A 42,632-nucleotide genomic window follows, 5' to 3' on the forward strand; every position below is an offset into this window, starting at 1 on the left:
AGCAGCGGTCGGGCCATGATGTTGGCCACCGCGTCGGCGCACTGGGTCACGGTGTCGGCGAAAACCGGTTCGGAGGCGAACAGCTCACGCGCCATCCCGGGGTACTGGCTGCCCTGCCCGGTGAACAGCCATGCGGTCGTCGGGCGGTGCATGTGTTCACCGCGCAGCACGCCCGGGCGGGTGCGACCTTCGGCCAGGTCTGTCAGGCCCGTGCGCGCCGAGGCGACCGAGTCCACGACCAGTGCGCCCCGATGCTCGAAATGCGAACGGCCAGCCCCGGCCGTCAGGCAGACCTCCGCGATGTCGGCGTCCGGGTGAGCGCCCAGCCACGTGTCGTAGCGCTGTGCCAGCGCGACGAGGGCCTCGGGTGAACGTGCCGACAGTGCAAGCACATTGACAGGCCGGTCGGCATCGGCCGGTTCCTCGCCGGTGGCGGTCGCCGGTGCCGGCGGTTCCTCGACGAGCACATGCGCGTTCGTGCCGGTGAACCCGAACGAGCTCACACCCGCGCGCCGGGGCCTGCCGTTGGTCTCCCACGGGGTCGCCTCGTCCACGACGCGCACGGGAAGCGAATCCCACGGGATGTGCGGTGACGGCTTGTCGAAGTGCAGGCTCTGGGGCAGCAGCCCGTGTTGAAGCGACAGCACGACCTTGATCAACCCCGCTGCGCCGGAGGCGGACTCGAGGTGTCCGATGTTGGTCTTCACCGATCCCATCAGCAGCGGGCGGTCGGCGTCTCGAGACGTGCCGTAGGCGGCCGCGGCGGCCTGGACCTCGATGGGATCACCCAGGGGAGTGCCTGTCCCGTGCGCCTCCAGATAGTCGACATCTCCGCCGGACAGCCCGGCGCGGGCGAGCACGGTTTCGATGAGACGTTGCTGTGCACCGCCGTTGGGCACCGTCAGCCCGCTGGACGCGCCGTCCTGGTTCACCGCGCTGCTGGGAATCACCGCGCAGACTCGGTCGCCGTCGCGCTGGGCGTCGCTGAGTCTCTTGAGCACCAGGACGCCGCACCCCTCGCTTCGGACATAGCCGTCGGCCGAGGCGTCGAACGTCTTGCACCGTCCGACCGGGGACAGCATCCTGGCGCGCGAGGCCGCGACCACGGTGACCGGGCTCAGCAGGACGTTCACGCCGCCCGCCACCGCGAGATCGCAGTCCCCGGAATGCAGTGCCTGGCAGGCCTGATGGACGGCCACCAACGCCGAACTGCATGCGGTGTCGACAGCCACGGCCGGTCCTTCGAGGCCCAGCGCGAAGGCGACCCGACCAGAGATGGCGTTGAGCGCGTTTCCGGTGATGAAGTGGGGCTCGATCTTGTCGATCGACTCCGCTGACAGCAGATGCGCGTACTCGTTGGCGGCCACGCCGGTGAAGACTCCGGTTCGGCTGCCCCGCAGTGCGGACGGCGCGTACCCCGCGCGTTCGAGACCCTCCCACACCGTTTCGAGCATCAGCCGCTGCTGTGGCTCGATCCAGACCGCCTCCCTCGGCGATATGCCGAAGAACTCTGGATCGAATCCGTCGATCCCGTCGAGGAATCCGCCGAAACGGGTGTAGGTCTTGCCCGCAACGTCGGGATCAGGGTCATAGAACTCATCGATGTCGAATCGATCCTCGGGGATCTCTCGGATCGCATCGACACCGCCGGAGAGAACGTCCCAGAACGCCTCGGGATCGGGTGCGCCCGGAAAGCGGCACGAGACCGCGACGATCGCGATCGGTTCATCCGTGCGTGTCGTGGCCGCGACTGCCCGCGAGGCCGAATCGGATGTCTGCTCACTGAGTTCGAGCACCTCGCCGAGCAGGTAGTCGACCGCGTCGGACAGGCGGGGATGATCCATCACCAGGGTGATCGGTATCTCATGGCCGATTCCCTGTTCGATGCGGCGCCGGAGTTCAACGGCCATCAGGGAATCCATGCCGAGGTCGAAGAAACCCGCGTCCTCGCGAATCTCTGCGACGTCGAGACGCGTCACCTCGGCCACCGCACCGCGCAGGTGATCGGTCAGGATCCGGCTGCGCTGCTGAACCGGCGCCTTCGTGAGCCGTTCCACCAACGGTGTCCTGCCGGACGCGGCGCCGGGCGACGCCGCGCTGATCAGGTTGGCCGGCAGTTCACTCTCCAGTTCGGACAGCAGCGCTCGCCGACCCGCCTGCTGATAGAGCGGCAGGAACCGCGCCCAGTCGATGCGTGCCACGACTCCCTGTGCCGCAGAGGCCGTGACGACGTCGGCCAGGCCGGCCAGCGCGTCGGCGGGGGAGAGCGTCTTGACGCCCCGCTGATCCAGGCGCGCCCGGGATTCGGCGTCGGCCATGCCGGCAGACCAGGGACCGAAGTTGACGCTGACGCCTCCCCGCTCCCGCAGTCGCCAGGCCAGCCCGTCGAGGAATGCGTTGGCGGCCGCGTAGGAGGTCTGGCCGAAGCTTCCCCACACCGAGGCGATCGAGGACGTGCTGATGAAGAAGTCAAGCTGCAGGTCGGCGGTGGCCTCGGCTAGATACCAAGCGCCCCAAACCTTCCCGGCGAAGATTCGGTCAAGCTCTGCGGAGTCGGACTCAGTCAGCGGCGTTGCTCCGAGTTCGCCCGCCGCGTGGACGACCCCCGCCAGTGGGGGAAGGCCGGCGATCTCCGTGCTCATCAGGCGCGCGACATCGTGCACATCGGCGACATCGGCGGCGACGACCCTGATGTCGCAGCCGTGCAGATCACGCAGTGTCTCGATACGCGCCCGTGCTGAGTCACCGGGTCCCCGCCGGCCGGTCAGCACCAGGTGTCCGGCACCGTGTGCGGCCAGGTGTCCCGCGATCTCCAGCCCGATGGCTCCGAGTCCACCCGTCACCAGGTAGGTCGCGTCCGAACGCAGTTCCAGTGGCCTGCCGCTCGGCGGGTCGGCCCGCCGGATCAGTCTGGGCGCGAGGACCGCCTGATCGCGTAGTGCGATCTGGTCCTCCCTGATGTCGGAGCCGTGCGATGTCGTCACCTGGTTGAGCAGTTCGGACCACTCGGCACCGGCGTCGCCGCCCACCGAAAGGTCGGCCAGGCCGCCCCACAGCTGCGGAAGCTCAAGGGCGGCCGCGCGTCCGAATCCCCACAGGCAGCTCTGTTCCGGGGCCACGGAGTCGGTGTCGGTGACGTGTTGCGCACCGCGGGTCACCAGCCAGATGGGCGCCCGCAGCTGAGCCGCGGCCGCGGCACGGAAGAGCCTGCGGGTTCCGCTCAGGACCTGGTGCTGCATCCGCAGCAGCGAGCGCATCGACGGTGGGCGGTCCGCGTCCAGGTCGGTGTCGAGGGCCGCGACGTTCAGGATGTGCAGTGCGGATCCGTCGACCGCGAATGCGCGCAGTTCGTCGGTGAGGCGGGCCTCGTCGTCTTCGGACATCGGCAACTCGACGATCCGATGCGGAATCCCGCGTGCCGTCACCAGGTCGACCAGCGGCGAAACGGCGCCGGTGCCGTCGCCGACCAGCAGGAGGGCAGCGGACTCGGCATCGCGAATCGGCGAGGAATCGATTGTCCGCCAGATGATCTCGTATCGATCGTTGGCGATTGAGGCAGTACCGCGCTGCCGATTGTGTTGGGTGGCCAGCCTGCTCAACACCTCGAGGGTGTGCGGGTCCTCCTGTGAGGCGCCGAGGAGGTCGGCGAGTTCCTCGATGCGACCGTCCTCGAGGAGCCCGAGAGTCTGGGTCCGGGGCGCGGCGACATTCTGCTGCTGGTTGGGCTGCTCCCGACTGTCCCGATACCAGTACTGGCGGTGCTCGAAGGGGTAGGTGGGCAGGTCGAGCTTGCGCGCGTGGCGTCGGCGAAGAGCGCCGAAGTCGGGAAGGTGGCCCAGGACATACGCGTCGGCGACGGCTTCGGTGATCTGCCGCTGGTCTTCGGCGTTGGGGCGCAGTGAGGCGATCACCCGCGGTGCGGTGGACGGGTCCGGCCACGCCCCGAGCGCTGCCGCGGTGAGAACGGGGCGGGGGCCGATCTCGACGAGTAGGCGGCAGTTCAGATCGGCGAGGGTGCGCACACTCTTGGCGAACTCCACCGGTTGGCGGGCGTGCCTGCGCCAGTAGCTGCCGTCGAGCTTGGCGCTCCTTCCGAGCGCGACACCGGTGCGATTGTCGATCAGGATGCGCTGCGGTGCAGCGAATGTGAATCGTTGTGCATAGGCCTCGAACTCGTCGAGGATCGGGTCCAGCAGGGCGGAATGGAAGGCGTGGCTGGTCTCGAGCCAGTCACACCGCACGCCCTCGGCGGTCAGTGTGGCCACCGCTCGTTCGAGATCCGCTGCGGGGCCGGACAATACGGTGTTGGCGCCGTTGTAGGCGGCCACCGACAGGCTGGGGAACTCGTCGGTCACACTCTCGGCGCGCTCGGCCGTGGTGAACACCGCGACCATGCGGCCGCCCGGGGGCAGGCTGCCGAACAGGCGCCCGCGTTCGGCCATCAGGAGTGCGCCGTCGGTGAGGCTGATCATGCCGGCAACACACGCCGCCGCGTACTGGCCGACGCTGTGGCCCAGGACCACATCGGGTTCGAACCCCCAGGACTGCCACAGCCGGGCCAGGCCCATCTCCACGGCGAACAGTGCCGGCTGGGCGTAGGACGTCTGGCGCAGCGTCTCGTCACCGTCGGGACTGTCAACGGCGAAGATCACGTCAAGCAGCGGCCTGTCCAGAACATCGGCAACCGCGGCGGCGCAACTGGTCAGGGTCTCGGCGAAGACGGGTTCAGCGTCGAACAGTTCGCGCGCCATGCCCGGGTACTGGCTGCCCTGACCGGTGAACAGCCACGCGGTCTTCGGAGGCTCATGCGACTGCCCCCGGACCAGGCCCGGTGCGGGGCGGTCGTCGGCGAGGGCGCCCAGCAGTTCGACGGCCGCGTCCCTCGACTTGACCACCAGCGCGGCCCGGTGCTCGAGGTGCGCTCGCGCGGTGCCCGCGGTGACGCACACGTCGGCGAGTGCGGCCTCCGGGTGCGCGGTCAACCAGTCGCGGTAGCGGCCGGCGACCTCGGCCAGGGCCGTGGGTGTGTGCGCGGACAACGGCAGAATGTTGAACCGGTCGTCCGACGGCTCCTCGTCGGGAACCCGTGCGCCGGCCGGCTCGGGTGCCTCTTCGAGGATGACGTGCGCGTTGGTCCCGGCGAACCCGAACGAGCTGACACCGGCGATGCGGGGCTTTCCGTTGCGCTGCCAGGGCCGGGACTCGGTGAGGACCTCCACCGCCAATCGGTCCCACGGAATGTGCGGTGAGGGCCGTTCGAAGTTGAGGTGCTTGGGCAGCGTCTCGTGCTCGAGCGACAGGACGACCTTGAGGACGCCCGCGATGCCGGCCGCCGCCTCCAGGTGTCCGATGTTGGTCTTCGCCGAACCGATCAACAGCGGCCTGTCGGGCGCTCGTCCGGCGCCGAGCGCCGCACCGGCGGCCTGCGCCTCGATCGGGTCGCCCAGCGATGTGCCGGTGCCGTGGGCTTCGAGGTAGTCGACGTCGCTCGGCTTGAGGCCGGAACGCCGGAGCGCATCGGCGATCACCCGCTGTTGGGCGACGCCGTTGGGCACCGTCAACCCGCCCGAGGCGCCGTCCTGGTTGACCGCGCTGCCGCGGATCACCGCGCGGATCCGGTCACCGTCGGAGATCGCATCCTCGAGGCGCTTGATGACGACGACACCGCAGCCCTCACCACGCACGTAGCCGTCGGCCGCGGCGTCGAAGGTCTTGCACCGGCCGTCCGGCGCGAGCATATGAGCGCTGGAGAAGGTGATCATCGTGGCTGGGGTGAGCAGGACGTTCGCACCGCCGGCCAGCGCCAGGTCGCACTCGCCCAGCTGCAGTGCCTGGCAAGCCTGGTGAATCGCCACCAGCGACGAACTGCAGGCCGTGTCGACGGCGACCGCGGGCCCCTGGAGTCCGAGGCGGTGGCTGATTCTGCCCGCCGCGGCGGCATTCGACGTGCCGATGGCCATGTAGGCCTCGATCTCGGGGTACGTCAGCTCATCGGAGGCCATGCCGAGGTAGTCGTGGGTGGCCAGGCCGACGAACACGCCGGTGTTGGTGCCTGCCAACGCCGTCGGCGCGGTTCCCGAGTGCTCCACCGCGCGCCACGCCGTCTCCAGCAGCAGCCGGTGCTGGGGGTCCAGGAGCCTGACCTCGCGGGTCGACATCCCGAAGAACGGCGCGTCGAAACCCGTCGGGTCATCGACGAAACCCGCGCGACGTGTGACGACCTTCCCGGGTGTACCCGGTTCCGGATCGAAGAACTCGTCGACGTTCCAGCGGTCGGCAGGCACCTCCGATATCGCATCGCGGCCGTCGCGGAGCAGGTCCCAGAACGCATCGGCGTCCTGCGCTCCGGGCAATCGTGCTGCGTAACCGATGATCGCGAAGCGTGGCGCTTGCTGGATTTGACGGTGCGTGGATTCCATGTCGGCGCCCTCCCTTGCAGTCGGCTATCCAAACGTAAAGCTGTGGAAAGTGCTGACGGCGTCGAAAACGAACCTCTCCGTCGCCCACTATGGCATTGTCGGCACCGGTATGCGCGGTTCTGCTCCGGATCGGTTCCGGTTCTGCCCCGCAAAAAACGGCCGGCGCTGGGCGATCACGGCCGAACCGAGCTATGTTCATTCGGCAGGCCTGTGTCGGGGGGGACGCGCAGGCCGCCTGGGAGTGTGTGAGAGGACCGGACGGGTGCGGATCGGCAGGATAACGGTTGGCCCACTTGGCGAATGGGCTTTGAAGCCGGGTTCGGTGACCTCATGGCACCCGACGGCCGAGTCGGTGGAGAAGGCCCTTCGGGCACCGTTGAGTTCGGTGCCCGTCAGCTACATGCAGGGGCAGCACCTTCGCAACTATGCGGAGCGCACAGGTGCCGGCCTGAACTTCTCGCGTCAGATCATCGCCAGCTGTGAAGTGCGTGGCCAGTGTGACATCTCCGCCATGGATGACGCCGTGAACACCTACCTGCGAAGGCATGACACTTTCCGAAGCTGGTTCGAGCACACGGATGACGGAAAGTTTGCCAGACGTGCACTCGAGGACCCCGCCGACATCGAGTTCGCGCCGGTCAACCATGGAAACATGACCATCGAGGAGATCCTTGCTCACGTCGTCGCCATACCGAGTCCTTTGGAGTGGGGATGTTTCACCTTTGGAGTGATTCAGAACGAGGACAACTTCACGTTCTTCGCGGCCATGGATCACGTTCACGGTGATGCCACGCTGATCGGCACCACGATGATGGAGGCCAACGGGATGTACTCGGCCTTGAGCGGCAGCGGTCTGGCGCTTGAGCTTCCGGAGGCCGGCAGCTTCGACGAGTTCTGTGTCCGCGAGCGTGAGCGCACCTCGGAGATGACGCTGGACTCCCCCGAGGTGCGCGCGTGGATTGAATTTGCCGAGAACAACAATGGCGGATTTCCGGAGTTCCCACTGCCGCTCGGCGACCCGGCGAAGTCGACCAGCAGCGATATGACCACCGAAGTCCTGATGGACCCCGGACAGACCGAACGGTTCGAGCAGGCGTGCACCGGGGCCGGTGCGCGCTTCGTGGGTGGTCTGTTCGCGTGCCTCGCCCAGGTGGAGCATGAACTGACCGGGGCGCTGACCTATTACGGTTTGACGCCGAGGGATTCACGCAACGCCACCGACAACTTCATGACCCAGGGCTGGTTCACGGGCCTGATCCCGATCACCGTCCCCATCGGGGCGGCGTCGTTCGGCGAGGCCGCGTGGTCGGCGCAGACATCGTTCGACTCGAATCTGAACATGGCCAAGGTGCCGTATTACCGGGTGCTGGAACTCGCGCCGTGGTTGAACTGGCCACAGCCGAACTTCCCGGTCTCGAACTTCTTTCACGGAGGTGCGGCGCCCTTGAATGCCGTCCTGGCGGCGGCGGAGATGGGGCTTGCGGAGAACATCGGCATCTATCCGGACGGCCGGTTCTCCTGCCAGCTCACGATCTACATCTTCCGATACGGCGAGGGTACGACGATGGCGATCATGCACCCCGACAATGACATCGCCCGTAAATCGGCGGCCCGCTATATGGCGGCGATGAAGTCCGTGTCTGTACAGGTCGCCGACAGTGGGCACTGGGGGCGCGTCGCGTAGCGCGATGTGAGGGTGAGGGCGATATGCGACGGCTGGCCGATGTGGTGGTGCGGTGGCCCCTGGTGGTCATCGGGATCTGGCTTGCCCTGGCCGTCGCCCTGCCGCTGACATTTCCCTCGCTGGGCGAGATGGCCCAGAAGCATCCCCTCCAGATCCTGCCCACCGACGCGCCCTCGAGTGTCGCGGCGGCGAAGATGTCCGAGGCGTTTCAGGAATCGGGCAACGACGACCTGATGTTGATCGCGCTGATCAACGAGAACGGTCTGGGACCCGACGACGAGGCCGTCTACCGCAAACTCGTGTCAGTCCTGCGTGACGACGTCAGCAACGTTGTGTCAGTTCAGGATTTCGTCAGTACGCCGCAACTTCGGCCCTTCCTGACGAGCGAGGACAAGACGACGTGGGTGCTGCCGGTCAGCCTTGAGGGGGAGTTGGGCACACCGCGGGCCTTCGAGTCCTTCAACCGGGTTTCAGATCTGGTTGAACGTCATTCGCCGGACCCTCCGCTGCGGGTGTACATCACCGGACCCGCCGCGACGGTCGCTGACCTCACGGTGGCCGGTGAGAAGGACCGGCTGCCCATCGAGATCGCCATCGCGGTCCTGGTCCTCGGCGTGCTTCTGCTGGTGTACCGCAGCGCGGTCACGATGCTGCTGCCGTTGGTGACGATCGGCGCGTCGCTGGTGATCGCGCAGGCCGCGGCGGCGGGTTTCTCGCAGCTGACCGGGGCGGGAGTCTCCAATCAGTCGATCGTCTTTCTGAGCGCGATCATGGCGGGCGCCGGGACCGACTATGCGGTCTTCATGATCAGCCGCTACCACGATTACCTGCGGTCGGGTCGCGACTACGACGAGGCGGTCAAGGCCGCGATGGTCTCGATCGGCAAGGTGATCGCCGCGTCCGCGACCACGGTCGGCCTGACGTTCCTGCTGTTGAGCTTCGCCAAGATGGGCGTGTTCAGGACGGTCGGGGTGACGGCGTCGATCGGGATCTTCGTCGCGTTCGTGGCCGGCATGACCCTGCTGCCGGCCATTCTGGTGCTCGCCGGGCCACGGGGATGGGTCAAGCCGAGGCGCGAACTGACCGCCCGGTTCTGGCGGCAGTCCGGCATCCGCATCGTCCGCAGACCCGTCACGCATCTGGTCGGCAGCCTGCTCGTCTTGGCCCTGCTGGCCAGCTTCGCGACCTTCGCGAACTACAACTACGACGACCGCAAGGTCGTCCCCGCCTCGGCGTCGAGTTCGGTCGGCTACGCGGCGGTGGAGCGCCACTTCCCGATCGCGCAGTCCATCCCCGAGTACATCCTGATCCAGTCGCCTCACGACCTTCGCTCCCCGCGCGCCCTCGCCGACCTGGAACAGCTGGCCTCGCGTGTCGCGCAACTGCCTGATGTCGGCCTGGTCAGCGGCGTGACCCGGCCGCTCGGCGAGGTGCCACCGGAGTTTCGGGCCACGTATCAGGCGGGCCTGGTCGGCGACCGATTGGCGGACGGCTCGGCCCAGATCGGTCAGCGCTCAGGTGACCTCAACCGTCTGTCGGAGGGTGCCGCCACTCTGGCCGACAGCCTCGCTGACGTGCGCAGGCAGGTGAATCAGATCGTGCCCAGCATCCAGGGGTTGGTGGACACGTTCTCGTCGGTGCGCACCGAGTACGGGGGCGACAAGCTGGTGCGGGACGTCGAGACCGCGGCCAAGCTGGTCGCCAGCATCAACGCGCTCGGCAACGCGATGGGCGTCAACTTCCGAGCGGTCAAGGACATGTTCGGCTGGATCGGCCCGGTCCTGGCGGCACTGCAGAACAACCAGGTCTGCGATGCCAACCCCTCGTGCGCCGACACCCGCATCCAGTTCCAGAAGCTCGTCGACGCGCGCAACGACGGGCAGCTCGACGAGATCAACAATCTGGCTCAGCAGCTTCAAGGCGTCGAGGACCGGCAGACTCTCAACACCGCGGTGAACCGGCTCAACGCCGCCATGGCCAGCGTCGCCAAGGCCGTGAAGGCCATGGGGCTGGACCGTCCCGGCGGCCCGCAGGCGGGTCTGGCGCAGCTGCAGCAGGGCGCCAACCGACTGGCAGGTGGCAGCCGGGAGGTGGCCGGCGGGGTGGAGGAACTGGTCAAGCAGGTCAAGGTGATCGCCGAGGGGCTCAACGAGGCGTCGACGTTCCTGTTGACCATGCGGACCAACGCCGCGGACCCTGCGCAGGCGGGGTTCAACATTCCCGCCGAAGTGCTGAACTTTCCGGACTTCAAGAAGGCCGCTGCGGCCTATGTCTCACCGGATGGTCACTCGGTGCGCTATCTGGTGCAGACCAAGCTCAACCCGTTCAGCTCCGAGGCGATGGATCAGGTCAACCAGATCGGTGATGTCGCCCGCGGCGCCCAGCCGAACACGTCGCTGTCGGACGCCACGATCTCGATGGGCGGTTTCCCCGTCGCGCTGCGGGACACCCGGGACTACTACCAGCGGGACATCCGGTTCATCATCGCCGCAACCCTGATCGTCGTGCTGCTGACGCTGATGGTGCTGCTGCGGACGGTGGTCGCACCGCTGTATCTGGTCGGGTCGGTGGTGGTGTCGTACTTCGCCGCCATCGGCATCGGCGTGCTGACCTTCCAAGTCCTGCTCGGTCAGCAGTTGCACTGGAGCGTGCCTCCGTTGGCGTTTGTGGTGCTGGTGGCGGTGGGCGCCGACTACAACATGCTGTTCGTGTCGCGAATGCGTGACGAATCGCCGCACAGCGTCCGGTTCGGGGTCATCCGCACGCTGAGTTCGACGGGCGGAGTGATCACCGCGGCCGGCCTGATCTTCGCGGCGTCGATGGCCGGCCTGTTGTTCTCCAGCATCGGCATCGTGGTCCAGGGCGGATTCGTGATCGGCGTGGGAATCCTGTTGGACACCTTCGTGGTCCGAACCATCACGGTGCCCGCCATCGCGACTCTGGTCGGGCGCGCGAACTGGTGGCCGTCGCGGTTCGGGCCGCAGCAACCGAAGCCGAGGGCGCCCGCCGAGGTGAGCGGGTAGCAGTCCGGCCAGCGCCCCCCAGCGATGTGTGTGAAACTACGAGACGAAAGCGACAGTGGTGAGCAATGCAGATGGTGCAGCCCTTCGCGGGGCCGTCGCTCCCGGGACCCCGGAGGTCACGCTGAATCAGTTCGCGCCGACGTCGTCTGCATCGATTCTGTCGATGCTGCACGGTCGCGCCAGTCTCCGGCCCCACGACGTCGCCTACACCTACACCGACTACGACCACGATCCGGCGGGTGTCGCCGAGACCGTCACGTGGTCGCAGCTGGCGCGCCGGGCCTCGAACGTCGCGCGTGAGATCGGTCGGTACGGGTCGGTCGGTGACCGGGCGCTGATTCTGGCGCCACAGGGTCTCGACTACATCCTGGCGTTTCTGGGCGCCATGCAGGCCGGACTCATCGCCGTCCCGCTCCCGCTCCCGCACCGGGGCTCGAATCACGACCGCGTGGACGCGGTCCTCGCCGACACCGAGCCCGCGGTCGTCCTGACGACGTCCGCGGCCTCGGCTGACGTGGCCGACGTCGTGGCCGCGGTCCGGCTGGACAGGGCGCCCAAGATCGTGGAGATCGATTCGCTGCACCTCGACGACGAGAACGGGCTGGACCTGGCGCCGACCGATCTGCCGAGCATCGCCTACCTCCAGTACAGCTCCGGGTCCACCCGGGCTCCCACCGGCGTGATGGTGTCGCACCGCAATCTGACGGCGAACTTCGATCAATTGATGCGCAGCTTCTTCGCCGACGTTCGTCTGCCCCCGGATGCCACCCTTGTGTCGTGGCTGCCGTTCTATCACGACATGGGTCTGGTGCTCGGAGTCTGCGCGCCGATCCTGTGCGGACATCGTGCGGAGCTGACGAGTCCCGTTGCGTTCCTTGAGAAGCCGTCCCGGTGGGTGCGCGCACTGGCCGAGAATCCGCACGCGTGGTCGTCGGCGCCCAACTTCGCGTTCGACCTCGCCGCACGCAAGACCAGCGACGACGACCTGGCCGGACTCGACCTGGGTGGTGTCGTGGGCATCATCAGCGGCGCCGAGCGCGTCGAACCTGCCACACTGCACCGCTTCGTCGATCGGTTCGCGCACTTCAACTTCGCCGATCACATGATGCGTCCGGCCTACGGTCTGGCCGAGGCCACGGTCTTCGTGACGGCGGGCACCTGGAACGAGGCATCGCCTGCGGGTCACTTCGACGCCGAGGAACTGGGAGCCGGCCGCGTGCGGCCATGTTCGCCCGGTAAGGGCACGGCGTTGGTGAGATACCGCGTGCCGCAGTCGCCCTCGGTGCGGATCGTCGACAGCGAGACGCGCCGCCTGTGCTCGCCCGGCGTCATCGGAGAGATCTGGGTGCACGGCGAGAACGTCGCCGAAGGCTACTGGGGTAAGCCGTCGACGGACCACAGCACCTTCGGTGCAACACTGGTCGAGCCGTCGCCCGGGACGCCGGACGGACCGTGGCTGCGCACCGGTGACCTCGGATTCATCCACGACGACGAACTGTTCGTCGTCGGCCGCATCAAGGACCTGCTGATCATCCGGGGCCGCAATCACTATCCCGAGGACATCGAGGCGACCGTGCAGGAGATCACCCGCGGACGGGTCGCGGCCATCTCGGTTCCCGTGCGCAGCACTGAGGAGTTGGTGACCGTCGTGGAGGTCAAGGGGTCGACCGATCTCGACGACGAGGCGATCCGTCGGCTCAGTGCGGTGAAGAGCGACGTCACCGCAGCGATCGCCAACGCGCACGGGTTGAGCGTCGCCGATCTCGTCCTGGTCCCCTCCGGGTCGATTCCGACGACGACGAGCGGCAAGATCCGCCGCGCCGCCTGCACTGTCCAATATCAACGGGAACAGTTCGTCCGGTTGGACGCATGAGCCGGAGTAGGGTTCGCAGTGCAGCCGAGCAGGGCGGGGAGGGTGCGTAGCCAGTGAGACGACTACTCGCGGTCGGCGCGACGCTGACCACCATCGGCGTCGTCGGGTGTCTGGGCCTCGGGCCCGCGGCGGCCGACGATCAGACGCCGGTGGTGCCACCGACCCCCGGCCCCGCCGAGGGGCCGCCCCCGCTGGGCACCCCCGGCCGGGCTTACGCCCTGGGCGGTGCGCACGTGCTGGGCATCCCGTACGACGAATACATCATGCGTACGGGTGCGGACTGGTTCCCCGGACTGGACCGGCAGATCGTCGACTACCCCGCCGGCCAGGTGCAGGGGCACACGCTGGAGCGGTTGTTCCCGGGTATCGGCCAACTCGAACGTTTCTTCCCGGGCATCGGCATCGACGGACCCAGTGTCGGGGAGTCGGTCGACGAGGGGACCCCGAACGTCATCAACGCGGTTCGGGCCGGCGGCAGGGGCACCGCGATCGGACTGTCCGAGGGTGCGATGGTCCTCAACGATGTGCAGGCCAAGCTCGCCTACGATCCGGCGGCCCCACCACCCGATGAGTTGAGCTTCGCGATGTACGGCGATCCGGTGGCCCGGCACGCCTTCGGCGAGAGCTTCCTGACCCAGATGTTCCCCGTCGGCAGTGTCGTCCCCTCGCTGGACTACCGCATTCCACCGCCGGTGGAGAGCCAGTACGACACATACCAATTCGTTTCGGCGTATGACAGCATCGCCGACTGGCCGGATCGGCCCGACAACTGGATCTCGGTGGCCAACGCAATCGTCGGCCTGGCGACCGGTCACACCGCCGTGGCCTTCACGAACCCCAGCATGGTGCCGCCGCAGAACATCCGGACCACCGTCAACTCCCGGGGCGCGAAGACCACGACGTTCATGATCCCCGAGGAGCATCTGCCGCTGGTGATGCCGTTCAAGTACCTCGGATTACCCAAGGACACACTGATCAAGCTCGACGCGGTGCTGATGCCCTACGTCGATGCCGGCTACTCCCGCAACGATGATCCGCTGACCGCGCCCGTCACGGTCGATCCGGTGAACGGCTATGACCCCGCGGCGGTCACCGCACCCGCGACGCAGGCCGCCTTCGGTGGCGGCGCCGACCCCGTGTCGCAGCTGTTGGCCGGGCTTCAGTACGTGTTGAACAACCGGCCCCAGCCCTGATCATCGCTGCAGGCCGACGACTCCGACCGCGATCAGGACGCAGCCGACCGTGGCCAGCAGAACGAACACTCCCCGCCGGCCCTGGGACCGCAGCCAGTCATAGAACGCCGACAACGCGGTGCGGGTGCGCTCGGGTGCGATCAGGTAGCACAGCAGCGGAATCTCGATGAGTGCGAAGGCGACCACGTTGAACGCGATCAAGGCTCCGAGTTGGGTCGTCGCCGCGGCCCCGGAGGCGACGATGAGTGCGAGCGCGGCGAGGTAGTCGACGGACGGCAGGGCGATCCCCAGACCGGCGATGCCTGCAGTCCAGAGGGAGCTGCCCGTCAACAGCCGTCGCGCGCGCGCCGTGACGGGTCCGAGCATGCGCATCAGCCGGTCCTGTGGCCCGTCGTCTCGGCCTCCGCCGAGAACACCCGCCGCGACCAGGACCGCATTGACCAGGATGAGGGCGCCGATGACGATCTGGACCCGGGGCAGCGTGAAATGCGCCGACCCGAGGGCGGGTCGCAGCGCGAACAACACGACCACGCCCACGGCGGTTCCCATCAGGAAGCCGCCGAGAAGGAATGTCAGGAGCTGCAGGGCCGGCTGCGGTCGGTTGATCATCAGGACCGTCATGCCGATCCGGAACGGCTCCAAGCTGACCGCGACGGCCATCATCAGGAGCGGTATCCACATGATGCGCGTCACACTACCGGCCGGAGCCCGCCCCCGGCTCACCCAGACGTGGCCGCCGCACGGGGTCACATGTGAAGATAGGTGAGTTATGAGCGCACCAGAACTGAGCCCGACATCGCTGCGTGAAGCGTTCGGCCATTTTCCGTCCGGAGTCATCGCCATCGCCGCCGAGGTGGACGGCACTCTCGTCGGCCTTGCCGCGAGCACCTTCGTGCCGGTCTCCCTGGACCCGCCGCTGGTGTCGTTCTGCGTGCAGAACTCCTCGACCACGTGGCCCAAGCTCAAGGATCTGCCGTCGCTGGGTATCAGCGTCCTCGGCGAGGCTCACGACGCCGCGGCCCGCACCCTGGCGGCCAAGACCGGCGACCGGTTCGCCGGGCTGGAGACCGAGTCACGCGAATCGGGCGCGGTGTTCATCCACGGAACGAGTGTGTGGCTCGAAAGCGCCATCGAACAGTTGGTGCCGGCCGGTGATCACACCATCGTGGTGCTGCGCGTCAGCGACATCACGGTCAATCCCGATGTGGCGCCGATCGTCTTCCACCGCAGCACGTTCCGCAAGCTGGGCGTCTGACCTCAGCGGGGTTCAGGGGCGCGCGGCAAGCTGCTCGCGGTAGCCCTCGATCCGCCGCTCGATCTCAGCCGCGTCCTCCGGTCTGCCCTCCTTGCGGGCAAGGTCGGCCCGGGCTGTGAGTTCCCGGATCGCGGTGCGAATGTCGTTGACGCTGACAGTCCCTCGGTGTGGCATGGCGTGCCTTTCGCCGGTTGCTCGCTGCTGATCCCGACTGTACGCGCGATACCTGGAAACGCCAGGGGGTCAACAGGCGTGCTGATGACGGCTGGGTCCGCCCCATCCCGGCCCGCGGCCCAGCCGCTCAGAGCACGCCTGTTGGTTCAGGCTCTTTCGCCTTGCTTCGCTGCGGCTCTATCGCCTGCTGGGGTTTGTTGGTTCAGGCTCTTTCGCCTTGCTTCGCTGCGGCTCTATCGCCTGCTGGGGCCTGTCGGTTCAGGCTCCTTCGCCTTGCTTCGCTGCGGCTCTATCGCCTGAACAGCTTGTTGCCCAGCCAGACGATCGGGTCGTACTTGCGGTCGACCACCCGCTCCTTCATCGGGATCAGCGCATTGTCAGTGATCTTGATGTGTTCGGGGCAGACCTCGGTGCAGCACTTGGTGATGTTGCACAGACCCAGGCCGAAGTCCTCCTGGGCCATGTTCTGCCGATCGACGGTGTCCAGTGGGTGCATGTCGAGTTCGGCGATGCGCATGTGGAACCGCGGGCCCGCGAACGCCTCTTTGTTCTCTTCGTGATCACGGACCACATGGCACACGTTCTGGCACAGGAAGCACTCGATGCACTTGCGGAACTCCTGGCTGCGGTTCACATCCTCCTGCTGCATCCGGTACTCACCCGGCTGCAGATCCTTCGGCGGGGTGAACGACGGGATCTGGCGCGCCTTCTCGTAGTTGAACGAGACGTCGGTGACCAGGTCCCGCATCACCGGGAAGGTCCTCAGCGGAGTGACGGTCACGGTCTCGTTCTCGTCGAACGTCGACATCCGTGTCATGCACATCAACCGGGGCTTGCCGTTGATCTCCGCGGAGCAGGACCCGCACTTGCCCGCCTTGCAGTTCCAGCGCACCGCGAGGTCCGGGGTCTGGGTGGCCTGCAGTCGGTGGATGATGTCGAGCACCACCTCGCCGTCGTTGACCTCGACCGTGAAGTCCTGCAGGCCGCCGCCGCTCTGGTCGCCCCGCCACACACGCATGCTGGCGTTGTAGGTGCCCATGTCAGCCCTTCCGTTCTGGGTGGTCGGCCAATTCCGCGTCGGTGTAGTACTTCTCGAGTTCGCTGAGTTCGAACACCGCGAGCAGGTCGGGCCGCATCGGCTCCTGCTGCTCGGGTGTCACGCTGACGCCCGGGACCACGTCGTCACCGCCCTCGGTTCGGCACACCAGCAGCGTGTTGCGCCAGTTGGCGTCCATCTCCGGATAGTCGTCGCGGGTGTGGCCGCCTCGACTCTCGGTCCGCTGCAGAGCGGCCTTGGCCACGCACTCGCTGACCAGCAGCATGTTGCGCATGTCGATCGCGAGGTGCCACCCCGGGTTGAACACACGGCCACCCTCGACCGTGACGTTCTGGTAGCGCCTCTTCAGTTCGTCGATCTTGACCAGAACCTCTTCCAGCTCCTCCTGCTTGCGGATGATGCCGGCCAGGTCGTTCATCGACTCCTGCAGTTCGGAGTGCAGCGTGTAGGGGTTCTCGGGGTTGTCCTTGGGCTCGAACGGTGAGAGCGCGAGCGTGGTGGCCTTCTCCAGTGCCGCGTCCGACACCGCGGGCCGGCTGCCCAGCCCACGGACGTAGTCCGCGGCCCCCAACCCGGCCCGCCGACCGAAGACCAGCAGGTCCGAAAGGGAGTTGCCGCCGAGCCGGTTGGACCCGTGCATACCTCCGGAGCACTCGCCCGCGGCGAACAGACCCGGAGTCGCCGCGCCGCCGGTGTCGGGATCGACCTCGATGCCGCCCATCACGTAGTGGCAGGTCGGTCCGACCTCCATCTCGTCCTTGGTGATGTCCACCTCGGCCAGCTCGATGAACTGGTGGTACATCGACGGCAGGCGGCGCTTGATCTCCTCGGCGGGCATGCGTGAGGCGATGTCGAGGTAGACGCCGCCGTGCGGTGTTCCGCGCCCGGCCTTGACCTCACTGTTGATGGCGCGGGCCACCTCATCGCGGGGGAGCAGGTCAGGGGTGCGGCGAGCGGAGTCGTTGTCCTTGAGCCACTGGTCGGCCTCCTCCTCGGTTTCGGCGTACTGACCCTTGAACACCGAGGGGATGTAGTCGAACATGAACCGCTTGCCCTCGGAGTTCTTCAGCACCCCGCCGTCGCCGCGGACACCCTCGGTGACCAGGATGCCCTTGACCGAGAGCGGCCAGACCATGCCGGTCGGGTGGAACTGGATGAACTCCATGTTGATCAGGCCCGAGCCGGCGCGCAGCGCCAGGGCGTGCCCGTCCCCGGTGTACTCCCAGGAGTTGGACGACACCTTGAACGATTTGCCGATGCCGCCGGTCGCCAACACCACCGCGGGCGCTTCGAACAGCACGAAGTTGCCGGTCTCGCGGTAATACCCGAAAGCGCCCGCGATCGCGTCGCCGTCCTTGATCAGGTCGGTGATGCTGGTTTCGTGGAAGACCTTGATGCGCGCCTCGTAGTCACCGAGTTCGCGCTTGTCCTCCTGCTGCAGCGAGACGATCTTCTGCTGCAGGGTGCGGATGATCTCCAAGCCGGTGCGGTCGCCGACGTGTGCGAGGCGCGGATAGGTGTGGCCGCCGAAGTTGCGCTGGCTGATCTTGCCGTCCTTGGTGCGGTCGAACAGGGCGCCGTAGCTCTCGAGCTCCCAGACGCGGTCGGGGGCCTCCTGGGCGTGCAGTTCGGCCATCCGCCAGTTGTTCAGGAACTTCCCGCCGCGCATGGTGTCACCGAAATGCACCTGCCAGGAGTCCTTGGTGTTGACGTTGCGCATCGCCGCGGCGCACCCGCCCTCGGCCATCACGGTGTGGGCCTTGCCGAACAGCGACTTCGTCACCACGGCAACCCGCAGACCCCGTTCCCGTGCCTCGATGACAGCTCGCAGACCCGCGCCGCCGGCACCGATCACGACAACGTCGTAGGAGTGCCGTTCCAGCTCAGTCATGTGAAACCACTCGCCCTCTCGCGTGTATGTACTTGTCAGCCAATGAATCTCAGGTCAGAAATGGTGCCGCTGGCCACCAGCATGATGTAGAAGTCCGTCAGCATCAGCGTGCCGAGGGTGATCCACGCGTACAGCATGTGGCGGGTGTTGATCTTGGACACCTGAGTCCAAATCCAGTACCGCACAGGGTGCTTGGAGAAGTGCTTGAGCCGCCCGCCGGTGACGTGCCGGCAGGAGTGGCAGGACAGCGTGTAGACCCACAGCAGAGTGACGTTGACAACCAGGATGACGTTGCCCAGGCCGAACCCGAAGCCGCCGCCGGGCTTGGCGAAGGCGATGATCGCGTCGTAGGTGTTGATCAGCGAGATCAGCACCGCGATGTAGAAGAAGTACCGGTGCGAATTCTGCAGGATCAGAGGGAACTTCGTCTCACCGGAGTACTTGGCGTGCGGTTCGGCCACCGCGCAGGCGGTCGGCGACTGCCACACCGACCGGTAATAGGCCCGCCGGTAGTAGTAGCAGGTCAGCCGGAACAGCAGCAGGAACGGCAGCGACACCGCGGCGTACGGCAGCCACCACACGTCGGGCAGGAACTGTCCGAAGTGACTGGCCTCCGGAACGCAACCCGACTGCGTGGCCTCGTTCCACTTGACCAGGCAGGGGGAGTAGAACGGCGTCAGATAGCCGTACTCGGCGACGTAGTAGTCGCGCTGCATGAACGCGCGCACCGTGGCGTAGATGACGAACACGGCCAGGCCGAGATCGGTGAGGATCGGTGCTTTGCGCCAGTTGTCGGTGCGCAGGGTCTTCTGCGGGATCCTGGCGCGGGTGGCGGAGAAGACGCCGGTCTTCGAGCGGTCGGCTGTGGGCGCGCTCATATCACTCAAGTTCCCTTCTTCGACGGCATGCGTCAGGGGCTGGGGAGGGGAGGGGTAAGCGGGACGTGCAGTTCCGGGTTATCGGCGCGGATTGTGGCCGCCGACGCCTTCGTCGTCGACGTCACGCCAGAAGTCCTGGTCGTACTGCGTGTCCGGAACCGGGATCTTCTCGCCGGAGTGCCGTTCGGTGCATCGTGACAGGTCGAGGTCGTTCGCATCGGTGTCGAGCAGGTCGACGTCGTTGAGGATGCGCTCGGCATCGAGCACGATCCGCCGCATGGCGGGGCTCTCGCCGTACCGGGACCGCAGCGAACTGACGCAACGGCGCAGGTTGGAGACGAGATCGTGCAGTTCGGCGAGTTCAGTGGTGCTGGACAAGCGACCTCCTTGGGCTGAAGGTGTCATGGATCACATTACGACAACCGATGCTAGTCACATCACGATCGAAACGTGACTCGCGTCACGTCTGGAATGTCGCGGGACTGCCTGCGATTGGCTATGGACACCGGAGAGCAACCGATCCGAGGGGACCGACGAAGGAGATGTGATGAGTCAATCAGAACTGGCGCAGAAGGCCGACGCGCTGCTGGCGCTGCACGTGCCGGGCAACCCGGTGGTGCTGCCCACGGTGTGGGACGCCTGGTCGGCCGCGCTCGCCGTGGACGCGGGCTTCGCGGCCCTGACCGTCGGGAGCCATCCGGTGGCCGACTCGGTGGGCAAACCCGACAACGAGGGCATGTCCTTCGATGACCTGCTGGACCGCGTTGCGCAGATCACCGGCAAAGTCGACGTGCCGATTTCGGTCGATGTCGAATCCGGCTACGGACTGCCTGGAGAGGATTTGATCGCCGGCCTTCTGCGGGTCGGCGCGGTGGGGCTCAACATCGAGGACACCGTGCACGGCGAGGGCAAACGGCTGCGGTCCTCGAGTGAGCACGCGGGGTTGGTCGGGACGCTGCGGCAGGCCGCCGACGCGGCAGGTGTGCACGTGGTGGTCAATGCCCGCACCGATCTGTTCCTGCGTCAGGACGGTGACGAGGCTGACCGCGTCGACCGTGCCATCGCCCGCATGAAGGAGGCCGCCGAGGCCGGGGCCGACTCGCTGTACCCGGTCGGTCGGCACGATCCAGACACGCTGCGCCGCTTGACTTCCGAGCTCCCACTACCGGTCAACGCGATTGCTCTGCCGGACCAGGACGATCCCGCGTCCTTCGGCCCGCTGGGGGTCGGCCGGATCAGTTTCGGTCCGTTCCTCCAGGCCGCGCTGTCCGCGCGGACGAAGGAGATCCTGTCCCGCTGGGGCTGAGGCTGAAACGCCGAGACTGCGGTGAGCGCGAACTCCCGTCTGGGATCGCGCCCACCGCAGTCTTGGTCGGAGGTTGCTTTGATTCGATCGAAATGCGCTGAGCGCCGGGGATTTCCGGCTTCCTGTGCGCACCCGCCACCCGTACGGTGAGCACCCCGGCCTCGTATGAGGCGGTGACCGCGTCACCCGTGACGTGCTCGGGCAGCGCGAAGGCGCGACGGAACGAGCCGTACCGAACCTCGCGCAGTGTTCGGCCGTCCTTCTCCTCGGCGAACTCGTCGCGCCGCTCCCCGTGGATCACCAGGTGGCCGTTCTCGACATCGACGTTGACGTCCTTGGCGACGTCGACGCCGGGCAGTTCCAGGCGGACGACGGCGTCGTCGCCGTCCTTGATGACCTCGGCGGCCGGATTGAAGGCGGCCTGTTCGAGGTTCAACGGCTTGATCCAGTCGGCGAAGGCCGCCGGGCCGAAGAGATCGTGGGCCCAGCGATCGGCGGGCCACGACGGACGCGCCCACAGTGCCACGTTGCTCATGTTCCACTCCTGTCCTAGGCCGACGCCCCTCGCCAGCCTGCTTCATCACTACAAACTTGAGTCGACCACGCTAAAGTTCCAACCTGGTGTTCGCCCTCGGCGAACCGGCCTCACAGCGCGGTATCGGGTGTGTGAGCACGATGTGATGATCGGTTCACACCGAGACGACATCGCGGCAATAACGGCTGCTTAGCGTCTGGGGAATGCAGTCACACACGTGCGTCGTGGTGGGCCACGGGATGGTCGCGCACCGCTTCGTCGAGGCGTTGCGCGCCCGGGACACCGACGGCGACTGGTACATCACCGTTCTGGGTGAGGAGCCCGACCCCGCCTACGACAGGGTCGGGCTGACCTCCTACACCGAGCACTGGGACCGCACGCGGTTGGCGCTGAGCGGCAACACCTACGCCGATGACCCACGTGTGCGCCTCGAACTCGGTGCCCGCGTCACGGAGTTGGACCGCCATCGGCAGGTCGTGACCACCGATGCGGGTGAACAGTTCGGCTACGACGTGCTGGTCCTCGCGACGGGTTCCTACGCCTTCATCCCACCGGTGCCGGGGCATGACCTGCCCGGCTGCCATGTGTACCGGACCCTCGACGACCTCGACGCGATCCGCCATGCGGCGCAGGCCGCGACGACGTCCGGACACACTGAGCGCGCGGTGGTGATCGGCGGCGGACTGCTCGGCCTCGAGGCCGCGAACGCGTTGAAGGGGTTCGGCCTGCACGCCCACATCGTGGAGATGGCGCCACGGCTGATGGCCCAGCAGCTCGATGAGGCGGGTGGCGCGCTGCTGGGCACCATGATCTCGGCGCTGGGCATCGACGTGCACCTCGCGGTCGGCACGCAGTCCATCGCGGAGACCGGCCACGGCAGCCTGGCCGTCACCCTGTCGGACGGCGCCACCATCGACGCCGGCGTCGTGGTCTTCGCGGCCGGAGTGCGTCCCCGCGACGAGCTCGCCCGGTTCGCCGGGCTTGAGATCGCCGAACGCGGTGGCGTGCTCACCGATCTGTCCTGTGCCACCAAGGACCCGCACATCTACGCGATCGGTGAGGTCGCCGCGATCGAGGGTCGCTGTTACGGGCTCGTGGCACCCGGATACACGACGGCCGAAGTGGTCGCAGACCGTCTGGTGGGCGGCGGTGCGGAGTTCCCCGGCGCTGACATGTCCACCAAACTCAAGCTGCTCGGTGTCGACGTCGCCAGCTTCGGTGACGCCATGGGCGTCACACCCGACTGCCTCGAGGTGGTCGTCAACGACCCGGTCAATCAGACCTATGCCAAGCTCGTCCTCTCCGATGACGCCAAGACGCTGCTCGGCGGTGTGCTCGTGGGGGATGCGTCGTCCTACGGTGTGCTGCGGCCCATGGTCGGCGGGCAGCTTCCCGGCGACCCGCTCGCACTGATCACGCCGGCCGACACCCGTTCGGGCGCGGCCGCTCTCGGCGTCGGCGCGCTGCCCGACGACGCCCAGATCTGCTCGTGCAACAACGTCACCAAGGGCCAGCTCAAGGACGCCATCTGCGGCGGATGCGCCGACGTCGGAGGGCTCAAGTCGTGCACCACCGCCGGCACGTCGTGCGGATCCTGCGTACCGCTTCTCAAGCAGCTTCTCGAGGCGCAGGGCGTCGAGCAGTCCAAGGCCCTGTGTGAACATTTCAGCCAGTCCCGGGCGGAACTCTTCGAGATCATCACGGCCACCGGCACGCGCACCTTCAGCGGACTGATCGCCCGGTTCGGTACGGGCGCCGGCTGTGACATCTGTAAGCCGGTGGTCGCATCCATTCTGGCGTCGACCGGTTCGGAGCACATCCTCGACGGCGAGCAGGCCTCGCTGCAGGACTCCAACGATCACTTTCTGGCCAACATCCAGCGCAACGGAAGCTACTCGGTGGTGCCCAGGGTGCCCGGCGGCGACATCACCGCCGATCAACTGATCCTGATCGGCGAGGTGGCCAAGGAGTTCGGGCTCTACACGAAGATCACCGGCGGGCAGCGCATCGACCTGTTCGGCGCCCGTGTCGAACAACTGCCACTGATCTGGAAGCGCCTGATCGACGGCGGAATGGAGTCCGGGCACGCCTACGGCAAGGCGCTGCGCACGGTCAAAAGCTGTGTGGGCAGTGACTGGTGCCGTTACGGGCAGCAGGATTCGGTCCAGTTGGCCATCGACTTGGAGCTGCGTTACCGCGGGCTGCGGGCACCGCACAAGATCAAGATGGGCGTGTCCGGATGCGCGCGGGAATGCGCGGAGGCCCGGGGCAAGGACGTCGGCGTGATCGCGACCGAGACGGGGTGGAACCTCTACGTCGGCGGCAACGGCGGGATGACGCCCCGCCACGCGCAGTTGTTGGCCGGGGATCTCGACACCGCGACGCTCGTGCGTTACATCGACCGGTTCCTGATGTTCTACATCCGCACCGCGGATCGCCTACAGCGCACGGCGCCGTGGGTTGAGAGCCTCGACGGCGGGATGGGTCACCTGCGTGATGTCGTGTGCCACGACTCGCTCGGCCTGGCCGAGGAGTTCGAGGCAGCCATGGCCCGCCATGTCGAGGGGTATTCGTGCGAATGGAAGGGCGTGCTCAACGATCCGGACAAGCTCTCCCAGTTCGTGTCCTTCGTCAACGCACCGGAAACCCCGGATCCCACAGTGCAGTTCACCGAACGGTCGGGCCGCATGGTGCCGATCGGTATGCCCGCCTTCACGCCTCGAAAGGATCAGCCATGACGCTGTTGAACGACATCGCGGTCTGGACTGCGGCATGCCACTACGACAGCCTCCGTGCGGGCCGCGGCGTTGCGGTTCTGTTGGACGACGGATCGCAGGCCGCTCTGTTCCGGCTTCCCGACGGGAGCCTGCACGCCGTGGGCAACATCGACCCGTTCTCGGGCGCCGCGGTGCTGTCGCGGGGCATCGTCGGTGACCGGGCGGGACGACCGACGGTGCAGTCGCCCATCAAGAAGCAGGCCTTCTCGTTGGAGGACGGGACGTGCCTGGACGATTCCTCGATCAGTGTCCCGGTCTACGCCGTCCGCACCGGCGAGAACGGGATCGTCGAAGTCGGCCGCTGAGGCCCGCGGACCGATCCTGTTGTGCTTCACTTGGTCCACGATCAAGGAGGCCAGCATGAAGCGATGGACCAGAGTCGCGCTCGTCGGCATCTCTGCGGTGGCGATGGCGACGGGAATCGAAGCGCTCGGAGCAGTCGCCGCGCCCGCGACCAGTCTGGCCGACGTGTGCGGAAGCGTCGGCGGTCGTCATGTCTCGGTGAGCGGCTGCGGCAGTGTCGCCGATGCAATCGCGCCGTGGGTTCCGCCGCCTTCGGAGTACGCGCCGCTGCCCGAAGACTATGAGTCGGCGCCACCTCCGCCGCCGCCCCCGCCTGCGCCGAACGTCTCGGTGTGCGCCAACGTGGGCAGACGCATCAGCGTGAGCGGGTGTATTTAGTCGGGTCGTCCCGGGGCATCCGCCGGGAGCGCGGCTGAGCACCCAGGCGACCCCAGGCGACCTCAGGCGCTCATCAGCGACGGCGCCGCAGCCCGGCGGAAGCGTGACGCGATCAGTCGCACAGTCCCGGGGTGCAGGCCCAATGGTTCGGTGACGACGTCGGCGCCCGATGCGCGTAGGCGATCCTGAAACAGCCCGTCCGCCAACAGATACGACACCACCACCACGCGCCGGGCTCCGTGGTTGCGCAATCGTGCCACGGCCTCGGCGACTCGGGGTTCGCCGGTCGCGGCATAGGCCAGTTCCACGCGGCTTCCCAATGCGGCAGACAGCAGCGTCGCGGTGACGCGCAGGTCCCGCTGGGCGTTGAGATCCGACGTGCCCGCGGCGCAGAGGATCACCGAATCGTCCGGCTGCCAACCCGATTCGATGAGGCGCTCGGTCACGACCCGCACCATCTGCGGGCACGGGCCCAACGCCGGCGTGACCGTCACGTCGGGGTGGCCGCTGGCCTCGACGTGCTCGGGAATGTCGTTGCGGACGTGGTGGCCGCTGGAGAGGAAGGCCGGCACCAGCACCGCGGGCCGCCCGTCCAGCGAGGCCAGCACCTCAGCGGGCGTGGGGCCCAGCACGTCGACGAAACCCACCCGCACCGGCCGGCGCAGGGTCGCGCTGACCCGGTCCGCCAGATGCCCGATCATCTCCACGCCATCGGGTTTGCGTGTCCCGTGCGCGACCAGCACCAGATCCCTCATGCCGCACCAGCCGGATGTTCGTCGACGGCCAGCCGATAGCCCCGTTTGACCACGGTCGCCACGATGCTCTTGTCGCCCAGTGCTGTTCGCAGTCTCAGCACCGCGGTCTCGACCGCGTGGGTGTCGGTGCCGGCGCCCGGCAGCACGGCGAGCAGATCGCGACGCGACACCACGGTTCCGGGACGGTGTGCGAGTGCGCGCATGGTGGCCATCGCCGCGGGGGAGAGGGACTTCACCGAACCGTCGACCACGACGCACGTTCCGCGGATCTCCACGTGGTGACCCGCGGCCAGCACCGTGCGGGAGCGCAGCAACGGAAGCTCATCGGTGATGTGACGGGCCAACGCACCCAACCGCATCCGCTCAGGCGACGACGTCGGCACCCCGAGGCGCACCAGTGGGCGGGCCGTCACCGGTCCGACGCACATGGCGTGCACGGGTCCGCGCAGCGCGGTCAGCACTTCGGCCTCGACCCCGAGGTCGGCGGCCCGCAGCAGCGTCGCCGCAACGGCGGGCGCCGAGGTGAAGCTGACGGCGTCGTACTGTTGGTCGGCGATCCCGTACACGAGCGAATCGAAGGCGCCTCCGCGTGGCGCCGGCCGCCACCGGTAGACGCGGATCGGCACGACGTCAGCGCCCGCGGCCCGCAGTTCATCGAGGAACTCGGGGAAGGGGTCCCACTCGTCGGTTGCACCGTGCAGCTGCACCGCGATGCGCTGGCCGGTGATGCCGGCTTCCCGCAGGTACTGCAGCACCTCCCGCGACGACTCCGACTCCGGGGACCACTCCTCGGGCAGGTCAGCGGCCCGCAATGCACCCGTGGCCTTAGGCCCTCGCGACACGACGCGGGCCCGGCCCAGCGCCGCGGTGAGTTCGGCGGCCAAACCCCAGCCGTCGGCGGCAGCCATCCAGCCGCGAAACCCGATCCCGGTGGTGGCGACCACGATGTCGGGCGGTGTCGTGATCAGGGCTTCGGTGTTGCGGTGCAGTTCGTCGTCGTCCGGCAGCGGGACCATCTCGATGGCGGCCGCGGCGCAGACCGTTGCGCCGCGGCGGCGCAGCAGCGTGCAGAGCTCCTCGGAGCGTCGTGCGGCGGTCACCGCCACGCGGTATCCGGTCAGCGGTGCCCAGTCGTTCTCGGGCATGGCTCCTGTGTAGAGAGACGATGTTTCGCACGCGTTACTCAACGATTGCGGCGATGTCTCACCCCGGCCGCGTGTGGTCATGCACTTCACGCTAGGAACGGTTTGTTGCACCAATACGCCTGGCCGTGACTCCGCGGTGAACATGCGCTCACCCCAGCTGAATGCGGAGTGTGAGGTCAGCCGACGCGGGTGGCGTGGACGACCGTGAACGGCAGGTGCACCAGGCCATCATCGATCAACGGCAGGATCACTGCCATCCGCTCGGCCATCTTCTCCATCTCCGCACTGCGTTCGGTGGGTGTGTCCCCGGGCGGCGGCCCCGGCGGGGCGGTGAAGCCGGCGGTGTTGCCCAGGTAGGTGGTGGGTCCGAGGAAGTCCACCTGCCATCCGTTGCGGGTGAGGACGTCGCGCAGCGTGGCGTCGGGCACCCCGTGCATGGGCGTGATCACGCCGTTGACGCCTGCATCGGCGAAGCAGTAGATGAACCAGCGGGCCCCGGGCCTGGTGGCGCGGTGCAACCCTGCGGCGTAGGCGTGCCGTCCCTCGTCGTCGAGGCAGTGCATCAGCGCGCTGTCGATCACGGTGTCGAACCGGTTGTCGTATCCCGTCAACGCGGTGGCGTCGGCGACTCCGAAGGTGATGACGGCGCCGACGTCGGCGGCGCGCTGGCGGGCCTGCTCGATCGCGGCCTCCGACCCGTCGAGGGCCGTGACCGGATGACCGCGAGAGGCGAGATAGATGGCGTTGTCGCCGAGGCCGCAGCCGATGTCGAGGACCTCGCCGTTGATCGCGCCGAGGGCCTCGAGTTCTCGCAGCCGCGGCTGGGCCTGTCCGATGTCCCAGGGGATACCGTTGGGTGGTGGGCCGCCTTCGACGATCGGCTCGCCGCGATAGAGGTGGTCGAAGGATTCAAGTGTGGGGCGGAATTCATCCGGAGACTGCTCCGTCACCCCATCCAAAGTACGCCCGAATTCACCAGACGTCGCCGTCGCGCCAGTCGCACATCAGCTCCGCATCGATGTTCATCTCGACGTCGACCGGCAGGACGAAGACGTTGTGGTCGTCGTCCGGTGTCCGGGTCGGTCCGCCGGGGGCCAGCACCGACGTCGGCCCCTGCCACAGCTGCCAGCCTCGGCCGGCGTAGAAGCCGTGGGAATTCTCGGCAGCGCCCAGGGCGCCGAGCACGTACGCTCCGCGGATCACCTGTTCAACCGCCGCCATCACCGCCGCGCCGAGTCCGTGCCCACGCCAGTCCGGGTGTACGGCAACGGCTTCGACGTATCCACAGCGCAGTGCCGCGCCGCGGTGGAGCACGCGGCGCTGCACCACCGAGGCGTGCGCGATCACCGCGCCGTGGTGGGTCACCAGAGCATGCATGCCGCCCAGCGCGTGTTCCCAGTCGTCATCGGAGAATTCACCACGGAACGCGGTGCCGAGCATGTGACGGGCGTCCTGCCGGGTCTCGTCATCGAGATCCGAGGTGTGCAGCAGGCGGGCGGTGTGGACCTCCGGGTGCACGCTTGAGTCCCCTCTCGCCGGCGTCGGAAGTGCTAGCCGCGGGGGCGCGCCCAGTGCAGTCGAACGGGTTGCCCGGGCCGGATCTGGGCGACCTTGTCGATGTCGGCGTCGACGATCACGCCCGCGACGGGATAGCCACCGGTCACCGGGTGGTCGGGGCCCAGGATCACCGGTTGGCCGTTGGGCGGCACTTGGATTGCGCCGCGAGTCGCGCCCTCCGACGGCAGCTGTCGATCCGGCCAGCGGTACCGCATGGGGGTCCCGCTGAGGCGCATGCCCACGCGGTCGCTGCGCTCGGACGCGATCCAGATGGTGTGCACCAGCGCATCGGGATCGACGAACCAGTCGTCGCGGGGTCCGGCGATGGCGCGAAGATCAACCATCTGGCTTTCGATCCCGGCCACCGGCGCCTGGTCGACCTCGGGATACTCCCCGTTGTGGATGCCGATGCGCAGAACGTCGCCACGTTGAAGCGGCGTGGGCCCGATCGCCGACATCACGTCGTAGCTGCGCGACCCCAACACGGGTTCGACGTCGATGCCGCCGCGCACCGCGAGATAGCTTCGCATGCCGGTGTAGGGCGACCCAAGGGTGATCACGTCACCGTCCCTGACATGGCAGATGCTGTTGGTGCCGAACAGCTTTCCGTTCACCATGGGATCGGTGTCCGCTCCGGTCACCGCGATGGCCGCATCACCGCCCTGCACCCGCGCGACGAGTCCACCCATCGTGACCTCGACGGTGGCCCGGTCATCCGGGTTGGCCACCAAACGGTTGGCCAGTGTGTGTGAGCGCCTGTCGGCCGCGCCGGACCTGGTGACGCCCAGATGGGCCTTGCCGGTGCGACCGAGGTCTTCGACGAGGGACAGCGGACCGGTGTGCATGATCTCCAGCGTTGTCATGACGGTTCCCTTCACGCGGCCCTGAACTGCACCCACATGCCCGGCGTCAGCAACGCCGGATTCTCGCGGTCGATGTCCCACAGCACGGCGTCGGTGTGGCCGATCAGCTGCCATCCGCCGGGGGACTCCCGGGGGTAGACGCCGCTGAACTCGCCGGCGAGGCCGATCGCTCCAGCGGGCACCCTGGTCCGGGGCTCGCTTCGGCGTGGGACGTGCAGTCTGGGGTCGCCGCCGACGAGATAGGCGAACCCGGGGGCGAAGCCGCCGAACCCGACGCGCCACAACGTGCCGGTGTGCGCGGCGATCACCCCGACGGGGTCCAACCCGGTGAGCCGGCCCACCTCGACGAGGTCTTCACCGTCGTAGACGACGTCGATCACCACGTCGGGCTGGCCATCGGCAGGGGCGTCCGCGACCGGCTCGGTGAGGGGGAGTTTGGCCAGTCGCTGCCGGGTCGGAGCCTGGTAGCGCGGACCGTCGAGTTTGACCAGCACGGTTCGTGCGGCCGGGACGATGTCGAGGACTCCCGGCAGTTCCGCGCGCCGCAACGTGGCCGTCCAGGCCAGCACCTCGGCCGCGTCCTCGCATTCAAGAAGCAGGGCGCAGTCGCCGTAGTCACGCACCACGCGTTGCGTCCTGCCTGAGGTTTTCAAGTCCACCGTGACGCTCATGACCTGACGTTACCGCTGAGTAGCTTAGGAAGCTCGTGGCTTTAAAGGGTCGCCAGAGGGGCCTTATCAACATTTCAGAGATCGCGCTTTTCAGACCATGGGTTCATAACTGGGCTCACGCTTCTTGATGAAGGCGATCACCCGGTAGGTCACGGGCAGCAGCACCACCTCGACCGCTGTCTTGTAGAACCATCCCAGCGCCGTGTAGACCGCGAAATCCTGAAATGTGCTGATACCGATGGCATTGGCGGCGATCGCGCAGAACACCAGGGAGTCGCCGAGCTGGCCCAGGAACGTCGATCCGATCAGGCGGGCCCAGAGGTGCTTCTCCTTTGTGCGCGCCTTGATCGCCACCACGGCCCACGCGTTGATCGTTTGCCCGACGAGGAACCCGGCCAGGCCGGCGACGATCAGCTGGGTGTAGGAGTGCACCACATTCTCGAAGTGTGGCTGGTTCTCGTAGAAGTCCGCCGCGGGCAGGTAGATGGTCACCCAGAAGGCGAACGCCGCCAGGGCGTTCATCGCGAAGCCGAGGATGATCGCGCGGCGCGCGGCGGCGAATCCGTACACCTCGGAGAGCACGTCGCCGATGATGTAGGTCAGCGGGAAGACGATGAACCCGCCGTCGGTGATGATCGGGCCGAAGGCCACCCCCTTGGTGGCCGTGACGTTGGAGATGATCACCAGCGCCGTGAACACCGAGACCAGGACCGGGTAGTACGCGGACCCGACCCGCGCGAAGCCTGGTGCGTGTTCGGTGTCGTTCACTTGAGCCATCCAAGCAGACCCCACCCGTCACCGCCCAAAACAGACGTGTGGGCTCATCTGTACGGGTGGATGACGGGCTGGCCGCCGACTGCGACGGAAATCAGACTGTCACGACAGCGCCTGCGCCAGCAGCGGTGGCAACTGCTCGGCCACCAGGGGGTACGACAACACCGAGGCGAACGCGATCGCCCCGGCCAACTCCCGGGTGGTGAACACATTGCGGTCGGCCGTGGTCGCACGCAGTGCTGCGATACGCGGGTCGGCCAGCAGGGCCGCCCGCTGCTCGTCGCTATCGGTCGTCCAGATCAGCACGTCAGCGGCGTCGAGCGCGGGCCCGATGTCTGACAACGGGATGACGGCGCGATCGTGACCGTCCTCGGTGAACTCGGTGAGGCTGTCGGGAATGACGAGGCCCATCTGGGTCAGGAACGCGGTGCGCCAGCCGGGCGCCGTGGCGATGACGCTGTCCTCCCACTCGGTGGTCCCCTGGAGAAGGAGCACCGACTTGTCCTTGAACCGCGGATTCGCCGCGCCCACGGCGGTGAACCGATCCTGGACATCCTTGATCAGCGCGGCCATCCGGTCTCCCGAAAAGGTGGCCCGGCCGACGGCAGTGGCCTGGTCGGTCCACGGCTCGAAGAAGGGTGCCCGCCCGGACTGCGGGAGCGTCGGGGCGATCGCCGACAGCTTCTCGTAGGTCGCCGCATCGCATCCCGCGTTGATCGCGACGATCAGGTCGGGCTTCAGGGTTGCGATCTGCTCGACCTGGATGCCGTCATCAAGGTGCAGCACCGTCGGTTGGGCTCCACCCAATGCGGACCGCGCCCACGGCCACACCGCGAAGGGTTCCGCGCCGAACCACTCGGTGGTCGCGATCGGGACGGTGCCGACCGCGAGCAGGTCGTCCTGTTCGGTGAACCCGGCGCTGACCACCCTCTTCGGCGGCGACGGGATGGTGGTTTCGCCGAACGCGTGCGAGAGGGTGACGGCACCGCTGTCGGGATTGGCGCCCGATGAGTCCGACGAGCAGCCTGTCGCCCACGCCAGACCGGCCACGCCCGTGGCGGTCAGGAACTCACGCCTGGTCCATGGCGTCATCGGCTGAGGCTAAGCGCAGCCGTCAGCCTCCCGTGGAGAAATTGCTGAACAGCAGCGCGGCCAGACCGAGGGCGGCCACGATGTTCACCACGGTCGCCGACGCGAACACCGCGATCGGGCGCCAACCCGCCTCGCGCAGACCCTTCAACGAGAACTCCAGGCCGATCGCCACGAACGCGAAGATCAGGAACCAGGTCCGCAGATCGTTGACGACACCGATGGTGGCCTTGCCGTCGGAGCCGGCGAACTGCAGATACAGCGTCCCGATGATCGATGCCGCGATGAACCCGAGCACGAACTTCGGGAATCGATCCCAGAACTGCCGCAGCGACGGACGCGCGGAAGCGTCGGTCCGCCGTTCGATCTTCAACGCGAAGTACGCCGTCAGCGCAATGGCCACGATGCCGATCAGCGCGTTCTGAGTGGTCTTGACAATCGTCGCGATCTGCAGGGCGTCCTCACCGGCGATCGCGCCCGCGGCAGCAACCGCGGCGGTGGTGTCGATGTTGCCGCCGATCCAGGCGCCGGCCACCGCGTCGGGGAGGCCGAGCAGCCGGGCCAGCCACGGAAGCAGGAAAATCGACGGCAGCGCGAACACGATCACCAGCGAGGCGGCGTAGGCCAGCTGTTCGCGTTTGGCCTGCACCGCGCCGGCGGCCGCGATCGCGGCGCTCACTCCGCAGATCGAGACTGCCGAGGCCAGCAGGGCCCGGAGTTTGTCGTCGAGTCCCAGGCGTCCGCCGAGCCACCAGGTGAACCCGAACACGATGGAGATCAGCAGGAGAGCCTGCAGGATCGCCGGGCCCGCCGCGGTCACCAACAGTTTCAGGTTGATCGAGGCGCCGAGCAGCACCAGGCCGGTCTTGATGAAGAACTCGGTGCGGAATCCTGCCGAAAGTGCATCGCGCACAGCGAGTTTGGTCAGCAGGACGTTCCCGAGGAGGCCGAGGGCGATCGCATAGACGGGGAACTCGATGGATTTGGCCACTCCGGCGAACGACGTGCCCGATGCCCACGTCGGGACGTTCGTCTCCAGGTATCGGGTGGCCGCACCGAGCGCGATCACCACCAGCACGCCGGCCGCGATGGTGCCGGTTGACGTTCTCTGCGGGGTGCCGGTGTCGTCGACGGGGGCGGTCTCGGTGTTCTGTTCGGTCACGGGATCACGCTGCCGGGGATCGCACCGACGAGGACGAGGGTGAGCAGGGCCAGGCCGACGATGACGGCGAGCCAGTCTTCGTTCATGGGCGCCGACCCTAGTGACCGCAGGGCGGCCCAGGCAGGGTTGTGCGCAGCCAGATCAGAACGCTAGGACTGCGAGACCCTCTTGTTCAACAGCCGGGTCAACCACGCGGGGCTGAAGCGGGAACCGAGCGCGAACACCTTGGTCTGGGTGCCTACGGGGAAGTGCACCTGGTGGATACGACGACGGATCCAGGACGGGTGGACGGCCTCGGCGATCGCGTCGGCGACGTCGGTGGGCGTGAGGTTGATGCCCAGTGACGACGTGCTGCCCGTGTGGATGTCGTCGGTCATCGCGGTCTGCACGAACAGGGGCCACATGTCGATGACCCGGATGCCGTCGGCGCCCCATTCGAGGTCCAGCGCCTCGGTCAGCGCGCGGACGAAGAACTTCGTCGCGCTGTACACCGCGAGTTCGGCCTGGCCGTAGATTGCCGAGGCCGAGGCGAGATTGACCAGCACCGACCCGGGGGTGGCGCGCAGGTGGGAGTGGGCCGCGTGTGCTCCGTTGAGCACCCCGACGCAGTTGACGTCGATCATCCGTCGCTGGACCGGCACCGCGATGTCTGCGAACTTTCCGGCCGCCAGGATCCCGGCGTTGTTGATCATCACGTCCAGTCGGCCGCCGGATGCTGCGACGAATTCGGCGATCCGAGTCGACATCTCGTCGAAGTCGGTGACGTCGAGGTGGCCGGTGTGCGCCACCGCGCCCAGTGCGGTGATCTCGGCGGACAGCGTCGCGAGCCCGGGTTCGTCGATGTCGTAGGCGCCGACCGCGTACCCCTGTCGGGCGAACGTCAGCGCGGTGGCGCGCCCGATTCCTGCCGCTGCGCCCGTGATGAACACGGTTCTGTTATGGACCATCAGCCCATTGTGTCGTGCCCGGCGCCCTCCAGGGTCAGCCTTCGGCTCAGGATGTCGAGACCATCGGAGATGGGGACGCCCGGCATCGGCGTTCCATCGGAACAGGCGATCAACACACCGACGATCGAGCCCGCGAGAACGCGGCGCTCGAAGTCCGGGAGGGGTTCGGTCAGGCGGGTCTTGAGGGCGTCGGCGATCAGCCCGATCAGTCGGACGTAGTCCGAGTAGAGAATGGCGCGCGCTTCGGGCACCGAGTACATCAGGCGCTGACCGCGGACGGCATTGTCCTGCTGTTCCGGAGTCAGCGCCGCGAAGGCGGTCCGGACGGCGTGCTTGTAGGCCTGCAGTGGCGCCATCTCCGGGGGCGCCGCGATGAACGCCTCGATGATCGGCGGGATCAGGTCGTCGTCGATGAGGACGTGTTCCTTGGCGGGGAAGTACCGGAAGAACGTGCGCGAGGAGATGTCGGCGGCCGCGGCGATCTGTTCGACGGTTGTGTTCGGGTAGCCGTTCCGCTCGAAGAGTCGGAAGGCTTCACGTCGGATGGCGTCCCGGGTCCGAATCTTCTTCCGTTCCCGGAGACCGAGCGGTTCACGGGCGTCCATTCCTACAATTGTTGCAGGTGCACCTCAGGAGGCTGCGAGGTGCACACCCAATGTCACCATCGTGACCGCAATGACACCGTCGAGCACTCGCCACGTCCCAGGCCTTCCCAACAACGCGGACAGTCGCGTCGCCCCGTAGCCCAGGGCCGTGAACCAGACCGCACTCGCGGTCGCCGCCCCGACGCCGAACAGCCACCGCGCATCCCTGTGCTCGTTGGCGAGCGCGCCGAGGAGTACCACGGTGTCGAGGTAGACGTGCGGATTGAGGAATGTCAGGGTCAGGCACGTCGCCAGCACGGCACCCAGTCGTGCCGGCGAGGCCTCGGCCGGGCTGAGCGCGCCCGGTGTCGCCGCGCGTTTGGCGGCCAGAAGGCCGTAGCCGACGAGAAAGGTCGCGCCGCCGAACTTCGCGACGGTGACGACGTCGGGATGCGCGGAGACGACGGCGCCGAAGCCGGCGATGCCGACCGCGATCAGTGCCAGATCCGAGACCGCGCACAGCGTCACCACCGCCCCGACATGCTCGCGGCGGATGCCCTGGCGCAGTACAAACGCGTTCTGTGCACCGATCGCGGCGATCAGCGTGATGCTGGTGAGGAATCCAGTCGCGAAGACCGCGGGCGGTGGCATGACAGTCACGGTAGGACCCGGTCTCATCTGAGTACAGCTAATGATTATTGATCTGCATTAGCAGAACTAATGATGAGAGCGCGCGGTCTCCGACGCCGACGCACAGGGTGTGAATCCCAGGGGACGCGGTTTCGGAAACCGGAGTCGCTGTCGATCTGCCCGCAGATCAGGGGCCTGCGTGACAGGCCTGGTCCCGTTGACGGCGAACCTCCTTCAGGCTAGCTTGAAGGCTCCACATTTCTACATATGTTCAAACTTCTCCCGAGGTTGCCGCTGCACAGCCTGTGCCTGCGAGCTGCGCGGGGACACTCCATGCGCGAATGTGGACCGTCGGCCCCCGCACGTCCAGGAAGGAAATACGGCACTGCCCGCGTTCACCACACCCCCGCTCGACCGCGCCGGACCGCGCGCTCGCGCAGCGGTTCTGGTGCTGTTCGCCGCCTTCGGCGTCGCCATCGGCACCTGGGCCGTGCACCTGCCCGAACTCAAGGAGTCCGTCGGTCTCACCGCGGGGCAGCTGGGCACGGTGCTGCTGGCGGTGGGCGTCGGCGCAGTCGTGGGCATGCAGGTGGGCGGAAGGCTGTCCGACCGCTTCGGAAGTGGGCCGGTCTCGCTGATCAGCGTGGCGGCGATGGCCCTGGCCGTCGTGGTTCCGATGTGCGCGGCCTCCATGGCACAGGCCATGGTGGCTGCCGTCGTCTTCGGGGTCTGCACCGGCACCGGGGACGTGGCGATGAATGTCGCTGCGGTCGAGGTGGAGCGTGACTACGAGCGACCCATCATGGGGCTGTTTCACGGGTTCTTCTCTGTCGGCACGGCACTCGGGTCATTGGGCAGCGCAGTGGGTTTCGCGGTCCAAGCCAAGGCTCCTGTGGTGATGTTGATCATCGGCCTGGTGAGCGCGGGGGCCGTGATCGCCGTCAAGCCTGCACTGTGGCGCCGATGGATGGGATCCGGGCCGGTCCAGGTCGAGGTGCCGCTCGAGGAGTCCGCCGAACCGGTCGACAAGTCCGCACGCTGGCGCAGACTGGCGGTCCTGGGAGCTCTCTCCTTCCTGCTGTTCCTGGCCGAGGGGTCGGCCATGGACTGGAGCAGCCTGCATGCGCAGGAGCACCGAGGGGCTTCACCGACCACTGGGACCATGGCCTTCACGGCCTTTGTGGGCGCGATGACGATCGGACGGTTCACGATCGATCGCATCGCGGATCGGGTCGGCGCGGTTCGGGTGCTGCGCTGGGGTTCGGCCGTGGCCACGGTCGGCGCGGTGCTCGTCGTGTCCACGGACTCGTTGATCCTCACCCTGTTGGGGTGGGCGATCTTCGGCCTGGGCATCTGCGGCGGAATACCGCAGGTGTTCACGGCCGCCGGCGCGGTCTCGGCTGGGTCGGGCAAGGAGTTGTCCTATGTCGTGGGACTCGGCTACGTCGCGACACTGTCCGGTCCGGCGGTCATCGGGTGGCTCGCCGAATTCGTCTCGCTCAATCAAGCCCTGATCGTGGTCCCGGTCGCCGTGCTGATCTGCGCATGCGGTGCGGGCGCCGTCGGTGGCGCGCGACTCGGGGCTCCCGAGAGCACGGACGCGACCGGTCCGCACGGCTAAACACAACTGATTCGGCGGTGACGCCCGCGGGTACACCAATCGCCAGATCAGGACCTTGGGGTCACACCGAAACCGACGGCTCGGGGCGCTTGTGGCACACTTTCAGCAGTGCCGTACCGCGGGGGTGATCGGCGCTCAGGGGGAGGGGCGGGTGCAGTCATGTCGTTGTCGCGTTCTGCCGGACGCAATCCGATCGCCGGCGCAGCCGGACACCGACCGGCGACGGGTGCCAATGAACCGCGGGACAGCGGTCCGTGCGCTTCGTCGCCATCGGATCCGGATGCTGACGGACGGTCGCCGGACGAACGGCAGGCACTGAGGGAACTGCTGATCGCCGCGGCGAATCAACTCGAACTGTGGACGAGGGGTCAGACGTGTGACGACTTCCGCCGGGAGTACCTCATCGAGTTGGTGTCGGAACTGCGCGCTGAGGCCAGCGACGTACTGATCAACCAGTCGAGCCTGTGGGCCGACGACGAGCAGTCCGACGAGCGGCGCCGTCTTGTCGCCGATCTCGCCGAGGAACAGCGCACACGGGTCCCGGCGGGTCGTGGCCCAACACTGGGCGGCGGCGATCCGACCGGGCCCGCCTGAGTCTGAGTCGGGCACTGTGCGACAACGGTTGGCCTGCACAGCCGTTGGCTGACGCTGAGGTCCGCGCAGACTCGCGCCGAGCGCAGCGAACCCTGCGGGTGGTGCATCACCGTCGGGCAGAGTTCGCAGGTGTGGCCTCCGGCCGGTGAAACGACTCGCGCTTGGCGTACCAAACCAGTCGAACATGAGGGAGTTGTAGTTGGGATCGCCGCCCAAAGACCAAGTTGCGTACGGAGAAGGGCGTCAGGCCTTGATCGTCGCGGCCGTGCGGCTCGTGGCCCGAGACGGGTTGACGAAGTTGACGTACCGATCGCTGGCGAAAGAGGCCAACGTGACGCACGGAACCATCCAGCATCATTTCAACTCCCTCGACGAGGTTCTGGAGGAGGCGCTCAACTACGCGCTGGAGGTCACCCTTCCGACCATCACCGAGGTGCAGGACGGCAGCGACCTGTACGGACACCTGGTCGATGTCATCCGAGAGAAGCCGGACGTGCAGGCGTTTCAGATGGAGATGGTTCTCGAGTCGCGGCACCGTCCTCGTCTGGCGGCGTACGTCAAGCACATCTACCGGATCTATCACCACTGCACTGAGGCCTCACTGGCACTGCTCGGTCTCGCCGACGACGAAGAACTGACCCAACTCGCGCTGGCCGTGGGGGACGGGATCATCTTCCAGTTCATCGCGATGGGACCAGAGCATGCGCCCAACGCTGAGGCCCAGATCCGCGGTTTGAGCCGGCTCATCTCGACCTACGCCAAGTCGCAGATCCGCGACTGAGCCGCGGCCACAACCTTTCTCGCCGAGGCCGCTGTCGGTGCGATCGCCGGCCAGCGAAGGCCGTGAGTCTCGGCGCGTCAGTCGCCGACGCTGAAGTACTGCGTCTCCTGGAACTCGTGCAGGCCGACCCGGGCGCCCTCCCGGCCGAGCCCGCTCTGGTTGGTGCCGCCGAACGGTGCGGACGGATCCGAGACGATCCCCCGGTTGATGCCGACCATCCCGGCATCGGTGCGTTCGGCGATCCGCAGCGCATCCTGCAGCCGTCCGGCGTAAACGTATGCGGCCAAACCGTATTCGGTCCCGTTGACCCATTCGACGAGTTGGTCCTCGTCGTCCCACACCACGACGGGCGCGACAGGGCCGAAGATCTCGGTCCGCAGGATCTCTGCATCGGCAGGCACACCGGTGAGCAGCGTCGGGGACACGTAGTAGCCGGTCGGCGGGACGTCGGCGGATGCGGCGATCTGGGCGCCGGCGCCGACGGTGGTGTCGACGAGTTCGCGGATTGTCTTCGCCGCTCCCGCGCTGATCATCGGGCCGATCTGGGACGCCTCATCGGCGGCGGGGCCGACACGCAGCGCCGAGATGGCTGCCCCGAACCGGGTGACGAACTCGTCGGCGATGTCGGTGTGGACGTAGAACCGATTGGCCGCCGTGCACGCCTGTCCGCTGTTGCGGAACTTGGCCACCATGGCACCTTCCACCGCGGCGTCGACGTCCGCGTCCGCGGTGACCACGAAGGGTGCGTTGCCGCCGAGTTCCATGCTGGCGTTGACGATCCGGGCCGCCGCCTGCTCCAGCAGCGTCCGGCCGACACCCGTCGAACCGGTGAAGGACACCTTCTTGACCCGGTCGTCGGCGAGCCACGTCGAGGCGATCTGGGCGGACTTGGCACTGGTCACCAGATTGACCACACCGGCGGGCACTCCGGCCTCCTCGAGCAGCCTGACGATGGCGATCGCGGTCAGAGGAGTCAGCGAAGCGGGCTTGAGCACGACGGTGCAGCCGGCGGCCAGTGCCGGCGCGATCTTCCGGGTTGCCATGGCGGCCGGGAAGTTCCACGGGGTGATCAATGCGGCGACCCCCACGGGGCGATGCGTGACGATGGTGCGGGCCAGGCCGGATGGGCTCAGGCCGTAACCGCCGTCGGTCCGCACGGCCTCCTCGCCGAACCAGCGGAAGAACTCGGCCGCGTAGATCACCTCGCCCCGCGCGTCGGCCTGGGTCTTGCCGTTCTCCGCGCTGATCAGCGCGGTGAGGCGATCGACGTCGGCGATCATCAGTTCGTAGGCCCGACGCAGGATGTCGGCACGGACCCGGGGCGTGGCCGCGGCCCAGGACGCGAACGCAGCCGACGCCGCGTCGACCGCGGCGGTGGCGTCTGCGGCCGCACCATCGGCGACCTCGGTCAGCGTCTGCGCGGTGGCGGGGTCGTCGACGGCGAACGTCGACGTGGCCGACCGGGATTCGCCTCCGATGATCAGACTCTCGGTGGCGCGCAGCCCCGTGATGATGGCATTGATGGACATGATTTACTCCTGGAGATCAGAGGCCGCGCGGGCGGACGGCGTCGATGTGTTCCCGCGCGCCGACAGGCGTTCGGTGAGTTGGGTTCTCGACTTCTGTGTGACAGGTCAGAGATGTGCTGCCGTGACGGTCGTCAGTTCTCCCGGAAGGCCTGCTCCAGGATGTCCAGTCCCTCGTTGAGCAGGTGGTCCGGCATGGACAGCGGCGGCAGGAACCGCAGCACGTTTCCATAGGTGCCGCAGGTGAGCACGATCAGACCCTGCGCGTGGGCGTACGCCGCGATGCGCGCCGTCAGGGCAGCGTCGGGTGTCGTGGTGCCCTCCTCGACGAGTTCGACGGCGATCATCGCGCCGCGGCCACGGACGTCGCCGATCCGGGCGTCGGACGCCGCCAGCGCGCTGAGCCGAGCCAGCATGGTGTCGCCGATCTGGCGGGCCCTTTCGAGAAGGTTCTCGGAGTCGATGGTGTCGATCACCGCGAGTGCTGCGGCGCACGCCAGGGGATTGCCGCCGTATGTGCCGCCAAGGCCGCCGGCGTGGACGGCATCCATGATCTCGGCCCGCCCCGTCACCGCCGACAGTGGCAGGCCGCCCGCGATGCCCTTGGCCGTCAGGATCAGGTCGGGAACGACATCCTCGTCCTCGCAGGCGAACATCTGGCCCGTGCGTGCGAAGCCCGACTGAATTTCGTCGGCGACGAAGACGACGTCGTTGCTGCGGCACCACGCGGCCAGGGTCGGCAGGAATCCCGGAGCGGGGACGATGAAGCCGCCCTCACCCTGGATCGGCTCGATCACCACAGCGGCGAGGTTGTTCGCGCCGATCTGCTTCTCGATCACGGTGATGGCGGTCTGCGCCGCGGCAGCGCCGTCGAGTCCACCGTCGCGGTACGGATACGACATCGGCGCGCGGTAGACCTCAGAGGCGAATGGGCCGAAGCCCGACTTGTACGGCATCGACTTCGCGGTCAGGGCCATGGTGAGGTTGGTTCGGCCGTGGTACGCGTGGTCGAACGCCACCACGGCTTGGCGGCCGGTGTAGGCCCGGGCGATCTTGACCGCGTTCTCGACAGCCTCGGCGCCCGAGTTGAACAGGGCGGTGCGCTTGTCGTGCTCACCGGGCGTGATGCGGTTCAGCGCCGCGGCCACGCGGACATAGCTCTCGTAGGGGGTCACCATGAAACAGGTGTGGGTGAAGTCCCGGACCTGATTCGTGACCGCGTCCACGACCCGCGGAGCGCTGTTGCCGACCGTGGTCACCGCGATGCCGGTGCCGAAGTCGATCAGCGAGTTCCCGTCGACGTCCACGACGACGCCACCGCCAGCCGCCACCACGTACACCGGAAGCGTGGTGCCCACACCGGCGGCCACGGCGGCCTGCTTCTCGCCCTGCAGCGCCACCGATTTCGGACCCGGGATGGCGGTGGCGAGATGGCGCCGCTGGGCCACGCCGAATGCGGTGGTCTCGATGGTGGTCACTGTGTCTCCTGTCGCTGGTCGACCCGATGGGTGAACCGTAGGCAACGGCGGTCGCGTGGGCGAGGGACAGAACGCACAGTGCGTAGGCAATCTGTTGTGCAATTATGTCCACATGGTGGAGGTCGCGGCGCTTCTCGACGATCCCGAGCTGGCCCTGAAGGCGCTGGTTCTCGCGGAGCCGGGTCAGGAGATCCGCTGGGTGGCTTCCAGCGAACTGCCGGACCCGACGCCGTTCTTCCAGGGCGGAGAGCTTCTTCTCACGACTGGCCTGCAGACTGCGGCATGGACCACCGAATGGAGGACGTACGTCGAGGCGCTGGTTCGTTCCGGCACCGTCGGCGTGGGATTCGGGATCGGCATCAACTACACCCAGGTGCCCCGACGGCTGGTCTCCGCGTGTCGAGGAGCGGGGTTGAACCTCTTCGAAGTGCCTCGGCCCACGCCGTTCGTCGCGATCAGTCATCGTGTCTCCCGTCTTCTGATGCAGGAGGAGCAGGCCTCGGCGGGCGAGGCCCTGGAGTTCCAGCGCAGGCTCACGGCGGCGGCAGCCAAGCCGAACGGTGCCCGCGCGGTGCTGCCGGTACTCGCCCACGCGCTGCAGGGCGCCGCGGCACTGCTCACGGTCGACGGGGACGTGCTGATGGGTCCCGTGGGCGCGCGCCGTGGTGACCTCGATCTCGGCCGCGTCGCGGAGGAGATCCTCGTGCTGAGAAGGCAGAAGCACCGAACGTCTGCCGTGTTGGCCGATCCGTCCGGCACGACCGTCGTACAACCTGTGGGCACGGCCAATCGCCGCTCACCGATTCTGGCAGCGCTCGGCCCTCCGAGGCTGACACTGAGTCAGCGCAGCGCGGTGACGACGTCGGTGGCGCTGCTGGGACTCATCGCGGAGCAGGAGCACCAGGCCCAACAGGGCCGGCGCATCGTGTCCGGCCGGGCCGTGGAACTGCTGGTGGCCGGTGACTGGAGCACCGCGGATGTCGTCCTTGGCATCGATTCCAGCGCGCCGGGCATCCCGAAGACGATCCGCATCGTGCACGCCGCGGGTCCCGCCGAGATGCTGTCTGACGCACTCGACATCGCCGAAAGCCATTCGGGCATCGGCACAGCGCGAGACGGTCAGCTGTGGGTGGCCATCGCCGATTCAGGCGCGGCCGTGCTGGCCGACCGGCTGGCGCGCATCGGGATGACGGTGGGGGTGGGCAGCCGAGGCGCGCCCGATGACGCGCCGGACAGCCATCGCACTGCGGGAATTGCTCTGACACAGGCGACGTCGGCACACCCGGTGGTCGGTTGGGACGATCTCGTGCATCGGGGGCCGTTGGGGCTCATCGATCCGGCAGATGCGGCCCAGTTCGCGACTGCACTCCTCGGTGAGATGACTGAGGAACAGATCACGACCCTGCGCTGCTTTCTGACCCATCACGGATCGCATCTGAAGGTGAGTCAAGCGCTGGGGATTCACCGAAACACGGTGCGCAACAGATTGGCGATGATCGAGACGAAGCTGCGTGGATCGCTGGAGGATCCACAACTTCGGGTCAATGCCTGGGTCGCGCTGCAGACATTGCCCGAAAGTGGTGTGGGGGGGCGGGGGGGGGGGGCCCCCCACACCGGAAGCAACAGGTGCGCCGCCAGAAGCCCGGGCATAAAAAAAAAAACCCCGCCACGCGAGCAAAGAGAAGAAAGAGCGGGGGGGCCCGCGAAGC

General features: G+C 67.4%; 34 protein-coding genes and 1 pseudogene (1 of these 35 only partly in view). 13 read left to right on the forward strand and 22 right to left on the reverse strand.

Translation table 11 applies throughout. The features are described 5' to 3' along the window. On the reverse strand, positions 1-6,419 hold the 5' portion of the coding sequence (locus A5727_RS02470) for a type I polyketide synthase (RefSeq protein WP_068243870.1). The gene continues 4,624 nt to the left of window position 1, outside the view; only the first 6,419 of its 11,043 coding nucleotides appear in the window; its start codon is at positions 6,417-6,419; its stop codon lies beyond the left edge, outside the window. A gap of 262 nt (positions 6,420-6,681) precedes the next feature. On the opposite strand from A5727_RS02470, the gene A5727_RS02475 reads away from it, so the two are divergent. From A5727_RS02475 to pe, 4 genes are all read left to right on the forward strand, one after another. Further along, complete coding sequence (locus A5727_RS02475; RefSeq protein WP_068243874.1) at positions 6,682-8,103, forward strand: condensation domain-containing protein; 1,422 nt, start codon at positions 6,682-6,684, stop codon at positions 8,101-8,103. A 23-nt stretch (positions 8,104-8,126) separates the two neighbouring features. Continuing rightward, the gene (locus tag A5727_RS02480; protein WP_068243877.1) at positions 8,127-11,126 is read left to right on the forward strand and encodes an MMPL/RND family transporter; all 3,000 of its coding nucleotides are present in this window, start codon (positions 8,127-8,129) and stop codon (positions 11,124-11,126) included. 121 nt (positions 11,127-11,247) lie between these two features. Beyond that, a complete protein-coding gene (locus A5727_RS02485) occupies positions 11,248-12,999 on the forward strand; it encodes an AMP-binding protein (RefSeq protein ID WP_286149972.1) in 1,752 nt (583 codons plus the stop codon). Positions 13,000-13,052: 53 nt separating this feature from the next. Continuing rightward, positions 13,053-14,192 (forward strand): acyltransferase PE, encoded by a 1,140-nt coding sequence (gene pe, locus A5727_RS02490; RefSeq protein ID WP_068243882.1) that lies wholly within the window; start codon positions 13,053-13,055, stop codon positions 14,190-14,192. On the opposite strand, the gene A5727_RS02495 is transcribed toward pe, so the two are convergent. Beyond that, complete coding sequence (locus A5727_RS02495) at positions 14,193-14,873, reverse strand: GAP family protein (protein WP_068243884.1); 681 nt, start codon at positions 14,871-14,873, stop codon at positions 14,193-14,195. It lies immediately after the preceding gene. Positions 14,874-14,961: 88 nt separating this feature from the next. Between A5727_RS02495 and A5727_RS02500 the strand changes: the two genes are divergently transcribed. Continuing rightward, positions 14,962-15,447 (forward strand): flavin reductase family protein, encoded by a 486-nt coding sequence (locus A5727_RS02500; protein WP_068243887.1) that lies wholly within the window; start codon positions 14,962-14,964, stop codon positions 15,445-15,447. A gap of 12 nt (positions 15,448-15,459) precedes the next feature. On the opposite strand, the gene A5727_RS27290 is transcribed toward A5727_RS02500, so the two are convergent. From A5727_RS27290 to A5727_RS02520, 5 genes are all read right to left on the reverse strand, one after another. Beyond that, positions 15,460-15,621, reverse strand: a complete 162-nt coding sequence (locus tag A5727_RS27290; protein ID WP_157521182.1) for a hypothetical protein — start codon at positions 15,619-15,621, stop codon at positions 15,460-15,462. Positions 15,622-15,910: 289 nt separating this feature from the next. After that, positions 15,911-16,660 carry a succinate dehydrogenase/fumarate reductase iron-sulfur subunit gene (locus A5727_RS02505; RefSeq protein ID WP_068243890.1) on the reverse strand — a complete coding sequence of 250 codons (750 nt, stop codon included), beginning with the start codon at positions 16,658-16,660 and terminating at the stop codon, positions 15,911-15,913. A gap of 1 nt (position 16,661) precedes the next feature. Next, complete coding sequence (locus A5727_RS02510; RefSeq protein ID WP_068243893.1) at positions 16,662-18,569, reverse strand: fumarate reductase/succinate dehydrogenase flavoprotein subunit; 1,908 nt, start codon at positions 18,567-18,569, stop codon at positions 16,662-16,664. A 35-nt stretch (positions 18,570-18,604) separates the two neighbouring features. Next, on the reverse strand, positions 18,605-19,447 hold the full coding sequence (gene sdhC / locus A5727_RS02515) for a succinate dehydrogenase subunit SdhC (protein WP_068243895.1): 843 nt from the start codon (positions 19,445-19,447) through the stop codon (positions 18,605-18,607). Positions 19,448-19,525: 78 nt separating this feature from the next. Beyond that, a complete protein-coding gene (locus tag A5727_RS02520; RefSeq protein WP_068243896.1) occupies positions 19,526-19,825 on the reverse strand; it encodes an Rv0250c family protein in 300 nt (99 codons plus the stop codon). Between the two features lie 169 nt (positions 19,826-19,994). Here A5727_RS02520 and A5727_RS02525 point away from each other — a divergent pair, with 169 nt between their 5' ends. Beyond that, positions 19,995-20,753, forward strand: coding sequence for an isocitrate lyase/PEP mutase family protein (locus A5727_RS02525; RefSeq protein ID WP_068243900.1), 759 nt, complete (start codon positions 19,995-19,997; stop codon positions 20,751-20,753). Positions 20,754-20,838: 85 nt separating this feature from the next. Here A5727_RS02525 and A5727_RS02530 read toward each other — a convergent pair. Continuing rightward, positions 20,839-21,288: pseudogene (locus tag A5727_RS02530) on the reverse strand (Hsp20/alpha crystallin family protein); the annotation flags it as partial. Positions 21,289-21,491: 203 nt separating this feature from the next. Between A5727_RS02530 and nirB the strand changes: the two are divergent. The 3 genes from nirB (at position 21,492) to A5727_RS26790 (ending at position 24,746) form a co-directional block, all read left to right on the forward strand. Then, a complete protein-coding gene (gene nirB / locus A5727_RS02535) occupies positions 21,492-24,026 on the forward strand; it encodes a nitrite reductase large subunit NirB (protein WP_068243907.1) in 2,535 nt (844 codons plus the stop codon). After that, entirely contained in the window at positions 24,023-24,370 is a 348-nt protein-coding gene (gene nirD / locus A5727_RS02540; RefSeq protein ID WP_068243914.1) for a nitrite reductase small subunit NirD, read from the forward strand. Before nirB ends, nirD begins: the two co-directional genes overlap by 4 nt. A gap of 103 nt (positions 24,371-24,473) precedes the next feature. Continuing rightward, positions 24,474-24,746 (forward strand): hypothetical protein, encoded by a 273-nt coding sequence (locus A5727_RS26790; protein WP_082949560.1) that lies wholly within the window; start codon positions 24,474-24,476, stop codon positions 24,744-24,746. A gap of 62 nt (positions 24,747-24,808) precedes the next feature. Here A5727_RS26790 and A5727_RS02545 read toward each other — a convergent pair whose 3' ends face one another. The 12 genes from A5727_RS02545 to A5727_RS02600 all read right to left on the reverse strand — a co-directional run bounded on the left by A5727_RS02545 (position 24,809) and on the right by A5727_RS02600 (position 34,944). Then, positions 24,809-25,501: a sirohydrochlorin chelatase gene (locus A5727_RS02545; RefSeq protein WP_068243917.1), complete on the reverse strand. Its 693-nt coding sequence runs from the start codon at positions 25,499-25,501 to the stop codon at positions 24,809-24,811. Then, complete coding sequence (locus A5727_RS02550; protein WP_068243921.1) at positions 25,498-26,646, reverse strand: uroporphyrinogen-III synthase; 1,149 nt, start codon at positions 26,644-26,646, stop codon at positions 25,498-25,500. The genes A5727_RS02545 and A5727_RS02550 overlap by 4 nt, the downstream gene beginning before the upstream one ends. Positions 26,647-26,822: 176 nt before the next feature. Further along, entirely contained in the window at positions 26,823-27,596 is a 774-nt protein-coding gene (locus tag A5727_RS02555) for a class I SAM-dependent methyltransferase (protein WP_068243924.1), read from the reverse strand. 22 nt (positions 27,597-27,618) lie between these two features. Next, positions 27,619-28,164, reverse strand: coding sequence for a GNAT family N-acetyltransferase (locus tag A5727_RS02560; protein ID WP_068243927.1), 546 nt, complete (start codon positions 28,162-28,164; stop codon positions 27,619-27,621). Between the two features lie 32 nt (positions 28,165-28,196). Next, positions 28,197-29,066 (reverse strand): 5-oxoprolinase/urea amidolyase family protein, encoded by an 870-nt coding sequence (locus A5727_RS02565; RefSeq protein ID WP_068244025.1) that lies wholly within the window; start codon positions 29,064-29,066, stop codon positions 28,197-28,199. Between the two features lie 11 nt (positions 29,067-29,077). Then, complete coding sequence (locus A5727_RS02570; protein ID WP_068243932.1) at positions 29,078-29,737, reverse strand: 5-oxoprolinase subunit B family protein; 660 nt, start codon at positions 29,735-29,737, stop codon at positions 29,078-29,080. Between the two features lie 90 nt (positions 29,738-29,827). Further along, positions 29,828-30,514, reverse strand: coding sequence for a queuosine precursor transporter (locus A5727_RS02575; RefSeq protein ID WP_068243938.1), 687 nt, complete (start codon positions 30,512-30,514; stop codon positions 29,828-29,830). 99 nt (positions 30,515-30,613) lie between these two features. Further along, positions 30,614-31,603, reverse strand: a complete 990-nt coding sequence (locus A5727_RS02580; protein ID WP_068243941.1) for an ABC transporter substrate-binding protein — start codon at positions 31,601-31,603, stop codon at positions 30,614-30,616. Positions 31,604-31,625: 22 nt separating this feature from the next. Next, positions 31,626-32,762, reverse strand: a complete 1,137-nt coding sequence (locus A5727_RS02585) for a YeiH family protein (protein WP_068243944.1) — start codon at positions 32,760-32,762, stop codon at positions 31,626-31,628. Between the two features lie 149 nt (positions 32,763-32,911). Continuing rightward, entirely contained in the window at positions 32,912-33,709 is a 798-nt protein-coding gene (locus tag A5727_RS02590; protein ID WP_068243947.1) for an SDR family oxidoreductase, read from the reverse strand. Continuing rightward, entirely contained in the window at positions 33,709-34,314 is a 606-nt protein-coding gene (locus A5727_RS02595) for a TetR/AcrR family transcriptional regulator (RefSeq protein WP_068243950.1), read from the reverse strand. Before A5727_RS02595 ends, A5727_RS02590 begins: the two co-directional genes overlap by 1 nt. A gap of 24 nt (positions 34,315-34,338) precedes the next feature. Continuing rightward, positions 34,339-34,944 (reverse strand): LysE/ArgO family amino acid transporter, encoded by a 606-nt coding sequence (locus tag A5727_RS02600; protein ID WP_068243957.1) that lies wholly within the window; start codon positions 34,942-34,944, stop codon positions 34,339-34,341. Between the two features lie 322 nt (positions 34,945-35,266). On the opposite strand from A5727_RS02600, the gene A5727_RS02605 reads away from it, so the two are divergent. From A5727_RS02605 to A5727_RS02615, 3 genes are all read left to right on the forward strand, one after another. After that, a complete protein-coding gene (locus tag A5727_RS02605; protein WP_231991926.1) occupies positions 35,267-36,544 on the forward strand; it encodes an MFS transporter in 1,278 nt (425 codons plus the stop codon). Positions 36,545-36,703: 159 nt separating this feature from the next. Then, positions 36,704-37,138: a hypothetical protein gene (locus A5727_RS02610; RefSeq protein WP_068243960.1), complete on the forward strand. Its 435-nt coding sequence runs from the start codon at positions 36,704-36,706 to the stop codon at positions 37,136-37,138. 250 nt (positions 37,139-37,388) lie between these two features. After that, positions 37,389-37,919 (forward strand): TetR/AcrR family transcriptional regulator, encoded by a 531-nt coding sequence (locus tag A5727_RS02615; RefSeq protein ID WP_286149969.1) that lies wholly within the window; start codon positions 37,389-37,391, stop codon positions 37,917-37,919. Positions 37,920-37,996: 77 nt separating this feature from the next. Here the strand turns inward: A5727_RS02615 and A5727_RS02620 are convergent, their stop codons facing one another. After that, entirely contained in the window at positions 37,997-39,448 is a 1,452-nt protein-coding gene (locus A5727_RS02620; RefSeq protein WP_068243967.1) for an NAD-dependent succinate-semialdehyde dehydrogenase, read from the reverse strand. A gap of 131 nt (positions 39,449-39,579) precedes the next feature. Further along, positions 39,580-40,923 carry a 4-aminobutyrate--2-oxoglutarate transaminase gene (gene gabT / locus A5727_RS02625; protein ID WP_068243970.1) on the reverse strand — a complete coding sequence of 448 codons (1,344 nt, stop codon included), beginning with the start codon at positions 40,921-40,923 and terminating at the stop codon, positions 39,580-39,582. Positions 40,924-41,035: 112 nt separating this feature from the next. On the opposite strand from gabT, the gene A5727_RS02630 reads away from it, so the two are divergent. Next, positions 41,036-42,632 (forward strand): PucR family transcriptional regulator (locus A5727_RS02630; protein ID WP_157521183.1); only part of this gene is annotated, 1,597 nt, incomplete at its 3' end.

Source organism: Mycobacterium sp. ACS4331, from assembly GCF_001667265.1.
Classification (GTDB): domain Bacteria; phylum Actinomycetota; class Actinomycetes; order Mycobacteriales; family Mycobacteriaceae; genus Mycobacterium.

Bases quoted from the DNA above. Each gene is read 5' to 3' on its own strand.
- A5727_RS02480 (WP_068243877.1), top strand. From the start codon at position 8,127: ATGCGACGGCTGGCCGATGTGGTGGTGCGGTGGCCCCTGGTGGTCATC.
- A5727_RS02495 (WP_068243884.1), bottom strand. From the start codon at position 14,873: ATGTGGATACCGCTCCTGATGATGGCCGTCGCGGTCAGCTTGGAGCCG.
- A5727_RS02500 (WP_068243887.1), top strand. From the start codon at position 14,962: ATGAGCGCACCAGAACTGAGCCCGACATCGCTGCGTGAAGCGTTCGGC.
- A5727_RS27290 (WP_157521182.1), bottom strand. From the start codon at position 15,621: ATGCCACACCGAGGGACTGTCAGCGTCAACGACATTCGCACCGCGATC.
- A5727_RS02505 (WP_068243890.1), bottom strand. From the start codon at position 16,660: ATGGGCACCTACAACGCCAGCATGCGTGTGTGGCGGGGCGACCAGAGC.
- A5727_RS02510 (WP_068243893.1), bottom strand. From the start codon at position 18,569: ATGACTGAGCTGGAACGGCACTCCTACGACGTTGTCGTGATCGGTGCC.
- sdhC (WP_068243895.1), bottom strand. From the start codon at position 19,447: ATGAGCGCGCCCACAGCCGACCGCTCGAAGACCGGCGTCTTCTCCGCC.
- A5727_RS02525 (WP_068243900.1), top strand. From the start codon at position 19,995: ATGAGTCAATCAGAACTGGCGCAGAAGGCCGACGCGCTGCTGGCGCTG.
- nirB (WP_068243907.1), top strand. From the start codon at position 21,492: ATGCAGTCACACACGTGCGTCGTGGTGGGCCACGGGATGGTCGCGCAC.
- nirD (WP_068243914.1), top strand. From the start codon at position 24,023: ATGACGCTGTTGAACGACATCGCGGTCTGGACTGCGGCATGCCACTAC.
- A5727_RS26790 (WP_082949560.1), top strand. From the start codon at position 24,474: ATGGCGACGGGAATCGAAGCGCTCGGAGCAGTCGCCGCGCCCGCGACC.
- A5727_RS02545 (WP_068243917.1), bottom strand. From the start codon at position 25,501: ATGAGGGATCTGGTGCTGGTCGCGCACGGGACACGCAAACCCGATGGC.
- A5727_RS02550 (WP_068243921.1), bottom strand. From the start codon at position 26,646: ATGCCCGAGAACGACTGGGCACCGCTGACCGGATACCGCGTGGCGGTG.
- A5727_RS02565 (WP_068244025.1), bottom strand. From the start codon at position 29,066: ATGACAACGCTGGAGATCATGCACACCGGTCCGCTGTCCCTCGTCGAA.
- A5727_RS02570 (WP_068243932.1), bottom strand. From the start codon at position 29,737: ATGAGCGTCACGGTGGACTTGAAAACCTCAGGCAGGACGCAACGCGTG.
- A5727_RS02575 (WP_068243938.1), bottom strand. From the start codon at position 30,514: ATGGCTCAAGTGAACGACACCGAACACGCACCAGGCTTCGCGCGGGTC.
- A5727_RS02580 (WP_068243941.1), bottom strand. From the start codon at position 31,603: ATGACGCCATGGACCAGGCGTGAGTTCCTGACCGCCACGGGCGTGGCC.
- A5727_RS02590 (WP_068243947.1), bottom strand. From the start codon at position 33,709: ATGGTCCATAACAGAACCGTGTTCATCACGGGCGCAGCGGCAGGAATC.
- A5727_RS02595 (WP_068243950.1), bottom strand. From the start codon at position 34,314: ATGGACGCCCGTGAACCGCTCGGTCTCCGGGAACGGAAGAAGATTCGG.
- A5727_RS02600 (WP_068243957.1), bottom strand. From the start codon at position 34,944: ATGCCACCGCCCGCGGTCTTCGCGACTGGATTCCTCACCAGCATCACG.
- A5727_RS02610 (WP_068243960.1), top strand. From the start codon at position 36,704: ATGTCGTTGTCGCGTTCTGCCGGACGCAATCCGATCGCCGGCGCAGCC.
- A5727_RS02620 (WP_068243967.1), bottom strand. From the start codon at position 39,448: ATGTCCATCAATGCCATCATCACGGGGCTGCGCGCCACCGAGAGTCTG.